At 74.0% G+C, this 57,671-nt stretch carries 44 protein-coding genes (2 of these 44 only partly in view); 15 read left to right on the top strand and 29 right to left on the bottom strand.

Annotation, left to right across the window (positions count from 1 at the left end; translation table 11 throughout):
• A protein-coding gene (locus ACZ6JS_RS09890; RefSeq protein ID WP_469297128.1) for a class III lanthionine synthetase LanKC N-terminal domain-containing protein crosses the window boundary here: on the bottom strand, window positions 1-2,271 show its 5' portion. Its footprint begins 261 nt before the window's first position; 2,271 of the gene's 2,532 nt are visible here — the first part of the coding sequence; the start codon lies at window positions 2,269-2,271; the stop codon falls past the left edge of the window.
• A gap of 504 nt (window positions 2,272-2,775) precedes the next feature.
• On the opposite strand from ACZ6JS_RS09890, the gene ACZ6JS_RS09885 reads away from it, so the two are divergent.
• Window positions 2,776-3,756, top strand: a complete 981-nt coding sequence (locus ACZ6JS_RS09885) for a serine/threonine-protein kinase (RefSeq protein ID WP_469297127.1) — start codon at window positions 2,776-2,778, stop codon at window positions 3,754-3,756.
• 117 nt (window positions 3,757-3,873) lie between these two features.
• Here ACZ6JS_RS09885 and ACZ6JS_RS09880 read toward each other — a convergent pair whose 3' ends face one another.
• From ACZ6JS_RS09880 to ACZ6JS_RS09870, 3 genes are all read right to left on the bottom strand, one after another.
• A complete protein-coding gene (locus ACZ6JS_RS09880) occupies window positions 3,874-6,315 on the bottom strand; it encodes a SpoIIE family protein phosphatase (protein ID WP_469297126.1) in 2,442 nt (813 codons plus the stop codon).
• Window positions 6,316-6,554: 239 nt separating this feature from the next.
• Window positions 6,555-11,174, bottom strand: a complete 4,620-nt coding sequence (locus tag ACZ6JS_RS09875; RefSeq protein WP_469297125.1) for a type I polyketide synthase — start codon at window positions 11,172-11,174, stop codon at window positions 6,555-6,557.
• Window positions 11,171-13,555, bottom strand: a complete 2,385-nt coding sequence (locus tag ACZ6JS_RS09870; protein WP_469297124.1) for an MMPL family transporter — start codon at window positions 13,553-13,555, stop codon at window positions 11,171-11,173. Before ACZ6JS_RS09870 ends, ACZ6JS_RS09875 begins: the two co-directional genes overlap by 4 nt.
• A gap of 311 nt (window positions 13,556-13,866) precedes the next feature.
• On the opposite strand from ACZ6JS_RS09870, the gene ACZ6JS_RS09865 reads away from it, so the two are divergent.
• Window positions 13,867-14,112, top strand: coding sequence for a hypothetical protein (locus tag ACZ6JS_RS09865; protein WP_469297123.1), 246 nt, complete (start codon window positions 13,867-13,869; stop codon window positions 14,110-14,112).
• 9 nt (window positions 14,113-14,121) lie between these two features.
• Here the strand turns inward: ACZ6JS_RS09865 and ACZ6JS_RS09860 are convergent, their stop codons facing one another.
• From ACZ6JS_RS09860 to ACZ6JS_RS09845, 4 genes are all read right to left on the bottom strand, one after another.
• Window positions 14,122-14,496, bottom strand: coding sequence for a hypothetical protein (locus ACZ6JS_RS09860; RefSeq protein WP_469297122.1), 375 nt, complete (start codon window positions 14,494-14,496; stop codon window positions 14,122-14,124).
• Between the two features lie 170 nt (window positions 14,497-14,666).
• On the bottom strand, window positions 14,667-14,819 hold the full coding sequence (locus ACZ6JS_RS09855) for a hypothetical protein (protein ID WP_469297121.1): 153 nt from the start codon (window positions 14,817-14,819) through the stop codon (window positions 14,667-14,669).
• A complete protein-coding gene (locus ACZ6JS_RS09850) occupies window positions 14,816-16,036 on the bottom strand; it encodes an NAD(P)/FAD-dependent oxidoreductase (RefSeq protein WP_469297120.1) in 1,221 nt (406 codons plus the stop codon). The genes ACZ6JS_RS09855 and ACZ6JS_RS09850 overlap by 4 nt, the downstream gene beginning before the upstream one ends.
• A gap of 131 nt (window positions 16,037-16,167) precedes the next feature.
• Window positions 16,168-17,253, bottom strand: coding sequence for a DUF5937 family protein (locus ACZ6JS_RS09845; RefSeq protein WP_469297119.1), 1,086 nt, complete (start codon window positions 17,251-17,253; stop codon window positions 16,168-16,170).
• Window positions 17,254-17,353: 100 nt separating this feature from the next.
• Here ACZ6JS_RS09845 and ACZ6JS_RS09840 point away from each other — a divergent pair, with 100 nt between their 5' ends.
• Complete coding sequence (locus ACZ6JS_RS09840) at window positions 17,354-18,685, top strand: MFS transporter (protein WP_469297118.1); 1,332 nt, start codon at window positions 17,354-17,356, stop codon at window positions 18,683-18,685.
• Window positions 18,686-18,856: 171 nt separating this feature from the next.
• Entirely contained in the window at window positions 18,857-20,077 is a 1,221-nt protein-coding gene (locus ACZ6JS_RS09835; protein ID WP_469297117.1) for a molybdopterin molybdotransferase MoeA, read from the top strand.
• Here the strand turns inward: ACZ6JS_RS09835 and ACZ6JS_RS09830 are convergent.
• From ACZ6JS_RS09830 to galT, 3 genes are all read right to left on the bottom strand, one after another.
• Window positions 20,064-20,801, bottom strand: a complete 738-nt coding sequence (locus tag ACZ6JS_RS09830) for a VOC family protein (RefSeq protein ID WP_469297116.1) — start codon at window positions 20,799-20,801, stop codon at window positions 20,064-20,066. The two genes, ACZ6JS_RS09835 and ACZ6JS_RS09830, sit on opposite strands and share 14 nt — an antisense overlap.
• A gap of 261 nt (window positions 20,802-21,062) precedes the next feature.
• Window positions 21,063-22,238: a galactokinase gene (galK, locus tag ACZ6JS_RS09825; protein ID WP_469297115.1), complete on the bottom strand. Its 1,176-nt coding sequence runs from the start codon at window positions 22,236-22,238 to the stop codon at window positions 21,063-21,065.
• Window positions 22,235-23,263 carry a galactose-1-phosphate uridylyltransferase gene (galT, locus tag ACZ6JS_RS09820; protein ID WP_469297114.1) on the bottom strand — a complete coding sequence of 343 codons (1,029 nt, stop codon included), beginning with the start codon at window positions 23,261-23,263 and terminating at the stop codon, window positions 22,235-22,237. Before galT ends, galK begins: the two co-directional genes overlap by 4 nt.
• A gap of 176 nt (window positions 23,264-23,439) precedes the next feature.
• On the opposite strand from galT, the gene ACZ6JS_RS09815 reads away from it, so the two are divergent.
• A complete protein-coding gene (locus ACZ6JS_RS09815; protein WP_469297173.1) occupies window positions 23,440-23,988 on the top strand; it encodes a type 1 glutamine amidotransferase domain-containing protein in 549 nt (182 codons plus the stop codon).
• Window positions 23,989-24,051: 63 nt separating this feature from the next.
• Complete coding sequence (locus ACZ6JS_RS09810; protein ID WP_469297113.1) at window positions 24,052-26,214, top strand: SpoIIE family protein phosphatase; 2,163 nt, start codon at window positions 24,052-24,054, stop codon at window positions 26,212-26,214.
• A 52-nt stretch (window positions 26,215-26,266) separates the two neighbouring features.
• On the opposite strand, the gene ACZ6JS_RS09805 is transcribed toward ACZ6JS_RS09810, so the two are convergent.
• Window positions 26,267-27,034, bottom strand: a complete 768-nt coding sequence (locus tag ACZ6JS_RS09805; protein WP_469297112.1) for an NPP1 family protein — start codon at window positions 27,032-27,034, stop codon at window positions 26,267-26,269.
• Window positions 27,035-27,647: 613 nt separating this feature from the next.
• The gene (locus ACZ6JS_RS09800; RefSeq protein ID WP_469297111.1) at window positions 27,648-28,538 is read right to left on the bottom strand and encodes an SDR family oxidoreductase; all 891 of its coding nucleotides are present in this window, start codon (window positions 28,536-28,538) and stop codon (window positions 27,648-27,650) included.
• Window positions 28,539-28,625: 87 nt separating this feature from the next.
• Here ACZ6JS_RS09800 and ACZ6JS_RS09795 point away from each other — a divergent pair, with 87 nt between their 5' ends.
• Window positions 28,626-29,090, top strand: a complete 465-nt coding sequence (locus ACZ6JS_RS09795; RefSeq protein ID WP_469297110.1) for a MarR family winged helix-turn-helix transcriptional regulator — start codon at window positions 28,626-28,628, stop codon at window positions 29,088-29,090.
• Between the two features lie 322 nt (window positions 29,091-29,412).
• On the opposite strand, the gene ACZ6JS_RS09790 is transcribed toward ACZ6JS_RS09795, so the two are convergent.
• From ACZ6JS_RS09790 to ACZ6JS_RS09740, 11 genes are all read right to left on the bottom strand, one after another.
• Window positions 29,413-30,825 carry a sensor histidine kinase gene (locus ACZ6JS_RS09790; protein ID WP_469297109.1) on the bottom strand — a complete coding sequence of 471 codons (1,413 nt, stop codon included), beginning with the start codon at window positions 30,823-30,825 and terminating at the stop codon, window positions 29,413-29,415.
• Window positions 30,822-31,547, bottom strand: a complete 726-nt coding sequence (locus ACZ6JS_RS09785) for a response regulator transcription factor (protein ID WP_469297108.1) — start codon at window positions 31,545-31,547, stop codon at window positions 30,822-30,824. Before ACZ6JS_RS09785 ends, ACZ6JS_RS09790 begins: the two co-directional genes overlap by 4 nt.
• 31 nt (window positions 31,548-31,578) lie before the next feature.
• Entirely contained in the window at window positions 31,579-32,139 is a 561-nt protein-coding gene (locus ACZ6JS_RS09780) for an HPP family protein (protein ID WP_469297107.1), read from the bottom strand.
• A 152-nt stretch (window positions 32,140-32,291) separates the two neighbouring features.
• Window positions 32,292-32,861 (bottom strand): hypothetical protein, encoded by a 570-nt coding sequence (locus ACZ6JS_RS09775; protein ID WP_469297106.1) that lies wholly within the window; start codon window positions 32,859-32,861, stop codon window positions 32,292-32,294.
• Between the two features lie 109 nt (window positions 32,862-32,970).
• Entirely contained in the window at window positions 32,971-33,753 is a 783-nt protein-coding gene (locus ACZ6JS_RS09770; protein ID WP_469297105.1) for a cytochrome c biogenesis CcdA family protein, read from the bottom strand.
• Window positions 33,750-34,364, bottom strand: a complete 615-nt coding sequence (locus ACZ6JS_RS09765) for a TlpA family protein disulfide reductase (RefSeq protein ID WP_469297104.1) — start codon at window positions 34,362-34,364, stop codon at window positions 33,750-33,752. Before ACZ6JS_RS09765 ends, ACZ6JS_RS09770 begins: the two co-directional genes overlap by 4 nt.
• Window positions 34,361-35,128, bottom strand: a complete 768-nt coding sequence (locus ACZ6JS_RS09760; protein ID WP_469297103.1) for a thioredoxin family protein — start codon at window positions 35,126-35,128, stop codon at window positions 34,361-34,363. The genes ACZ6JS_RS09765 and ACZ6JS_RS09760 overlap by 4 nt, the downstream gene beginning before the upstream one ends.
• A 303-nt stretch (window positions 35,129-35,431) precedes the next feature.
• On the bottom strand, window positions 35,432-35,989 hold the full coding sequence (locus ACZ6JS_RS09755; RefSeq protein WP_469297102.1) for a hypothetical protein: 558 nt from the start codon (window positions 35,987-35,989) through the stop codon (window positions 35,432-35,434).
• A gap of 205 nt (window positions 35,990-36,194) precedes the next feature.
• The gene (locus tag ACZ6JS_RS09750; protein WP_469297101.1) at window positions 36,195-37,049 is read right to left on the bottom strand and encodes a CAP domain-containing protein; all 855 of its coding nucleotides are present in this window, start codon (window positions 37,047-37,049) and stop codon (window positions 36,195-36,197) included.
• Between the two features lie 573 nt (window positions 37,050-37,622).
• A complete protein-coding gene (locus ACZ6JS_RS09745) occupies window positions 37,623-38,054 on the bottom strand; it encodes a VOC family protein (RefSeq protein ID WP_469297100.1) in 432 nt (143 codons plus the stop codon).
• A gap of 554 nt (window positions 38,055-38,608) precedes the next feature.
• Entirely contained in the window at window positions 38,609-39,634 is a 1,026-nt protein-coding gene (locus ACZ6JS_RS09740) for an FUSC family protein (protein WP_469297099.1), read from the bottom strand.
• Between the two features lie 69 nt (window positions 39,635-39,703).
• Between ACZ6JS_RS09740 and ACZ6JS_RS09735 the strand changes: the two genes are divergently transcribed.
• A complete protein-coding gene (locus tag ACZ6JS_RS09735) occupies window positions 39,704-40,243 on the top strand; it encodes a DM13 domain-containing protein (protein ID WP_469297098.1) in 540 nt (179 codons plus the stop codon).
• A 92-nt stretch (window positions 40,244-40,335) separates the two neighbouring features.
• Here the strand turns inward: ACZ6JS_RS09735 and ACZ6JS_RS09730 are convergent, their stop codons facing one another.
• Entirely contained in the window at window positions 40,336-41,751 is a 1,416-nt protein-coding gene (locus ACZ6JS_RS09730; RefSeq protein WP_469297097.1) for an FAD-dependent monooxygenase, read from the bottom strand.
• 46 nt (window positions 41,752-41,797) lie between these two features.
• Between ACZ6JS_RS09730 and ACZ6JS_RS09725 the strand changes: the two genes are divergently transcribed.
• From ACZ6JS_RS09725 to ACZ6JS_RS09705, 5 genes are all read left to right on the top strand, one after another.
• Entirely contained in the window at window positions 41,798-42,382 is a 585-nt protein-coding gene (locus tag ACZ6JS_RS09725) for a TetR/AcrR family transcriptional regulator C-terminal domain-containing protein (RefSeq protein ID WP_469297096.1), read from the top strand.
• 165 nt (window positions 42,383-42,547) lie between these two features.
• A complete protein-coding gene (locus ACZ6JS_RS09720) occupies window positions 42,548-43,192 on the top strand; it encodes a dihydrofolate reductase family protein (RefSeq protein ID WP_469297095.1) in 645 nt (214 codons plus the stop codon).
• 147 nt (window positions 43,193-43,339) lie between these two features.
• Window positions 43,340-44,695 (top strand): NADP-specific glutamate dehydrogenase, encoded by a 1,356-nt coding sequence (gene gdhA / locus ACZ6JS_RS09715; RefSeq protein WP_469297094.1) that lies wholly within the window; start codon window positions 43,340-43,342, stop codon window positions 44,693-44,695.
• Window positions 44,696-45,153: 458 nt separating this feature from the next.
• The gene (locus ACZ6JS_RS09710; RefSeq protein ID WP_469297093.1) at window positions 45,154-46,353 is read left to right on the top strand and encodes a S8 family peptidase; all 1,200 of its coding nucleotides are present in this window, start codon (window positions 45,154-45,156) and stop codon (window positions 46,351-46,353) included.
• Between the two features lie 110 nt (window positions 46,354-46,463).
• Window positions 46,464-47,246 (top strand): lysostaphin resistance A-like protein, encoded by a 783-nt coding sequence (locus tag ACZ6JS_RS09705; RefSeq protein WP_469297092.1) that lies wholly within the window; start codon window positions 46,464-46,466, stop codon window positions 47,244-47,246.
• Between the two features lie 17 nt (window positions 47,247-47,263).
• Here the strand turns inward: ACZ6JS_RS09705 and ACZ6JS_RS09700 are convergent, their stop codons facing one another.
• From ACZ6JS_RS09700 to ACZ6JS_RS09685, 4 genes are all read right to left on the bottom strand, one after another.
• Window positions 47,264-49,072: an alpha/beta hydrolase gene (locus tag ACZ6JS_RS09700; RefSeq protein ID WP_469297091.1), complete on the bottom strand. Its 1,809-nt coding sequence runs from the start codon at window positions 49,070-49,072 to the stop codon at window positions 47,264-47,266.
• 93 nt (window positions 49,073-49,165) lie between these two features.
• Entirely contained in the window at window positions 49,166-50,920 is a 1,755-nt protein-coding gene (locus ACZ6JS_RS09695; protein WP_469297090.1) for a SulP family inorganic anion transporter, read from the bottom strand.
• Window positions 50,920-53,634, bottom strand: coding sequence for a cation-translocating P-type ATPase (locus ACZ6JS_RS09690; protein ID WP_469297089.1), 2,715 nt, complete (start codon window positions 53,632-53,634; stop codon window positions 50,920-50,922). Before ACZ6JS_RS09690 ends, ACZ6JS_RS09695 begins: the two co-directional genes overlap by 1 nt.
• Before the next feature lie 53 nt (window positions 53,635-53,687).
• The gene (locus tag ACZ6JS_RS09685) at window positions 53,688-54,638 is read right to left on the bottom strand and encodes a polyphosphate kinase 2 family protein (RefSeq protein ID WP_469297172.1); all 951 of its coding nucleotides are present in this window, start codon (window positions 54,636-54,638) and stop codon (window positions 53,688-53,690) included.
• A 471-nt stretch (window positions 54,639-55,109) separates the two neighbouring features.
• Between ACZ6JS_RS09685 and ACZ6JS_RS09680 the strand changes: the two genes are divergently transcribed.
• Together ACZ6JS_RS09680 and ACZ6JS_RS09675 are read left to right on the top strand one after the other, a co-directional pair.
• Window positions 55,110-56,672 (top strand): alpha/beta fold hydrolase, encoded by a 1,563-nt coding sequence (locus ACZ6JS_RS09680; RefSeq protein WP_469297088.1) that lies wholly within the window; start codon window positions 55,110-55,112, stop codon window positions 56,670-56,672.
• A gap of 12 nt (window positions 56,673-56,684) precedes the next feature.
• A protein-coding gene (locus ACZ6JS_RS09675; protein WP_469297087.1) for an alpha/beta fold hydrolase crosses the window boundary here: on the top strand, window positions 56,685-57,671 show its 5' portion. The gene runs 624 nt beyond the window's last position; 987 of the gene's 1,611 nt are visible here — the first part of the coding sequence; its start codon is at window positions 56,685-56,687; its stop codon lies beyond the right edge, outside the window.

Raw genomic sequence — 57,671 nt, 5'->3', positions numbered from 1 at the left:
CGCCGCGTCCAGCAGCGCGTCGGCGATCCCGCAGATCCCGGTCGCGTACCCGGGCCGCGCCGAGTACCGCAGGTCCAGTCCCCGCAGGACATCGCGGGCCGCGGCCAGGTCCCCGTAGCGCAGCAGCACCTTCGCCAGGCCCGCCGAGCCCGCCTCCACGGACCGATCCGTGCTCCCCTGCGCGCTGCTCGCCGCGGCGCGGGCCGTCTCCCAGGCGAGCGCCTCCCGCCCGAGCGCCAGGTGCCGTTCCTCGCCCGAGACCTGGTGCATCCTCAGCAGGAACATCGCGACGCCCGCCTGCCCCGAGCCCAGCCCGGTCAGCGGCCCCCGGGCGCCGGACCCGGTCAGCCAGTACGCCTGCCCCTCGACGCGCTGCGCCGTGTCGTGCAGCGCACCGGCGCAGTGCTGCGCCGCGGCGAGGGCACGCGGGGCGCGGCCGCGCAGGAAGAAGTGCAGGTTCGTCATGCCCACCCCGGCGAGGCCGTGGTGGAAGCCGTGGTCGCCCCTCTCCGCCACGCGCCGGTTGGCCATGTCGAGCAGTTCCCCGGCTGTTGTACCGAGCCCGATCGCGTCGGCCGCCCACGCGATGCCGGCCAGGCCGTTCATGAGGCCGTCCGGGTACCGCGCCGGGTCGATCCCTGCCAGCTCTGCGCGCAGCCAGTCGCGCCATGCGGGCCGGAGGGGCACTCCGCAGGAGTGCAGCGCCCACAGGACGCCGCTCGCACCGCAGCCGAGCCCGAGCGCGTTCGTGACGTGCGCGAACGGGTCCACGGGGAACAGGGTGTCCCGGCCGGTGTCGGCCGCGGCCTCGATGAACGCGGCGACAGCGGCCGTCGCGGCGCGCGCCCCGCCCGGCTCCCGCCGCTCCTCGCCGGAGTGGCGCGGCGGAGTCGCCACGACCCTGCCGAGCGGCGCCGTCTCGTCCTCCAGCACGTCGAGGAGGCCGACGAGGCCGATCCGGCCCCGCGCCAGGTCCACGAGCAGCCGGTGGACCCGCTCGGGCCAGCCCAGACCCTCCACGATGAAGATCCGGTACAGGTCCGGGAGGTCCTCGCGCAGATGCGACATGGCCGTGACCGGGAGGACGAGGTCCGCCATCACGCGGGCCAGGGCGCACCGGTCCCCGGCCTCGGTCGCGCCGCCGCCCGCGGAGCCGATCCCGGAGGTGTTCCCGGCCCCCGTTCCGGCCCCGGTCAGCCGACAGCCCTCCAGGCCGACGATGCTCACCTCGAAGGTGCCGGGGTCGACGAGGACGTCCGAGGCGGTGAAGCCGCCGAGGACTACGCCGCGGTCGTGCGCCGCCCGGAGCGCGCGCGCCAGCCCCCGCAAGACGGTCAGGAAGACCCGCAGGTACTCCCGCGACCGCTCGGCGCCGCAGCCCGGACGCGTCAGCGGGTTGTGCGCGCCCAGCAGTCGGCCGAGGGCGGTGCCTTCGACGAACTCGACTGCGATGTAGTGGTGTTCGCCGTGCTGGAACTTCGCGACGGGAGCCGGGTAGGAGCCCGCGGCGGCCAGCAGGTTCAGGAACATCCACTCGCGGCCGAGGCGGTCCGCCGCGTCGGGGCGGGCCTCCTTGAGCAGCACCTTGCGGTCGTCGTGCGCGGTGTCGTCGGCGGTGTGGACGTCGCCGTCGCGGGAGGACCGGATCGTGTCGGTGACCCGGAAGCGGCCCCCGAGCAGGCCGTCCCCCGGGTCATCGTCGGCCGGCTTCCAGTCGTCGAAGGGCCAGGGCGCCCCATCGGGTGCGGGCGGCAGCCGGCGCCCGAGGACGTCGACGGTGCGGGCTGCGTGGAACGGGCCGTAGCGCAGGTACAGCGCCTTGCTGTCCCGGTAACGCACGTCCGACGGGACGCACGGGCCCTCCACCCCGTCCAGGAGGCGGGCCAGACCGGCCAGGCAGCTCCTGAACTCCTCCACGTCGTGCGGGTAGACGGTGGCGAGCGGACCGCCCTGAACCGCGAACACGGTGGGATCGAGGACGATCTCGAAGTCGGTGCCGCGGGCCGTCAGGTGCCCGACCACGGAGGCGGCGATCTCGCGCACCTGCCGGTGCCCCGCCGAGATGTGGATCTTCCAGCCCTGCTCCGGCGGGGCCGGGTCGTGCCGGTGGCTCCACCGGACGCCGCGGCGGACGAACCGGGCGCGGGTCGCCGCGTCGAACCCGGCGAGGAAGTGGTCGGCGTCCGGCTCGTGGAAGGCGTCGAGAGGGTCGAAGAACAGCGTGTCGTTCCACGTGAACAGGGGGCGGTGGACCCATCGTTCGTTGCGCATCCGAGCTGTCAGCCTCTGTGATCGTCCGCGGGGCGCCGCCGGCAGCGGCCGGTGGGAGCGACAGGATCCGGGCGGGGGCACGGGGGAGCACCCCCGTCCGGATCCGTCGGGTCAGTTCGGGTATCCCGGGCCGCGCTGCGTCCTGCGGGCCTCCGTGTTCTGGGGCTTGAGTACGCTCACCCGGTTCACCTCCTCGAAGGGTCGAATGCGCGGGATGCGCGGCTGGAGTCGGACTGGCGCCGGCCGATCGGCACCCCCGACTCAACGCCATCCACGCCTGGCGCGCATGGGCGCCGACCACCCATGTCTCCCGCCGGCACCACCCATCGCCCCGCCGTCCTGCCGCCCGCCGAATGGTGGTGGTCCACCCCCTGGCGGCACCGTCTGCGGTGTGGTATGGAAGGCGTCGCGCGAGCCGGTGGCGTGTCGGGGACCCACCGGGTTTTCCGCCGGGCGTCCGGTGGGAGCACTGGATAGAATTCCTGCTGAGGAAGGGAGCGCCTGATGGGCGCCGACCTGAGCCAGTACACCGGCCGGCCCTCCGGGCTGGTCGGCAAGCAGATCGCCGGATACAAGGTCGAGCGCATGATCGGCCGGGGCGGCATGGCCGTCGTCTACTGCGCCAAGGACCTGCGCCTGGACCGTACGGTCGCGATCAAGCTGATCGCCCCGGAGCGGGCTCGCGACGACACCTTCCGGCGCCGCTTCACCCACGAGTCGAGGGTGGCCGCCTCGATCGAGCACCCGCACATCGTGCCGATCTTCGAGGCCGGCGAGACCGACGGCGTCCTCTACATCGCCATGCGGTACGTGCCCGGGCTGGACCTGCGGGGACTGCTGGACCGGGAGGGCCCGCTGCCCGTCACGACCGCCCTGCGGATCGCCGCCCAGGTCGCGTCCGCCCTGGACGCCGCCCACGACCACGAACTGGTCCACCGCGACGTCAAACCAGGCAACATCCTGGTCGCTGCCGGCCCCGACCGAGACCACCCGGAGCACATCTACCTCACGGACTTCGGCCTGACGAAGAAGTCGCTGTCGCTGAGTGGCTTCACCACGGCGGGGGAGTTTGTCGGGACGCTCGACTACATGGCGCCCGAGCAGATCTCCGGCCGGCCGGTGGACGGCAGGTGCGACCTGTACAGCCTGGCCTGCGTCGTCTACGAGACCCTCGCCGGCGGGCCGCCCTTCGTGCGCGAGGAGGACGCGGCACTGCTGTGGGCCCACCAGTACGACCCGCCGCCTCCCCTGACCGGGCGGCGGCCTGACATCGCACCCGCCGCCGACGAAATCTTCGCGAAGGCCCTGGCGAAGGTTCCCGAGGACCGGTACGGCTCCTGCCTGGAGTTCGTGGCGGCCCTGCGGGCCGCCACCCAGGCCGGCCCCCCGACGGAGCAGAGGCCCCGGCGCAGCCAGGAGGAGACCGCAGCTCCGCCGGAGCCCCCCGAGTGGGCCCTGCCCGTCTTCCGTACCCCGGCGGGCTAGTACGGGACAGCCCTCAAGGCCCTTTCACCGGATCAACCCGGCATCCGGAAGGGAAGTCCCAGCGCCGCGTCCGGGCCTCGGAACCTGCGTCCGGCCCTGGGAACCTGCGCCCGGCCCTCAGAACCCGAGGAGCGACTGCTCGGCCCAGATCGTCTTGCCGACGGGAGCGTGCCGGGTGCCCCAGCGCTGGGCGAGCTGCGCCACCAGCAGCAGGCCCCGCCCGCCCTCGTCGAAGGTCCGTGCCCGCCGCATGTGCGGAGCGGTGCTGCTGGCATCGGAGACCTCGCAGATCAGGACGTCCTTCTCGTGGATCAGCCGCAGCTGGATGGGCGGCTCGCCGTACCGGATGGCGTTGGTGACCAGCTCGCTGACCAGCAGCTCGGTGACGAACGAGGCCTCCTCCAGCCCCCACTCCGCCAACTGGTCGGTGGTCCGCCGACGGGCCTGGGAGACGTTGGAGGGATCGGAGGCCAGGTCCCACACGACGACCTTGTCGGCGTGCAGGGCCCGCGTCCGCGCCACGAGCAGGGCCACGTCGTCATCGGGACGGTGGGTCAGCAGGGCCGTCAGGACCCGGTCGCAGACCGTGTCCAGGGTGGAGGCGGGCTGGGCGAGCGCGGCGAACATCGTGTCGAGCGCCTCGTCGACGTCCCGCTCGCGGGGCTGGAGCAGCCCGTCGGTGTACAGGGTCAGCACGCTGCCCTCGGGAAGGTCGACGTCCAGCGTCTCGAAGGGCAGGCCGCCCAGGCCCAGCGGCGGACCGGCCGGGACGTCGAGGAGGTACACGGACCCCTCCGGGGAGACCACCGCCGGCGGCGGGTGCCCGGCCCGGGCGAGCGTGCAGTGCCGGGTGACGGGGTCGTACACCACGTACAGGCAGGTCGTGCCGATGCCCCCGGCGCTCTCGTCGACGGCCTCCCGGCCCCCCTCGTCCGCGGACAGGTGGATGATCAGGTCGTCGAGGTGGGTGAGCAGTTCATCGGGCGGCAGGTCCACGTCGGCCAGCGTGCGCACCGCGGTGCGCAGCCGGCCCATGGTCGCGGAGGCGCGGATGCCGTGGCCGACGACATCGCCCACCACCAGGGCCACCCGTGCGCCGGACAGCGGGATCACGTCGAACCAGTCGCCGCCCACCCCCGCCTCGCTGCCGGCCGGCAGGTAGCGGGAGGCCGTCTCCAGCGCCGGGTGGTCGGGCAGCGTCTGGGGGAGCAGGCTGCGCTGGAGCGTCATGGTGCTGGTGTGCTCCCGGGCGGACCGGTGGGCAGTGTGGATGCTCGCCGCCGCCCGGCCCGCGAGTTCCTCGGCCAGCGACAGGTCCGGCGCAAGGAACGGCTCCCGGTTGCGGCGGCGGCCGAACACGGCCACGCCGAGGCTGACGCCGTCGGCGTGCATCGGCACCACCAGCATCGAATGGGCCCCGTGCGCGCCGAGCCAGGCGGCCGCCGGGTCCTGCGCCATCCACTCGGCGACCGCCGGGGAGGTCGCCGCGTACACGGCACCGCGACCCGAGGCCAGACATTGCGCGGGCGGCGACAGCGGAGGGTAGACGGCCGTCTCGCCGACCGCGACCCGCCCCTCGGAACTCCCCTCGACGGCCGAGCGCACGGCCGTACGGCACACGGTGACCGGACCCGACGGCGGGCCCGAGACGGGGTCGTTGCGCCGGGGGAGCGGTTCGACCAGGTCGACGACCGCGAAGTCGGCGAGCCGCGGCACGGCCACGTCCGCGAGCTCCTGCGCGGTGCGGGTGCTGTCCTCGGTGGTGCCGATCCGTGCACCGGCGGCATCCGGCATGAACATCTGCTGCTTCTCGACCTCGGCCCCGGTCCGGTCGTGCGCGGCGAGGCACACGGCGCGCACCCGGCCGTCCGGATCCCGCAGCGGGGCCACCGAGGTCGCCCAGCCGTGCTCCGCGCTGACGCCCGTGGCGCGGACGAAGGCCTCCATGTGCTGCGGCTCGCCGGACTCCAGCGCCAGGCGCATCCTGTGCTCGGTCTCCTCGCTCACCGGGTCCGGGGCGATCTCCGGCAGGCGCAGCCCGGCCATCTCCGATTCCGTGAGGGACAGCGTGCGCTCCATGCCCGCGTTGGCCCGCACCAGCCGCAGGTCCGAGTCGAAGACCGCAAGGAAGCAGGGGGACTGGGCGAACGACCACTCGTGCAGCGGATCCCCCCACGAGGAGCCGCCACTGCCCCGCCCGCCGGCCACCGCGGACACCACGTACCACTTGGTCGCGCCGCCGGTGGACGTATGGCGGTGCGCGAGCAGCGCCTGCTCCAGGCGGCCCCCGTCCCGGTGCCGCAGCACCACGGTCCCGCTCCACCGCTCCTGCTCGGGCGGGATCCGGCGCGCCGCGTCGCCGACGGGATCGGCCAGCAGGAATGCGGCGGACCGCCCCACCACCTCGGCGGACGCGTAGCCGAGCAGCCGAGCGGCACCTTCACCCCACTCGATGACGACGCCCTGCTCGTCGACGGCGGCCGTCGCCGTGTACGCGGGCTCGTGGACGGCGCCGATCTGGTCCGGCCGCTCACCGGGGGAGGTGGGAAGTTGGTCCATCGCCGCTCATCTCGCCCTCGCTAGATCCGTCGCTGCCGTCCCACGGGACCTGCACGGCCAGGGGCCCCACTGACAAGCATCATCCGGCGGGGCAAGGAGCACCAACGCAGTGCTGCCGGCAGGGGCGCTCGGCCGACCGGCCCGTTCCGGCCCCCGGCGGGCCGCGGCGGGGCCGCCGGGCCTCGCCGGCGGACGGGCCCGGCGCGGTCGCCCGCGAACGCGGGTGTCCGGCGGCGCAGTCATACGGCGCCCACCGCGTCCAGCTGCCGCAGCTCCTGCGCCAGAGCGGTCACGGTGTGCCGGATCTGCCCCGGCGTGTGGTCCCGCGTGACGAAGAACCGCAGCCGCGCCATCTCCTCCGGTACGGCGGGGTGGAGGATCGGGTTGACGCTGACGCCCCGCCGGAACAGGGCCTGCGCCAGGCGCAGGGCCTTCAGCGAGTCCCCGACGATGCATGGGACGACCGGGGTGCCGTGGCCGTCCCCGGTGTCCACGTCCGCCTCGCGCGCCAGGCGGACGAACAGCGCGGCGTTCTCCGCCAGCCGGGCCACGCGCTCCGGCTCGTCGCGCAGCAGCCGGAGCGAGGCCAGGCACGCGGCGGTGTCCGCCGGAGTCATGCCCGCGCTGTAGATGAAGCCCGGAGCGGTGTAGCGCAGGTACTCGACGACCGGGCGGCTCGCGGCGACGTAGCCGCCGCAGCTAGCGAGGGCCTTGGACAGCGTGCCCGACCACAGGTCGACGGCCCGGCGGTCGATGCCGAAGTGCTCGCCCACGCCGCGGCCCGTCGCGCCGGTCGTTCCGATGCTGTGCGCCTCGTCGACCATCAGCAGCGCACCGTGCCGCTGCTTGACCGCGACGAGGGCGGGCAGGTCGGCGATGTCGCCGTCCATGCTGTACACGCCCTCGATGACGACGAGGACCCGCCGGTACTGGTGTCGGACCTGTGCGAGCAGGGCGTCGAGGGCGGCCGCGTCGTTGTGGGGGAACGGCCGCCGGGTCGCGCCCGAGAGCCGGCAGCCCTGGAGGATGCTGTCGTGGGCCAGGGCGTCGTGGACGACGAGGTCGCCCGGGCCGACGAGGTGGCCGATCACGGTGACGTTGGTGGCGTGCCCGTTGGCCAGGGTTACCGAGGCCTCGCACCCGAGGAGGTCGGCGAGCTCGGCCTCGAGTTCCAGGTGGAGGGGGCGGCTGCCGGACAGCAGCCGGCTCGCGGACACCGAGGTGCCGTAGGCCTCGATCGCCTGCTTGGCGGCCTCGTTCACCCGGGGGTGCGTGGCCATGCCCAGGTAGTTGTAGCCGGAGAAGGACAGCAGCTCCCGGCCGCCGACGACGGTCGTGTCCGTCATACCGCCCTCGTGCACGAGGAAGTACGGGTTGGACACTCCCGCACTGGCAAGGGTGCCGACGCGCTCGGCGTGGGCGGTGACTTCCGGGAAGCGGTCGATGCGCGTGTGCTCCTCGGGGAGCGGTACGGGCTCCGAGGCGGCCGGCGCCGACGGGTCCGCGGGCGGGTCCCCGGCCGGCGGCGGGAACGCGCCGCCCTGCGCGCGCTGCTCCGGAACGGCTCCCGGCGCGGGCGCCGCGGCGGCGCCCGCAACCGCCGCCGCGAGGCCCCCGACCGTCGGACGGTCGGCGTCCCGCTCGTCGAAGGCCCACAGCGGCCACTGCCGCTGGAGGGCCGTGAACAGGTCGGTCAGCATCAGCGAGTCGAAGCCGAGGTCGTCGATCAGCAGCTGTTCGGGGCTCAGGTGGCCCACCGGGAACGCGGAGACCCTGGCTATGTGCGCGAACACGGCCCCGGTGACCTCGCCGACGTCCCCGGCCGGCGCGGGTTCCCCGCACGCCGGTGCGCCGGCCTGCGAGGAACCCGCGGGGAGGCGGGACACGAGGTCCGCCTGCTCCCGGACCGGCTGCCGCAGATCGTCCAGGGGGTGCAGCGCCGGGTCGTCGGCCGCAGGGATCTCCTCGGGCGGCGCGGGCCGGGCCGGGCGCACGTCGGCCCGGGCGGCCTTCGACGGGGCTGCCTCCGCCGGGGCCGCCTTCGAAGGAGCCGGCCCCGCCCAGTACGACTGCGCGGCGAGCCTGGCCACCGGCAGATCGACCGGCCTTCGCTCATCCGCCGGCACCAGGACGCGCGGATCGACCGGGACGCCCAGGACCGCGAGCCCGGCCAGGGCCCGCACGAAGGCCCGTCCGCCGTCCGGTGCCGCGCCGCCGGCGGCGACGACGTGCACGTCCTCCCGGTCGGCGAGGTTGCGGCGGATCGGGTCGACGAGCGAGCCGCCACCGCTCACCTGGAGGAACAGGCGCGCCCCCGCGTCGTACGAGGCGCGCACGGCGTCGCCGAACCGCACCGGCGCCGAGGCGTGCCGGGCCCACAGCTCGCGCAGTTCCTCAGGATCGCCGCACACCGCCGCGCTGACGGACGAGACGAACGGCAGGCGGGGAGGGCTGAAACGGCGGCCGGCGAGGTCCGCGCGCACGGCCTCCTCGGCGCCGGCCAGCCGCGGCGAGTGGAAGGCGCCGGACACCTCCAGCGCCGCGGTGGCGATGCCGGCGTCGGCGCAGGCTCGCCGAAGGTCGGCGAGACCCTGCGGCGCGCCGCTGACCACGACCTGCCGCGGCTGGTTGAAGCAGGCCGGCCAGACGTCGTCGATCCCGGCGACAAGCCGTCGGCAGGTCTCCTCGTCGGTCTGCACCGCGACCATCCCGCCCGGCAGACCGCTCTCGGCCCGCCGCAGGGCCGCGCCCCGGCGCACCAGCAGCCGGACGGTCTCCTCGGCGGTGAGCGCTCCGGCCGCGGCGGCCGCGGCGAACTCGCCGACGCTGTGGCCGAGCGCCAGGTCCGGGGCGACACCGCAGTCGGCGAGCAGACGGGTGGCGGCGATCTGCACGGTGCCGAGCAGCGGCTGGCACACCTCGGTGCCGGCGAGCCGCCGCCTGAGCTCCTCGCCGCCCGCGGAGGCCGCCTCCCCGCCGTACAGCAGCTCGGCGAGGTCGAGGCCGAGGGCCGCGTCGCCGCGGGCCACGGAGCCGAGCGCGTCGACCACGGTCCGGAAGGCGGCGAACCGCTCGTACAGGTCCCGCATCATGCCCGGCCGCTGGCTGCCCTGACCGGGGAAGACGAAGGCGATGCGGCGCTGCGCGGGCGGCAGGGGGGCGTCCGCCGCGAAGGAGCCCTCGCCGAGGTCGCCGCGGGTACCGTCGGCGAGCAGCCCGCGGGCGCGCAGCAAGCGCCTGGCGAACTCGTCGGTGTCGGCGGCCACGATCGCGAGGCGGGCCTTCAGCGGCTCACGTCCGCCGAGGGTGTGCGCGAGCGCCGTGATCGGCGTGCCCGGGGCGCGCTCCACCGCGGCCAGTACGTCGCCGATGTGCAGGTCGAGCAGCTCGGCGTCGCCGGCCGAGAGCAGGACGAGCTGCGGTGCCGCCTCCGCGCCGCCGACGGCCGCCGGCCGGCCCGGGGCGGGTACAGGCGCAGGCGCGGGCGCCTCCTCCAGTACCACGTGGACGTTGGTACCGCCGAAGCCGAACGAGCTGACCGCCGCCCGGCGCGGGGCGCCGCCCGTACGCGGCCAGGGCCGCGCGGTCTCGGCGAACCGCAGCCCCGCGGCGCCGACGCCCAGGTCGGGATGGGGGGTGGTGCCGGCTTGCGGCACGATCGTGCGGTGGTGGACGACCAGGGCCGTCTTGATCAGTCCCGCCATGCCCGCCGCGGCCAGGGAGTGCCCGATGAGGGCCTTGCCGGCGCCGAGGTAGCACAGCGAGGGGTCGTCGTCGGGATGCTCGGTGCGCAGCCGGCGCAGCGCCTCGACCTCGGCGCGGTCACCGGACCGGGTGGCCGTGCCGTGGGCCTCCAGGAAGCCCACGGACGACGGGGGGACTCCCGCGTCGTCGTACGCCCGGCGCAGTGCACGCAGCTGGCCCTCCGGGGCGGGTGCCAGCGGCCCCGGGGACGCGCCGTCGTTGGCCGAGCCGACGCCCTTGACCACGGCGTAGACGCGGTCTCCGGCGGCGAGAGCGTCGGCGAGCGGCCGGATGACGACCGCGCCCGCGCCCTCGCCGAGCACGAAGCCGTCGGCCTCCTCGTCGAACGGGCGGCACACCCCGGTGGCGGACAGTGCGCGCAGCGTGGAGAAGCCGATCAGGCTGTCGGGGGTCAGGTTGAGGTAGACGCCGCCGACGACCGCGATCCGGCAGCCGCCCTGGCGCAGTTGGGCGACGGCCTGGTCCAGGGCCACCAGGGAGCCGGAGCAGGCGGCGTCGACGGCGAAGCTGGGGCCGCCGAGGTCGAACTGCCGGCTGACGGTACCGGCGGCCATGTTGAGCAGGCTCCCGGGCAGGCTGAAGGGCTGCACGGTGCCGAGTCGTCCGGCGTGCTCCCTGACCGCCTCGAGGAGGCCGTCGTCGCCGGCCGCGGACCGCCGCGCCTGGTCGGCCAGGGCGATGGCCCTGATCGGGGCCGTCATGACGTCCTTGTAGTCGGACACCGACATCGCGCAGAAGACCCCGGTGTTCTCCCGGTCGAAGTCTCTCCGGCCCATTCCCGCGTCGTCGAGGGCCTCGCGGGTGACGTCGAGGATCAGCCGGTGCTGCGGGTCCATGGCCCGCGCACGGGATGGCGGCACCCCGTAGTGCAGCGCGTCGAAGCGGTCCACGTCGTCGAGGAAGGCGACCTGGTCGGTGTAGGAGGCGTGGGGGGCCGACGGGTTGCCCGGCTCGTGGAAGACCTCGTGGTTCCAGCGTTCCGAGGGGACCGCGGAGAACTGCCGTTCCCCGCTCATCAGGAGCTTCCAGTAGGCGCGGATGTCGTGGGCGCCGGGAAAGCGGCAGCCGAGTCCGACGATGGCGATGTCAGTCATGACGGGTCTTCCTTGTCGTGGTGCCCGGCCCGGACGGCTGCCGGGGCGGGAGGAACGGTGCGGGTGGATGTGGTGCGGGCGCTGGATGCGGTGTCGGCGGAGGTGCGTTCGCGGTCGGCGGCGCCTGCGGGCGGGGGAACGGCGGCCGCGGAGGGCGGCCGAGCGGGCCGCGGCGGGCCCGCGGCGCCGCCCGGGGGCGGATGGGAGACCGGGCGCGGCGCCCTGCGCCGAATCGGCCACGGCGCCCACCAGTTCAGGCCGCCCGCCAGGCGCATGAGCGCCGGTACGAGCACGCCCCGTACGAGCGTCGCGTCGAGGAGGACGCCGAGGCCCGCGCCGATCCCGAAGAACTGCAGGAGCGAGACCCGGGAGGTGCCGAAGCCGAGCAGGGTGAAGGCGAGCAGGGCACCGGCCGCGGTGACGATGCCGCCGGTGCGGGCGATGCCCGACACGATGGAGGAGGCGTTGTCCTGCCCCGCGTCGTGGGCCTCCTTGATGCGTGCGAGGACGAACACCTCGTAGTCCACCGAGAGTCCGAAGACGATGCAGAACAGCAGGACCGGCATGGTCGTGCTGAGCGGACCGGGGGTGAAGCCGAGCAGGTGCTGCAGATGGCCCGCCTGGAAGATCCACGTCATGGCGCCGAGGACCGCCGCGAGGCTCAGGGCGTTCAGGGCGATGGCCTTCAACGGCAGCAGGAGACTGCGTGTGAAGCCGAGCAGCAGCACGAAGGTGGTCGCGGTGATCAGGCAGAGGGCCGGCAGGATCCGGTCACCGACCGTGTCCTTGGCGTCGACCAGCACCGCGCTCGGCCCGCCGACGAGGACGTCGGCGCCGGACGGACCGGGGGTCGCCCGGATGTCGCGGACGAGCTGCTGGGCGGCGCGCGACTGGGGGTCCACCAGAGGCACCACGGACAGCCGGGCAGGACCTGCGGCGACAGCGGCGGGCCGGGCCCCCGCTGACCGGGCGGAGCCGGGGACCGCAGCGGGCGCCCCGTCGCGGAAGGTGCCCTCGGGCGTCACGACCTGGGCGACCTGCGGCAGCGCGGAGAGTCTGCGGGCGTGGTCCTCCCGCGCCGACGGGGACGCCGCAGCGGTGGTGACGACGGTGAGCGCGCCGGCCCCCTTCATGTCGAACGCGTCGCGCACCAGGTCACCCGTCAGCCGGGCGGCCGAGTCCTTCGGCAGCGCCCGGTCGTCGGGAGTGGCGAAGCCGGCATGGGCGAACGGCCCGGCGAGCAGCGCCAGCAGGCCGATCACCGGCAGGGCCGCCAGCAGCGGACGGCGTACGACGATGCGCGCCAGCCCCTCCCAGAGCCGCGAGCGCGACCCGGAGCGGACCCGGCGCCGCCAGGGCACGGCCCAGGCGTTCACCCGCTTCCCGAGCAGGGCCAGCAGGGCCGGCAGCACCGTCACGGCGCTCACCGCGGCTATCAGCACGACGGCGATGCCCGCGTAGGCGAAGGAGCGCAGGAAGTACGGGGGGAAGACCAGCAGGGTGGCGAGCGCGGCCGAGACCGTCGCCGCGCTGAAGGCGATCGTGTGACCGGCGGTGCGCACGGTCCGCACGGCGGCGGTGCGCGGACTGCAGCCGCCGGCGAGTTCCTCGCGGAAGCGCGAGACGACCAGCAGGCCGTAGTCGATGCCCAGGCCCAGGCCGAGCGCCGTGGTGAGGTTCAGCGCGAAGACGGACACGTCGGTGACGCTGCCGAGGACGCTCAGTGCCAGCAGCGTCCCGGCGATGGCGAGGACGCCGATGAGCAGGGGCAGGGCGGCGGCCACGACACTGCCGAACACCAGGACCAGCAGGATCAGGGTGCCGGGCAGGACGACTGCCTCGGCCCGCTTCAGGTCGGACTCCGAGAGGTGCTGGAGCTCGGCGTCGACGAGCGCGGGCCCTCCGGCGTGCACCGTCAGGGCGGGCGCCGTCGTCCCGGCGCCGGCCGGGGTGCTCAGCTCCTCCCGCAGCCGCTCGACCCGCGCCGCGAGCCGGTCCCCCTCGCCGTCCACGTGCGCGACCAGCATGGCCGCCCGGCCGTCCCGGCTGCGCAGCTCGGCCGCGCCCCCCGCCGCGCCGCCCGTCCAGTACGAGGACACCGCGCTCACGTCCGGCTGGGCGGTGAGACGCCTGGTCAGGGCCTCGCCCGCGCTCCGGGCGGCAGGGCTGTCGACAGTGCCGCCACGGGCCTCGGCGACGACGACAAGGTTGGGGGAGGCCCCCGAGTGCCGGGCGGCAACGGCCGCGGCGCGGCTGGACTCGGACCGCGGATCGTCGTACCCCTGCGTCTTCAGCCGGCCGGTGGCATCCGCGCCGAACACGGCGGACAACACCAGGAACACGAGCGCGGCGAGGAGGACCAGTCGGGGACGACGGGTCACGAAACTCCCTGCACGACGGAACATCGGGGGCCTCCGGTCCGGACGGCGATTCGCTCCTGCTCTTCCGCAGGACGGTCGAATGCCACCCTGCCCGGGGCAGGGGAGGGACCGTAGTCCCGGCCATTCGTCACTTGACATTCCGGAAAAGAGGGCTCCGATTCGGCGTGCCGGAAGCGGTGACAGGACCGGTCGCGGACGTCAAGTCACGCGTTCCCGGGGCGTGACGCCGGTGCGCGCGCCGGGTGTATTTGACGTATGCCTCCACCGGGAAATCCCGGGGGCTCCCTCGGACGGAGAATCGGAGAATCGTCGTGTTCGAGTATTCCTGGATCCGCGGTGTCGTCCTGGCCGGAGTCTCCGTGGCGCTGGTGGGCAGCGGCATCGGACTGCTGGCGACCTCGATGGCGGACCCCGTCACCCCTGAGCGGCCGGCCGTCCTGCTCCTTCCCCCGGACGGCTCCGGTGCCATTCACACGGGGCATTTGACCGTGACCGTGAAGAATTCGGAATTCGAGGAGCGGCCTAAGGGGGGCTCGGAGGTCAGGCCCGGAAAATGAGGGCGTGTGTCAGGTCGCAGCGGGAATGTGGCGCGCCGCGGCGAGTCCGGCCAGCGTCCGGAGTCTCGCGAAATATGCGGCGCAGTACTCCTCGTCGATCAACGGCACGGCCTTGTCGAGGTCGGCGATGCACTTCCAGAGGCCGGCCGTGCCGCAGTCGTCGAGCCCTCCCGTGAGCTCCCTCTGCACGAGGGCGGCCGTTTCGGCGTCCAGGAGGATCAGCTCCACCCCCTCGATGTCCACGCCGCGAAAGCTCGCCGGGAACGGCGCCCGCACGTGTTCGTCCCACAGCCGGGCCAACGGGGCTCCCGGCTGCCCTTCCTCCGCGGAGGAGGCGGAGGAAGGGGCGAGGAGGAGGGAGACGGCTTCGAAGACGGCCCGCACCCGGGCGACGGCCCCCGCCGGGCCGAGGGCGCGCTCGTGGCCGCGCCCCGCGCGAGCGCGTCGCGCAGCAGCCGGCTCCGATGGAGTTCCGCCGCGGTTTCCGCCGTGACGAGCCCCTCCTCGGCGGCCCGCCCGATCAGTTCCCCGGGAGGTCTCCAGCGCGCTCATCACTACGTCGACGCGGTGCCGCAGCTCGTCAGGTCGGCGACCAGTTCCTGCATCCCCGCGAAGTCCGGGACGACGCCCCGGGCGCGCGGGTCCGGTGCCGGCAGGTCCCGTACGGGCGCAGGGTGCCGGCGGGGCGCCGGGTCCACGGTGTTCACCGGAGCACTTTCGCCCTCCGCACGGCCTCCGTGCCGGCGGTTTCCGCGGGGGCTGCCGCGAGCAGTTCCCGGCGCTTGGTGCCGCCCGGGAGGCGGTGGAAGCCGTACGCGCCGGGCTCGCGGGCCTCGCCGGCCAGGTGCTTGACGATGCCCTGGCAGATGAACTCCTTGACCTTCGCACCGGCGCGGCCGCCGATGTGGAACCCGAGCGCGACGTCGTGGCGGCGGGCGAACTGGAAGATGCCCGCGTGGCGGCCGAGGCTGATGCACTGGCCCGCGAACACCGCGTTGAGGGGTGCGGGCCGCTCGCCCGCGAGCCGGCTGAGCACCGTGTCGGCGGCCCGTGCGCCCAGCGGCATCGCCGCCTGGCAGCTCATCCGCAGGGGCAGGCCCGAGGGGGCCGCCGAGTCGCCGGCCGCGACGATGCGGTCGTCGTCCACGCTGGTCAGCGTCTCGTCCGTGAGCAGGCGGCCCACCGCGTCGGTGCTCAGCCCGCTGCGTACGGCCAGGTCCGGCACACCGAAACCGGCCGTCCAGACGGTCACCTCGCTGGGCAGTTCGCGGCCGTCGGCCAGACGCACGGCGTCACGCGTCACGGCCGTCACCTTCGTGCCGTGCCCCTGCACCACGGTCACACCGAGCCCGGCCAGCCGCCGGGTGACCGAGCGCCGGCCCCGGGCGTGCAGGTACGGGCCGAGCAGCCCGCCGCAGACCAGGGTCACCGGCCGGCCCTGCTCCGCCAGTTCGGCGGCGGTCTCGATACCGGTCGGACCGGCCCCGACCACCGTCACCGCCGCCGTCGCGGGCGCGGCCACGAGCACCGGCCGAAGCCGCTGCGCCTCCTCGAGGCTGTTGATCGGGTAGGAGAACTCCGCGGCCCCGGGCACACCCGGGTCGGCGCTGCCGCTGCCCACGGCGTAGACCAGGTAGTCGTAGGCGGCCGTGTCGCCCGACGCCAGCGTCACGCGGCGCGCCGCCGCGTCGATGCCCGTCACGGTGTCGACCAGGAGGCGGACGCCCCGGCCCAGGACGTCCGCGTACTCGACGACCGCGTCGTCGGTGCCGCCGACCAGCTGGTGCAGGCGGATCCGCTCGACGAAGGAAGGGCGCGGGTTGACGAGCGTCACGGTCACGTCGGCGCGCTGCGTCAGCCGGTTGGCGGCCATGACGCCGGCGTATCCGCCGCCTATCACGATGACTTCGGTGTTCTCGGTCATGGTGGGCTTCCCGTTCTCTCGTTGTCGGCTTCCGGGCACAAGACACCGGTGGCCCGTGCGCTGTGACAACAGGAGTCGTGTGACCTGCGCCACGCCGTTCGGCCCTCCGTCGGCGCCCGGCCCGCGGCCGCTCAGCGCAGTACGGCCGCCAGCAGGTCGGCGCCCAGCGCCGTCAGATCGGGCAGGTTGAGGGTGTAGCGGACGTAGCGACCGCGCCGACGGGCCGTGAGAAGGCCGGCGCGGCGCAGGACGGCGAGGTGCCGGGACACCTCCGGCGGTGAGAGCTCCCAGGCGTGGGCCAGTTCGCGGGTGGTGTGCGGGCCGCGGGCCAGGGTGCGCAGCAGCCGCAGCCGTACCGGATGCGCGAGCGCCTCCAGCCGGAGCGTGACCGTCTCCAGCGACACCGGCTCCGACGGATCCGGCTCCGCCACCGGGTACTGCACCACCGGCTGCCAGCCGGGGGCGTGCACCACCGCGAGGTGCGGGCCGCCGAACGCGCTGGGTATGAAGGTGACTCCGGTGCCCTGGGCGGAGGTTGCCTTGTCCGGGAGCTTGTCCACGACGATGTGGCCGCCGTCCGGTGCCAGGGAGACCGCGCCGGAGACCGCGGCGAGCGCCGCCTCCGTGCCGTGCCGCCTGAGAAGGTCGTTCTTCACGCGCAGGTCGGTGGCGAGCCGTGCGGCGACGTCCGCCCAGGCGGCGTCGAAGAAGGCCTCGGCGCACCGCTCGAGGGTCTCGCGCACACGCGCCCGTACCGCGGCCGGGTCCGCGAGCAGCCGGGCCGCGAAGTCCTCCTGCCGTACGCCGCGGGCCTGCGCCAGGTCAAGGGCGCGCTCCCGCGCGGCCCGGTCGGTCAGCGGCGAAGGCGCCCCGAAGCGGATCCGGTTGCTGCCGCACGTCGTGACCAGCGCCGCCGTCACGTACCTCTCGTCGTCGATCCGGTCCACATCGTCCAACTCCTCGGCGAGGGTCGGCCGGGGCCGGGCGGGCAGCAGGAAGTCGGCCTGTGAGGAGCGCCAGAGGAAGTCCGCCTCCCGCAGGCGCTCGGCCAGCTCCGGCGGCATCCCGGCCCCCACCTCGCCGGCCCAGCCGGCGAGCTGCGGATGGTGCCCCGGCTCGGCCAGCACGTGCAGCATCGCGGTCAGTTCGGCCAGCGGGGAGGCGGCGAACCGCAACCCTCCGGACGGCAGGCCGCCGATGTCGATCCTCAACGTCACCCGCCCAGCATCCCCGACCGGACCGCCCGCCACGTCACCGGGTTGACGATGTCCGTCAACCCGCGTGTCCGGCCCGGCGGCCCGGACGCAGTGTGACGCCATGGAAACCATCACCAAGATCCGGCCCCGGGCCCTGGTCCGCGCCTCCGGAGGCCCCCGCTACGCCGTCGCCCTGGTCGTGGACGCGCTCGGCACCGGCCTGCTGCGGCCCTTCCTGCTGCTCTACGGGGTGATGGTGCTGCGGCTGTCCGCTCCGGTGACCGGCATCGCCATGACGGCCGGCATCGTCATCGGCCTGGTGTGCATGCCGGCGGTGGGCCGGTGGCTGGACCGGGGTGCACGCAGCACCGTCGTGGCGGCGTCGATGCTGGTACGGGCCGTCGGTGTGGTGCTGCTGCTGGCCACCCCTGCCGGGCACGTCTGGCCGTTCGCGACGGCGGCGCTCTTCCTCGGCGTCGGCAACCAGGCCTGGCCGGCCGCCCACGCGGCCCTGGTCGCCACGGTCGCCCACGGCCGGGAACGCGACACCGCCCTCGCGGCGGGCCGCGCCCTGCGCAACGCCGGCCTGGGCGCGGGAGCGCTCCTCGCCACCGCCTGCCTGGCCGGCGGCGCCACGGCACTCCAGGCGATGGCGGCCGCCACCGGGATCGCCTACCTCACCGCGGCGGCCCTGGCGTGGTCGGTCCGCCTGTACGCGCGTCCGGCCGCCGCCCCGGCCGGGGACGCGGCCGAGGGGCCCGCGCCCCGGATGCGCGCCCTGCTGGCCGCCAACGTGGTCTACGTCTTCTGCCTCAACGTCCCCGAGATCGCGCTCCCCCTGGTGCTGGTGACGCAACTGCACGCCTCCCCGGTGTGGTCGGCGGCCGTCTTCGTGGGCAACACGGTGCTCGTGGTCACCCTTCAGGTCCCGGTCACCGTGTGGATGTCCCGCTTCCCCCGGCGGACGGTCCTGGCCCTCGGCGGCGTGGTGCTCGCCGCGTCCTACCTCGGGTTCCTCGCGGCAACCTCGCTGGGGGGAGGCTGGGGCGCCCCGGCCGTCGCCGCGGTGTCCGTGGCCTGCACCATCGGCGAGATCATCTACGCCGGCAGCGCCACAGCGCTGGTCACCACCCTCGCCCCGGCCGGGGCCCTCGGGCGCGTCCTCGCCCGCTTCGAGCTCTCCACGGGCTTCGGGCTGGCCGTCTCCCCGGCGGTCATCACCGCTCTCGCACCACACGGCCCGGCCGCCCTCTGGGGCAGCCTCGCCGGCGCGACCCTGCTCTCCGCCTCGGCCGTCGCCACCGAGAAGGACGCAGCCGCGACGGCGCCTCGCACTCACCAGGTTGAGCGGGTACGGGCCATGCCACATGCGGGGAGGGGCCTCGCATGTCCCCACCGTCCACCCACCCGTCGTTCGCCTGAGGGCCCTTCGCAGTCACCGGTGGACCGGTGAGGCGCCGTAGCCGGCGTCGTGGGCCGGCCGGGGATTACGGGACAGCCCTCACGGGACGTTGCCGGGTGTCCGGGCGGCTCACACCCGGGCCACTCGCTCCGTGAGCGGTTCGGTGCACCGCGGCAACCCCGCCGGTGGCGCCCCGAAACGCCGCGCGGCGACAGTCACCGCATGCCTCCCGCGACCGTCGCCACCGCAACCTGGCCCGTAGCCGTACCCGCCGCGTCACCGCGGCGCCGGGAACTGCCCTGGGAGCGGGCACGGATGCTCGCGCACGCGGCGCCGCGACCATCGGCCGCCCGTACGGTGCCGCTCGCGGACGCCTTCGGGCTCACGCTGGCCGAGACCCTGCGTACCCGGCAGCCGCTGCCGTCGTTCGACACTGCCGCCATGGACGGCTACGCGGTCGCGGGCCCCGGGCCGTGGCGGATCCGCGGAGCCGTCCGGGCGGGCACCGTGTGGGAGGGCGCGCTCGGCGCGGGGGAGTGCGTGGAGATCTCCACCGGGGCGCAGGTCCCGGCGGGAGCATGCGCCGTACTACCGGTGGAAGCGGCCCTGTCCGGCGCCGACGGCCGGGTCGCCGGACCCGTGCCGCCACCGGGCCGGCACATCCGCAGGGCGGGCGAGGACGCCCCGGCCGGCAGCGGTCTCGTCCCGGCGGGCACCCGGATCGGCCCGGCGCTGCTCGGGCTCGCCGCGTCCTGCGGTCACGACAGCCTGGCGGTGCGGCCCGCGCCCCGGGTCCGGGTCCTGGTCACCGGCGACGAACTGGACCTCGCGGGGCCGCCCGGTCCCGGACGGGTGCGCGACGCACTCGGACCGGCCCTGCCCGCCCTGGTCGCCGTACTGGGCGGCGAGAGCCGCGGGGTACGGCACGTGAGCGACCGGCCGGCGGGGTCGCTGGCCGCGGCCGTGCACGGCACGCGGGACACCGAGGTCGTGGCGGTGACCGGCTCCACCTCCGCGGGCGCCACCGACCAGCTGCGCCGGCTGCTCGCCGAGGCCGGGGCCCGGATGGTCGTCGACACGGTCGCCTGCCGCCCGGGCCACCCGATGCTGCTCGCCGAACTCCCGACCGACCGCTGGGTGGTGGGGCTGCCCGGGAACCCGTACGCGGCTCTGGTCGCCGCGCACACCCTTCTGGGCCCGCTCCTCGCGGGCCTCTGCGGCCGGGCTCTCGATCCGCTGCCGCACGTGCCCGTGACGGGTACCGTGCGGCCCGCCCCAGGACTGACCCGGCTGGTCCCCGTCACCTGGGAGGGCACCGGAGCCCGCGTCACCGCGGGCCACGGCGCGGCCTTCCTGCGGGGCGCCGCCGCCGCGGACGCCCTCGCCGTCCTTTCCCCGGAGTGGACGGAGGGCAGCCCGGCCCCCGTGCTCAGCCCGGGGTGAGGAGGCAGAACTCGTTGCCCTCCGGGTCGGCCAGGATCGTCCAGTGGATTTCGGACTGGTCGATACCCGGGTCGGTGGCACCCAGGGCGCGCAGGCGCGCCGCCTCCGCTGCCGGGTCGTCGCCGGGGTAGGGCCTGACGTCGAGGTGGACGCGGTTCCACACGGTCTTGCTGTCGGGCGTGCGGACGAACTCCAGGTAGGGGCCCACGCCTTGGGCGGACCGCATGGTCGCCTGGTCGTCGCCGACCTCGTGGAGCTTCCAGTCCATCGCCCCGTCCCAGAACCGGGCCATCGCCCGCGGATCGGCGCAGTCGACCACCACCGCGGCGATCGGCCCGGTGTCCCGGTAGATCGCACGGGGCTCCAGGACGCAGAACTCGTTGCCCTCCGGGTCGGCCATGACCGTCCAGGGGACGTCGCCCTGACCCACGTCGGCGAGAGTCGCACCCAAGTCCCGCAGGCGAGCCACCAGTTCCGCCTGATGGGCGGCCGAGGTGGTGGCCAGATCGAGGTGTACCCGGTTCTTCACCGTCTTGGGTTCGGGGCGGGCGATGATGTCGATGCAGACGGCCGAGGGGTCGGGGTAGGCGAAGCCCACGGGCTCGAGGTTCGTCACACCGGGTCCCTCGCTGTCGACGCCCCAACCGAGCGCCTCCGCCCAGAACCGCCCGAGCGCGGAGTCGTCCTTGGCCTTCATGTTGATCTGCACAAGTCGTGTCGCCATGACGCTGATCCTATGGGCCGTTCGGAGCTCCCACCGCGGGGCGGACGACGGGGCCGCCTTCGCCGGCGCCCGGCCGGGGCCCGCCGGTCGGGGTGGTGGCGGTCGGGGTGGTGGCGGTCGGGGTGGCGGCGGGCGAACCGCCCGACCGCCACACCATCCGCATCCCGGGACCTCGGGCATGTTTCTGTCGGCCTGGCCGGACCCCGCGTCCGGTGCCCGCCAGGGCGGCGGCGGGCTCCGCCGCCCAGCCCGCGCACGCGGTCAGCCGATGCGGCGGGCTCCCGCCGAGGGCACGGCCTCCAGAACGGCGGGGGGCCCGAAGCCTGCCGCCGCGAAAGCGGTCGTCACGGCCCCGGCGACGGACCCGGCCGCCGCGGCCGGGACCAGGGCGATCACGGAGCCGCCGAACCCGCCGCCGGTCATCCGGGCGCCCAGGGCACCGGCGCCGACGGCGGCCTCCACCGCGAGGTCGGTCTCCGGACAGGACACCCCGTAGTCGTCCCGCAGGGAGGCGTGCCCGGCCGTCAGCAGCGGCCCCAGCGCCTCCGGTTCGCCCGCAGCCAGCCGCTCGACGGCCCGCCCGACCCGGGCGTTCTCGGTGACCACGTGCCGGACCAGCGGCGTGAGCGCGTCGGGCAGCTGCGTGAGGGCCCCCGGCAGCTCCGCCTCGGAGAGGTCCCGCAGCGCGGGCAGCCCCAACAGCCCCGCCGCGCGCTCGCACCCAGCGCGCAGCGCCGCGTACGCCCCGTCGGCCAGGTCGTGCGCGACCCGGGTGTCGAGCACCAGCAGGCGCAGTCCGTGCCCGGTGAGGTCGAAGGGGACCTGCCTGACGTCCAGGGTGCGGCTGTCGAGGTGCAGCGCACTGCCCTCGGCGCAGCAGACCGAGGCCATCTGGTCCATGACCCCGCACGGCACGCCGGCGAAGGCGTTCTCGGCGTACTGGGCCACGCGCGCCAGTTCGGGCCGCGACAGCCGCAGCGCGTACAGCTCCTCGTAGGCGACGGCCACCGCACATTCGAGGGCCGCGGACGACGACAGGCCGGCGCCCGTCGGCACGGTGCTGTCCAGGTGCACGTCGGCGCCGCCCACGGGCAGGCCCCGCTCCCGCAGCGCCCAGACCACTCCGGCGGGGTATCGGGCCCAGCCGCCGATCGTGCCGGGGGAGAGGTCCGCCACCGCGAGCTCGGTGATCCGGCCGTCGCCCTGGGCGCTGTGGAGGCGCAGCAGCCCGTCCTCTCGGCGGCGGGCCGCCAGCACGGTGGCCTGCGGCAGCGCCATCGGGAGGGCGAAGCCGTCGTTGTAGTCGGTGTGCTCGCCGATGAGGTTGACCCGGCCGGGGGCGGCCCAGATCCCGTCGGGGGCGCGGCCGTGGATCCGCCCGAACTCCCGGCGCACGGAGGCGGCGTGCGCCGCAGCCGCGGACTCGCTCCCGGTCACCGGACCTCCCGCAGCCGCCGGGCCGCCGCCTCGGGCGTCACGTCGTTCATGAAGGCGTCCATGCCGGCTTCGGTCCCCGCCGTGTACTTGAGCTTGTCGGCGGTCCGCCGGACGGTGAACAGCTCCAGGTGCAGGGCGAGTTCCTCGCCGCCGGTGAGCGGGGCCTGGTGCCAGGCCGCGATGTAGGGGGTGGGCGCGGCGAGCCCGAAGAGCCGGTCGAACCGGCGCAGCAGGTCCAGGTACAGGGCGGGGAACTCGGCTCGCTCCGCCTCGGTGAGGCGGGTCAGGTCGGGGACTCTGCGATGCGGGTGGAGGTGGACCTCGTACGGCCAGCGCGCGGCGTACGGGACGAAGGCCGTCCAGTGCTCCCCGGCGAGGACCACGCGTTCGGAGGCGGCGCGGGCCTCCGCGAGGATGTCCTCGAAGAGGTTGCGCCCCGTGCGGGCGCGGTGCGCGGACGCTGCGGCGAGGTGCTTGGCGGTGCGCGGTGTGGTGGTGGAGAAGGCGTAGATCTGGCCGTGCGGGTGGGCCAGCGTCACCCCGATCTCCGCGCCGCGGTTCTCGAAGCAGTACACCTGTCGCACGCCGGGGCGGGCGGACAGCTCGGCGGTGCGGTCGGCCCAGACGTCCAGGACCAGTCGGGCCCGCTCGGGTGTGAGATCGGCGAAGCCGGCGTCGTGCTCGGGGGTGAAGCACACGACCTCGCAGCGGCCGGCTGCGCCGGCGAGGGACGGGAAGCGGTTCTCGAAGACGGCCACCTCGTAGTCGGCGGCCGGGATCTCGCTCTGCCGGCCGTCCCGGGAGGGGCAGAGCGGGCAGGCGTCGGCCGGCGGGTGGTAGGTGCGGGACTGCCGGTGGGCGGCGATGGTGACCCAGTCGCCGGTGGCCGGGTCCCGGCGCAGCTCAGGGGCACTCTCGACCCGCTCCAACGGACGCGGGTCCTCGGCCGCGCGGTCCCGGCCGGGCTCGCTGTCGTAGTAGATGAGCTCGCGGCCGTCCGCGAGCTCGGTGACGGTCCTGTGCACGTGCACGTCCTCGCCTGTCTCGTCAGGGGGTGACGGCCGGGGCCGACGCGCCCTCGATCATACGGCCGTCCGGGGCGTGCCGTTTGGCCGGCCGCCGAAGGGGCAGGCGCAGTGCGCGGATGGGGCGGACAGGGCGGGCGGCCCGGCGCATCCCCCGCGGAAGGGACGTGACGGCGATGAAGGTGGCGTTTCTCGTGGCGCCGGAGGGCGTGGAGCAGGTCGAGCTGGAAAGGCCGTGGCAGGCGGTGCGGGACCAGGGCTGGCAGCCGCGCCTGGTGTCGACCGAGAACGGCGAGGTCCAGGCGTTCCACCACCTGGACAAGGCGGACACCTTCCCCGTCGACGACGTGGTCGGCGAGAGCGGACCGGACGAGTACGACGCGCTCGTGCTGCCGGGTGGCGTCGCCAACCCCGACGCCCTGCGCATGGACGAGCGCGCGGTCGCCTTCGTCCGGGAGTTCTTCCGCACCGGCCGGCCGGTTGCGGCGATCTGCCACGCCCCCTGGACGCTCGTCGAGGCCGACGCGGTACGGGACCGGACCATGACGTCCTGGCCGAGCCTCGCCACCGACCTGCGCAACGCCGGAGCCACCTGGGTCGACGAGGAGGTACGGGTCTGCCGCGCGGCTCCCGGCACACTGATCACCAGCCGCAGGCCCGACGACCTCGACGCGTTCTGCACCACCCTCGTCGACGAGTTCGGCGCCGCCTCGCCCGGACGCTGACGGACGAGTGCGCGCGGTACGCGGCGGCGGCCGGCGGTCGCGGGCTGTGACGGGAGGTGGGTCGTGAGCGGCGGCGGCGAGGGCCCTGCGGACGCGCATGCGGACACCGGCGCGGGCGCCGACGAGGGCGCGGGTGCGGGCCGGGCCCGCGCCCGGCTGCTGGACGAGGCCCTGACCGAGACGATCCGCCGGACCGGGGCGTCCGGCGGCGGCTTCCACCTCTGGGACGGTGCGGAGCACGCCCTCCTGGTGCTGGTCGTGCTGTGCGGCGTGCCCGCCGAGGTGGCCCGGCCGTGGCACCGGATTCCCGCGACCGCCTCAACCCCGGTGAGTGACGCCGTACGCCAGGACCGGCTGGTCTGGATCGGTTCGCAGGAGGACCTGGCCCACCACTACCCGCATGCCGCAGTCAGCCTGCCCTACGAGTTCTGCCTGGCCGCGGCACCCCTGACGGGCCGGCGGGACTCCCACGGTGCCCTGTTCCTGCTCTGGCCCGCCGGCCACGGCCGTACGGCGAGCGTGCGCGAACAGCACCACATCAGCTCGGCCGCCCGCGGCGTCGCCCGGATGCTGGACCGGGCCGACGGGGTACCGGTGGTACCCGACGTGCCCCGCGTCATCCCGGCCGCGCCACCCCGCGCGTACGGCGGCCGGCCCTCGCAGGCCGCCGCCGACTGGGCCGAGCGCCTGCCCGAGGGAGCCCTGGCCCTGGACCTGGAGGGCCGGATCACCTTCGTGGACGGCACCGCCGAGGCCCTGCTGGGCCGTGCGTCCGGCCAGCTGCTGGGCACCTGGCCCTGGCAGTCCCTGCCCTGGCTCGACGCACCCCTGGTCGAGGACCGGTACCGCGCCGCGATCCTCAGCCGCGAGCCGGTGGAGTTCACCGCGCTGCGCCCGCCGGACATCCCGTTGGGCTTCCAGCTCTATCCGGACTCCAGCGGCATCAGCGTCCGCGTGACCCGCCCCGCACGAGACACGGAGGGGGTCCCGTCCGGGCCGCCCGCGGGCGCCGCCGTCGCGCAGACCGGCCGCGTGCACCAGTTGTTGCACCTCGCGGCCGCCATGACGGAGACCGTTACGGTCCGTGACGTCGTCGAGCTGGTCGCCCACCAGGTCCTGCCCGCGTTCGGAGCCGACGCCCTCGTCCTGTCCGCAGCCGATGCGGGCCGCCTCAAGATCACCGGTTACCACGGATACGATCCGGCGACCATCGAGCGGCTCGACGGCCTGCCCCTGGACACCGGGCTCACGCCGGCGGGGCAGGTACTGGCCGACGGGGTCCCCGCCTTCTTCAGCGACCGCGACGCGATGGCCCGCGCGCATCCCGACGCACCGCAGATCAGCGGCAAACAGGCCTGGGCCTTCCTTCCGTTGGCCATCTCCGGCCGCCCGGTGGGCTGTTGCATCCTCTCCTACGACCGGCCGCACACCTTCACCGCCGACGAGCGCGCAGTCCTCACCTCCCTGGCCGGGCTGATCGCCCAGGCCCTGGACCGGGCCCGCCTGCACGACGCGGCGCACGATCTCGCCCGCGGCCTCCAACAGGTGCTCCTGCCGCACACCCTGCCCGCCGTGGCGGGCCTGGAGGCCGCCGCCCGCTACCTGCCCGCCGGCCACGGCATGGACATCGGAGGCGACTTCTACGACGTCATCGCACTGGACGACACCACCGTCGCGGCCGTCATCGGCGACGTACAGGGGCACAACGTCGCCGCGGCAGCCCTCATGGGCCAGGTACGCACTGCCATCCGCGCCGCCGCGGGCGCACCGCCCGGTGCGGTCCTGGCCCGCACCGGTCGCCTCCTGGCGGGCCTGGACACCGAGCTGCTCGTCTCCTGCCTCTATGCCCACATCGACCTGACGAGCCGGTGCGCGACGCTGGCCGGCGCCGGGCACCCGCCACCGCTGGTGCACGCCCCCGGATCCCTGCCGCACCGAGTGGAGCTGGACCCCTGGCCGCTCCTCGGCATCAGCGCCGACACCCCGTGCCCCGTCACCCGCCTGGAGCTGGCGCCCCGGACCCTCCTCGCCTTCTACACCGACGGGCTGGTCGAGAAGCCCACCGCGCTCGGCGTCGACGCCGAGCGCGGCACCGACGACCTCGCCGCGGTCCTCGCCGACAACGACGGGGCGGACCTGGACGACCTCATGGAGGCCCTGCTGCGCGACACCGGTGCGGCTGCGGGCCACAGGGACGACATCGCGCTGCTCCTCCTGCGCCTGTGACGGCGCAGGAGCAGCGGCGCGAGGCGCCCGGGGGAGCCCCGGCGGCCGCCGGCTACAGGTACGGGTCGAAGGGGATGCCCGCCGGCTTCGCCTCCGCCAGGTGGGACGTGAAGGAGCCGTCCTTCAGGCCGAAGTGCGCGCTGCCGAAGTCCGCCTGGCTGAGCCTGTCCCGGATCGTGGCCGGGTAACCCGACCAGCCGACGAGCGTGGGGTACTGCCAGGTGCCGCGGTGGTTCTCCGGCGGTTCGTCGTTGGTGTTCGCCGCACGGAAGCAGTGGGTGCCGATGCCGTCCTTGTGATAGACGATCTTGGGATGCGTGCCGTCCCAGCGGATCCGGTCGCGCGTGCGGATCTCGAAGTCGCCGTGCGCGGAGGTGGCCACGTACTTCGCCTCGTTGTCCTGGATCCACACCACCACGTGTTCCCAGTCGTGGCGGTGGCCGCCGAGGCTGATGCCGGGAATCGCCTGGTCCTTCTCGAAGTACAGCGCGTAGACCACGGCGCACCAGCCGTTGTTGCACTTCCAGCGCGAGTATCCGTTGGTGTTGGCGAGGTCCGAGGCGTCCCGGCAGTTGCCGTCGAGGGCTCCGGTGGGCTTGAGCCCGCTGTTCAGGACCCCGGTCGGGCCTATGGCGGGTGTCGGGTAGCAGCCGTCGGTGTCGTAATCGTAGGCGGGCTGGAAGGCCAGCTCGATCGCCTCGGCCTGGCCGGGCAGTGCGGGGGGCGGAGCCGCGAATGCCGCCTGGGGGACGCCTACGACGAGCGCGAGGGCGGCGCCGACGACGACGAGGGATCTCCGGACGTGACGGTTGCTCCGCACAACTGGCCTCCTGGCCGGACGGGTTCGGTGATGGCGGGCCGATGGCGGCCGGCGGCCGACCGACATGCCGGGAGCATCATTCGGGAACCGGGTCGCCGCGGCAAGGGTCGCGCAGCCTCTGCTTCAACCGAATGATGCTCGAACTGTCCGTCAGAACAGGAGAGTTGAGGAGATGTCAGACATGGTGACGCGGGCGCCGGGGGTGAGCCGGTGGTGAGGTGCTGGGCGGCGGCCGGCTCCCGCGCGCACGAAGGGTCCGCCCCCGGGAGCCGGGGGCGGACCGGAACCTCTGCCGGGCGCCGTCACACGGTCACAGGCCGACCGTGTTCATGAGGATGATGGCTGCGAGGTTCAGGAGGATGACGGTGATGACGATGCCGATCGTGATCCAGGCCTTGCGGGATTCGTCCATGGGCGCGGTCACCTCCCGACGGGGGCGCGCCGCGGCGCGGCGGTTCGGAGGCCGGACGGCGCCCCGTCCGGCCTCCTCCCATGCTGACCCCGCCGCGCGCGGAGCGCAGGTCGGCCGCCCCGGTCCCGGCCCGCCGACCCCCGGTCCCGGTTCCCGCCACCCCGGTCCCGGTCCGGGGCCTGCCGGGGCCGGCGGGCGCGGTCAGCCCACCCAGGTGCCCGTCATGCCGAGTACGGCCGAGCCGTCCCGGTCCGTCAGCTTGGTCGCCGTGAAGTCGCGGGCCCACTGAGAGGTCTGGATGCGGAAGGCGGGACGGTCGGCGGTGAGCGCCTCCATGACGGCCTCGGCCGCGCCGGCCGGGGTCTGGGCCGCATCCTGCGTGAACTGGCCGACCGTGCGCTCGATGTAGGCGCGCAGTGCGCCGGCGTACGGTCCGGCCGCGGCGATCCGGGCGTCGAGGTCCAGGCCGATGTTGTTGACGAACTCGGTGGCCACCGCGCCCGGTTCGATGAGGGACACGCTCACGCCGAGGGTGCTCGCGACGGGCGCCAGGCTCTCCATGTACCCCTCCACCGCGAACTTCGCGGCGCAGTAGGCCTCGTTGAACGGCTGGCCGATGACGCCGCCGACGCTCGTGACGGTGATCAGGCGGCCTCCGGCGGAGCGGAGGTGGGGGAACGCCGCCTTGGAGACGTTCAGCACGCCGAAGAAGTTGACCTCCATGACCCCGCGGACGTCGGCCACGGACTCCAGCTCCAGGGTGCCGAGGTGTCCGGCGCCGGCGTTGTTCACGACGGCGTCCAGCCGGCCGTAGTCGGCGAGCACGCCGTCGACTGCGGCGGTGACGGACTCCTCGTCGACGACGTCGAGGCGGCGGATGTCGACCTCGACGCCCGCGTCGGCGGCGGCCTTGCGCAGGGCGTCGGCCCGGCCGGTGTCGCGCAGCGTGGCCACCGTGCGCCATCCGGCGCGGGCTGCGGCGACGGCCGCGGCCAGCCCGATGCCGGAGGAGGTGCCGGTGATCAGGACGGTGCGGAGGGGGGCGTCGGCGTCGGCGGGGATCGCTGCGGGAGCGGCGGGGAGCGTGGGCATGAGGGACCTCTGGAGGATCGGATTTATGTGCGTGCACACACACTTTAAAGTCATGTGCGTGCACACGCAACCTCTAGACTGTCCGACATGCCGAAGAAGCTCACAGAAGCCGAGATGCCGGCGGCCGACTACGCCTTCTACGGGCTGGTCTGGGCCGGCACGACGATGACGGACCGCGTGGACAAGGCCCTCGTCAAGGCCCACGACCTGCCCGTGTCCTGGTTCGAGGTCATGCTGTGGCTGGCGTCCAGCCCCGAGCCGGTGCCGGCCTCCGTCCTCGGGAACAGCACCCTGCTCAGCCGCAGCCAGGTCTCCAGGGTCGTGGACGCCCTGCAGAGCCGGGGCCTGGTGACCCGTACGCCCTCGGCTCGCGACGCACGCTCCGTGGAGGTCTCGCTCACACCGGCCGGACGCGCCGTCTTCGACGCGGCCGACGCCACCCGGCGCGAAGCCCTGGCACCGGTCTTCACGGACCTGCTCGACGCGAAGGACCTGGAGGCCCTCGGGACGGTCTGGCGCAAGCTCAAGGCCGCCGCCAAGGCCCCTTCCTAGCCGCCTCCCCCGGGCGCGCGGCGGTCGTCCACCTCGCCGACGTCCACGTGCCGGCCACTGGCACCGGCTGTCCGACCGCGCGCACCCTGTCGACGCGCTGCGCGAAACCTCCGGGCCGCCCGACGACCCGGCCGCCACCGTCGCCGCTGTTCCGAGGAGCTGCTGACGGATCTGGAGCGCGTACTGGGGCCCGCTCACCCCGACGCGCTCGGCACGCGGGACGACATCGCCCACTGGCGGGGCCGGCGGCCGTGGAGGCTGATCACCAACCGGATCAGTCCGTGGTCCGCGACGGACGACGGCTATGCCGCCCAGCGGCCGCCTACCGGCCGCGCGCCCAGACCGGGCGGCGGCGCGAGGTACGGGGGCGGCGCAGCCTGCGGCCGGACGGGGCCGACGGGGCCAGGGCGAACGTCACGGTGATGTGCGCGCCGCCCAGCGGGCCGCGGGCGATGCGCATGGCGCCGCCCGTTGCGGTCGCCGCGCGCTGCGCGATGTCGAGACCCAGCCCGGTGGACCCGGTGCTGCCCCCGCGTGAGAGGGCCCGGTCCGGTTCGGGGATGCCGGGGCCGCCGTCCTCCACGACCAGCTCCACGGCCTGGGCCGTGCGCACGACCTGGACGGCGAACGGCGTCCCCGGCGCGGTGTGCCGGAAGATGTTGCCGATCAGCGCGTCCACCACGGCGGCGATGTCGTCGTCGGAGAGGCTCACGGCCGTCGGTTCCTGGGTCAGGTCGAGGGTGCACGACCGGTTCTGCTGTTCCGCCAGGACCGTCCAGAACGCGGTGCGGCGGCGCACGACGTCGGCCGCCTCGGAGCGCGGACCGGAGGCCCCCGAACCGGCAGGGGCGTGGCCCGCGGCCGGTTCCGTACCGAGCAGGCCCTGGCCCATGGGGCCCACGGCGAGAGGGGTGCGCGCCGCGGCGATGATGGCCTGGAGTTCCGTCTCCAGCTCGCCGACCGCAGCCTCCACCCTGGCCGACTCCGGCGTGCCGGCCATCCGCTCCGACGCGAGGTGCAGGGCGGTGAGCGGGGTCCGCAGCCGGTGGGACAGGTCGGCGACGAGCTCGCGTTCGACGGCGAGCAGCTCGGTCATCCGGTGGGCCATCGCGTTGAAGGCGATGCCCGCGTCGCGCAGTTCCCTGGGGCCCATGGGGTCCACGCGGGTCTCCAGGTCGCCCCGGCCGAGCGCGTGGGACGCCAGCGCCAGCTGCTTCGAGGACCGGACGACCTTCGCGCCGAGGCGGTCGGCCACCAGGACGGAACCGCCGACCAGGCCCACCGCGAGGAACAGCATGACCGCCCACGACTCCTTGACGCCGCGGGTGAGTTCCGCCTCGGGGACGAAGTTCTCGATGACGGCGACCTGGTCGCCGGGGAGCACCACCGGCTGGAGGCAGATCCACCCGCCCGGGATCTCCTGGGAGATGGACTCGCGTCCCTGCTGGGCCCGTTCGAGCAGGGACGCCGGGGCCTTGGAGGTGCCGAGGGGCCCGGACCCCGGCAGGTGCACCACCAGGTGGTCTGCGGCGTCCAGGCTCGCCGCGGACTCGCGCAGCGCGTTCGGGTCCGTGGTCAGCGTCAGGACGGGAGCCAGGGCGGCGGCGCGCTGCTCGGCGGCGTTCACGCCCTGCTCCTTGACCAGCGACATCACCAGTGCGGCCAGCGGTATGAGGAAGGAGAGGGCGACCATGGAGGTCACGGCGAGGGCCACACCGGCCAGTGAGCGCCTCACCGCGGGGCCACCAGCTTGATGCCGACGCCGCGGACGGTCAGGAGGTAGCGCGGGGCCGCCGCGCGTTCGCCGAGCTTGCGCCGCAGGGACGACAGGTGCACGTCGACGGTCTGGTCGTCCACGTACGGCTCCCGCCAGACCTCCGTCAGCAGACGGCGCTTGGAGACGACCTGCCCCGAGTGGTGGGCGAGGAAGGCCAGCAGGTCGAACTCCCGGCGGGTGAGGCGCAGCTCCCGCCCGGCCAGGTACGCGGTGCGCGCACCCGGGTCCACCGCCAGCTCGCCCACGACGGTGGCCCGCAGCGGTTCGGCCGCCGCCGCGACGGACGCGCCCGCGGCGGCGGCGCCCGCGGGCGGGACGTGGCTGGTGCGCCGCAGGACGGCGGACAGGCGCGCGACGAGCTGCCCGCCCGAGAAGGGCTTGACCAGGTAGTCGTCGGCGCCCGCATTGAGGATCTTGATGATCTCCGCCTCGTCGTCACGGGCGGTGGCCACCACTACGGGCACGGAGGATATGCCCCGGATCATGCGCAGCGCGTCCCCTCCGTCCAGATCCGGCAGCCCCAGGTCGAGGACCACGGCGTCGACCGGCGTCTGGGTGACCTCGCGCAAAGCGCCGAACCCGTCGGCGGCGCTGCGGACGGCATACCCGTGTTCCGACAGGACCTCGATCAGCGACTGGCGGATGCTGGGGTCGTCTTCCACGACCAGGACGCTCGGCATGCGGACACCTTAGGGGTCGGCGCGCCGGGGCTCACCACCAGTACTGCGGGTAGCGGGTTCCGGTGCGGCGGGCGCGCGAGAGGGCGCAGCCCGCGAGGACGATGAGCAGTGCCGCCCCGGCCAGCAGGGGTACGAAGCTGCGCGGGTCCGGCGTCCGCAGGACGATGACGACGGCGGTCGCGCAGGCCGGGGAGTGCGGGGTCCGGGCCAGGGTCATCACGGCGAGGGCGAGCCCCGCCGCGACGGCGGCCACCCAGGGCGAACTCCCGAAGGCGGCGAGTCCCGCGTAGCCGACGGCCGCGCAGAGCAGGTGGCCTGCGATCACGCTGCGGGGCTGGGCCAGCGGCAGACCGGGCACGCTGTGCACGATCGCCGCGGACGCGGCCAGCGGAGGTATCAGGACGGGTTCGTGGATGGCGGCACCGATGGCCACCAGGATCAGCATGACGGCGGTGGCACCGCTGACGCTGTGCAGGACGGTGCCCGGCGCCGGTGCGGGGGCGCGTCCCACGAGGCGCGGCAGTATCCGGCCGCGCGGGGTCGCTGACGGGCGCGGCCGCGCCTGTTCGGGGGCGATCTGGTCGGTGCTCAAGGGGGATGGCGTTTTCGGGGCAGGGCCGGCGGGGATGCGTCCGTCCGGCGGTGATCGGCAGGGCAGGCGGGGTGCGGCCGCGAACCTCAAGGATCATACGAAGCCGCCCGAACCGGGCACCCGCCGGGTCCGCTCCCCGCCGCGGAGTGCCGTCAGGGAGCCTCGAACGTCGGCCCGTCACCGGTCACGCGCAGCCGTACGGGGCGGTCGGACACCGGGATGGTGCAGCCGTCCCGCGTGCTGCAGCTCGCGTAGCCGACCAGTACCGTCGCGTCCCCGTTCCCGTCGGCGCGGACGGGCAGCGTCGTGGTGACCGGGCCGTCCGGGTAGACGGGGACCCGGGCGTCGACACCGGGCACGCTGATCGACCGTACGTCCGCGGCCGCCTTCAGGCCCCCCTTGGCCCTGAGGGCGCCGGAGACCGCCACGGCGGTCGGTCGGCCGACCCCCTCGATGCCGGAGGCCGGCAGCTCGGTGCTGTAAAGGTGGAAGCCCTTCTTCTCCGGCGTGAAGACCGCGGTGAGGGTGCCCTCCGAGGCCTTCCAGTCGGAGACGGACAGCGTGACGGTGACTCCGTTCTCGGAGAAGCGCGTCGTGGGGGCGGCGCCGCCGGCGGTGTCCGCGGCGTGCTGCCCGCCGCAGGCCGACAGCGCGGCCGAGGAGAGGAGGACGGCCGCGACGCGGACCGTGCGGGAGCGCATCACCTGCGTGGAAACGTTCATCTGTGCCTCTGCGTTGCGTGTCGCGTCGACGTGCGCGCGTGAGCGCGCCACGTGATGCGGATCGGGTCGATCGTCGGGTCGGTTCGGGTCGGGTCGGTTCGGGGCGGTCCTAGAGGGCCGTGGTGAAGTTCGCGCTCCACAACTGCATGCTGTACACGATGTCGTTCCACACCCCGGTGGCCAGCAGCCCGCCGACCAGGACGAGCATCCCGCCACCGGTCCGCAGGACCCACGGGTAGTGGCGCTTGACCAGCCCGAAGGCGCCCAGCGCCCGGCGGAAGGCCAGCGCGGCCAGGACGAACGGCAACCCCAGCCCCAGACAGTAGGCGGCCATCAGCAGGGCCCCTCGGACCGCGCTCGCCTCGGTCCAGGCGAGCGCCTGCACGGCGGCCAGCGTCGGCCCGATGCACGGGGTCCAGCCGACCGCGAACACCGCCCCGAGGGCCGGGGCTCCCGCGAGCCCCAGCGCCGGACGCCGGTGGCTGCGGAACTCCCGCTGGGTGAAGCCCGGCAGGAATCCCATGAAGGACAGGCCCATGAGCACGGTGAGGACACCGAGCACCTGGGTGATCGCCTCCTGGTGCGCCAGCAGGCTCCTGCCGACATGGCCGAACAGGGCCCCGCCGGAGACGAGGACCGCGGTGAACCCCAGGACGAACAGCAGCGCGCCGGTCGCCATCCGGCTGCGGCGCCCGCCGCGCGCCTGCGCCAGGTCGGCGACCGACAGGCTGGTCACGTAACTGAGGTAGCCCGGTACGAGGGGCAGCACGCACGGCGAGAGGAAGGAGACGAGCCCCGCGACGAACGCCACGGGGGCCGCGATCGCGAGGGTCCCGTTGACGAGGGAAGGGGCGTCCGCGACGGCGAGCGTCCAGTGCGCGCCGGCCGTCACGACTCCTCCTCCAGCACGCGGGCGAGCAGGGGCCGCAGCTGCTCGTCGGTGACGGCGCCCCCGATGGCGGCGGCGACGCGCCCGCGGCGGTCTATCACGAGGGTCGAGGGGATGGCCTGCGGGTTGACCAAGGAGGGCGGGAACCGGAGCAGGAGTTCGCCGTCGGGGTCGTGGAGGCTGGGGAACGTCATGTCGTGGGCGCGTACGAAGGACCGCGCGGCGGCCCGGTCGCGGTCCCGGGTGTTGATCCCGAGGAACCGGACCCCGTCGCCCCGCGTCTGCCGGCTGAGCCGCTCCAGGTCGTCCGCCTCCGCACGGCAGGGGCCGCACCAGGACCCCCAGGCGTTCAGGACGACGACCTGGCCCCGGAAGTCGTCGAGCGCGACCTGCTTCCCGTCCAGGTCGGCGCCGGCCAGGGCGGGCGCGTCCTGCCGGGTGCCGGGGTCCATGACCGTCGCCCCCACCGCGGCGCCGATCGCGTTCGCCCGTCCGGTCCGCGCCCCCGCATCGGCGCCGTCGTCCGTCCAGTGGCCTGCGACGGCCAGCACGGCCGCCACCGCGAGGCCGGTGGCGGCCGGGACGAGGAGGGACGCCCGCACCGGTCTTCTCATGACGCCCACTTGCGCAGGAAGGCGTTGATGCCCTCCGAGGTCAGCGACGGGTTGCCCGTGACGTGGGTGTCGGTGCGCACCGTGCCGGACGGCGAGACGACGACCAGGACGGGCATCGTGTAAGTGCCGCCCGAGGGGCTGTACTTGCGCAGGAGCGCGGAGTTGGCGGGGCTGTTGCCGCCGATGTCCACCTTGACCAGGTGGTACGAGGCCCCGAGGATCCCCGCGGTCTGCGGCTGTGCGAACACCTTGTCGGCGGCCTTGCAGTTGCCGCACCAGTTCGCGCCGAAGTCGAGCAGCACCATCCGCCCGTCGGCCTTGGCCGCCCGCAGCGCCGCGTCGATCTGCTTCTGCGCGTCGGCGGAGCTGTCGTAGCCGGGGCCGGGCACCTTGGCCGGCGCAGGCGCGGCGGACGTACGGGCCGGCTTGGCGGAGCCGGCGCCGGTCGAGGCGGAACCGGACTGGGCGCGCGAGGGGGTCGGCGAGGAGGAGGACGGGGCCGAGGCGGACGCGGACGGCGAGGCCGACCCGGTCGGGGACGCTTCGGCGGAGGCCGTCGCGGACTGCGACGCGGACGGGAAGGCCTGGGACCGCTGGTCGGCCGGGGCTGCGACAGCGGAGCCCGCGGGCTCGGAGGACGGGCCGCAAGCCGCGGTCAGGCCCGCCGCGACGACGGCCGCGGCGACCAGTGGCAGCCGCCCTCCCAGGCGCGCGGCGGAGCGGGGCGACGTCGTACGGCGGTCGGCGCGGACGGGTCGGAGCATGCGAGAACTCATGGCGAAGACACCCCAAGGCACGGTTCGGACTGCGGGATGGGCGGAGCGCCCCCCGGCTGGGTGAAACCGGCGGCCCGGAGATACGCAGGGGTGTCGTGCCCCGGCGCCGAGGGCCGCTCGGCTGACGCGAGCATAGGACTCCGCGGAGCCCGCGGAACCACCCCGGCGTGATCTTGAGCTTGCCCTAAGGAAGAGCTCACCTTCCGCTTCGACGGGAACCGTCCATGGTCAGACAGAAGCTGTTGATCCCCACCAAAGGGGCAAGGAGGGGCGAGGACGCCCGAGCGGGACTCAGAAGGACGATTCGCGGACGCTGGCCTTCGCACTCGGATCGATCGTCGCCGTGACGACCGACCGGTGGTCGGCGCTCGTGAACGTGACCGTGAGGGTGCTGTCCGAGGTCTGCGAGGTGGTGGTCTTGAAGCCCCGGCTGGGGACGGCGGAGATCAGACACACGCCGCGGCTTCCGTACCGCACCGTCACCTTCCCGCCCTGCGCGGGGACGGTGTACAGGCCCGCTCCGCCCTCCTCGCAGTCGACCTTCCTCGGCGCGGGGGTCCTGGGCGCGCCCGACGTGGCCTTGACGGGCGTGGGGGCGGCCGTCGTGGGGGAGGGGCTCTGCGATGCCGTGGGAGAGGGGCCGGCCGACGCGGTCGGGGACGGCGTGTCCGCGGGCGGGCTCCCCGCCTGCCAGGCGGGAGGCGTGTCGATGACCGTCGGGGCGGACCGTGCGACCGGCGGCGTATGCCGGGTCGAGCCGACCACGAACTGGACCGTCGCGAGCACGGCGGTCACGCTGGCGGCCGTGCACGACAGCCATATGAGCAGGTAGCGCGAAGTTCGGGGCACGGCCCCATAGTGTCCGACGCTCCGGCCGGTCTGTCACCGGCTCCCCCCGAAACGGCCCGGGCCCGTGCCCCGGGCCGGTGCCCCGGGCGGGTGGGCGAACGCCGACGTCCCCCCGCCCGCGTACGGGTGGGGGGACGTGGCTGTGGGGGGTGGTTCGAGGGGGCCGGGGGCGTTCGCCCCGTAGGCCCTTTTGTGCGCGGTTCGGCTACCTCGGCGCGCCGAAGTTCTGCGTCCACCACGGACCGCCGTCGCCCTTGTGGACGCCTATGCCGATCTCCTTGAAGGCGCAGTTGAGGATGTTGGCCCGGTGGCCGGAGCTGTTCATCCACGCCTTCATGACGGCCTCCGCGTCGGCCTGCCCGCGGGCTATGTTCTCGCCCAGGTTGGACCACTTGTAGCCCGCGGCCTCCACCCGGCTGGTCATGGTGGACCCGTCCGGACCGGTGTGCGACATCACGCCGGCGCGGGCCATGGTGTCGCTGTACGCCCGCGCCGCCGCGCTCAGCTTGGCGTTGGAGGTCAGGGCGCCGCACCCGGCGGCCGCCCGCTCCTTGTTGACCAGGGCGAGCACGGCGGACTCGGCGTCCCCGTTGACGGTGCCGCCGCCCCCGCCCGTGCTGCCCCCTCCGCCGCTGCCGCCCGTGCTGCCGCCCCCGCCGCTCGTGGTGGTGGCGGGCTTGCGCGGGGGCTTGGCGGCGGGGGAGGACTCCGACTTGGTCTCGGCGTCCTGCGTCGTGGCGGGGTCCGTGGGCGTGGCGGAAGCCGAGGCGGAGGCGGAGGCGTCGGGCGTCGCGGACGCGCTGGCACTCGCCGTGGCCGAGGCGTCGGTGGTGGGCGAGGCGGCGCCGGGGGTGGGAGTCGCCGTCGCCGTCCCCGAGGACGTGCCGGCGGCGTCGGTGCGCCGGTCGGTACGCGCGTCATCGCCGGAGTCGGCCACCGCGACCCCCACCGCCACCACCGCGGCGGCCGTGGTGACGGACAGCACGATGCGCGTGCGCACCGTCTTCTTCCGCCGGGCCTCGACGCGGGTCTGCGTTTCGGGAGTTCGGCTGCGGCTCATGCCGGTAACACCTCGCAAGAGAAGGGGAGGAGGGGAGTCCGCCTGAGCCTAGGCCGGTGACCAGCGAAAAAGTCCCCCAGGAGGGGTACTTCAAGTTCTCTTAAGGAAGCCCGCAGGGTCAACACAGGAACGAGTCGGGCAATCACCCCAACTCGGCCTGCTGAGAGGGAGGCCCGCCCGGCACCGGCGCAGCCTTCCCGACCCGACAGCCCACGCCCGGAGCCGCCGCCCGGCCCAAGAACGCACCCCGCGGCGGCCGTTGCGCGGCGCCCTCACCCGCTCCTGCTTCCCCGAGAGCTGTTCCACCACCGGCCCGCTCTCCTGGACGAGCACCTGTTCCGGGCCGGCCGCGGAGGAACGGCCGGCCGGGCCGGCCTCGCGGGAGGCCCGGTGGCCGGCGGCCCACCGCTGGGCGGGGGCGCGGCGAGGCCTGGAAGCGTTGACCGCCCGGCGAGGGCCCTCCGCTGGTCGGTGCAGACGTCGCACTCCCCGCCGAACCCGGAAGGCCCACCCGTTCAAGATCCCTCAGTCGAGACCAGCATCACCCGTCCACAACCTCCCTGGACAGAACACCTAGCCGCCGAAGTCGGGGAGGACGAGGGAGCCGTCCTCGGCCAGGGTGAAGCCGGGGTTGTGGGCGATCTCCCAGGCGTGGCCGTCGGGGTCGGTGAAGACGCCCGAGTAGAAGCCGATCGCGTTGACGGCGGCAGGCCGGGTGACGGTGCCGCCGGCCGCCGCGGCCGTCTCGAGGACGGCGTCCACCTCGGCGTCGCTGCGCACGTTGTGGGCCAGGGCGATGCCGCCGAAGCCGGCCTGCGGGGTGGCCGGAAGGCCGCAGTCCGCGGCCAGTTTCCGACCGTCCCACAGGACCAGGGCCAGGCCGCCCGCCTGATGGAAGACCGTCTCCTCGACCTCGGTGCCGTGCCAGCCGAGCGCCGTGTAGAAGCTCTTGGCGCGGGCGAGGTCCGCGACCCCCAGGGTGACCAGGCTGATGCGCTGTTCCATACCGCCACCGTAAGGCCCGGGCGGGGCCCCCGCTCACGCGGCGGGCCCGACCGGCCGGTCGTGTGTCGCGCGGTGGATGCCGCCGCCGACCGAAGCGGCGGTCGTGCCGATGGCGACCGCCGCCATGTCCCGCTCGGGGAAGCGCTCCTGAAGGAGCCGCGGGCCCGCTCGCGGCCGTGCGGTCGCCGAACCTCGGCATGATGGCGGCGTCGTTCGCGAGGCGGAAGTGGGCGTAGCCCGACACGACGTCCTCGCCGTCACCCGTGATCCCGGTCAGGTCGGGCTGGGGGCTGCGGCAGGTCGATGACCGCGAAGCGCCGCCCATGGACGGCCGGATCGAGGTCTCCGCCTGAACCATTGCGTCGCCGACGGCGGCGAGGCGGTCCCGGTGGCCGGGCTCCACCAGGACGAGGACGCCCTCGCCGTCATCGCCACCGCCTGCCCCGGCCGCCAGGTCGTCTGCCGACGGGCGCTCGCGATCGCGAGCGCCGGTGTCCCCGCCATGGCCGCCCCGCTCATGCTGCCGCGGTCGGTCCCGGCGGACCCCACCGCGGTCAGCGGCGGTTCGCGAGCTGGTCGCCGAGGGCCTCGTGCGTCAGGTGCAGGCCGGTCCGCAGGACCGCGTCGTGCCGGGTGGGGTGGGCCGAGCGGTGGGCGAGGTCGAGGCCCCGGGCCCGGTCCAGCTCGGCGGCGAACTCCCCGCCCCTCAGGGCCGCGTCCAGGGCCAGCGCGGTCGACCGGACCAGCGGGGCGATGTCGCGCAGTGCGGGATCGGGTGCGGACCCGGCGCAGGGGTCCGGGACCGGACCGCGGGCCCGCTCCCGGAGCTCCTGCGTGAAGCACTGGAGGGCCACGGCGCTCCGGGCCGCCAGCTCCAGCCGCCCGTCGAGCCCGGCGGGCGGCGTGCGGGCCCGCCGGCGGTGCGCGGCCCGGTCGAAGGCGGCCCGGCAGGCCTGCGGCCGCAGCCACAGCCGGGCCCCCTCGGGCAGCGGATCCGGAGCGGCGGGGGGTCCGCCGCGGGCGAGCCGGCCGGCCACCCCGTCGAGGAGGCGCCCGATCCCGGCCCGGTAGGCGTCGAGGCCTTCAGCGGCCGACCGGTAGGGGTCCGGCGGCCACAGCAGCGGTCCGAGCACCACCACCGCGGCGATGCCGACCAGGGTCTCCGCCAGGCGGGCCAGGGGATACCCGGGGAGGGCGGTGGCGTAGATCATCAGCGCGGTGATCAGGACCTGCTGGTTGGGGGACCCGGACCGCCCCAGCAGGTACATGCCGGCGCATCCGCACACGAGCACGGCGAGGAAGGACACGGACGAGGGCGGCAGCCGGCCCAGGAGGAGCGTGCTGAGCACCACGCCCGCGAAGACCCCCAGGAGGCGGTCCCGCGCCAGGCGCGGCGCCTCGTACACGTCCTCACGGAGGATCAGGACGGCGGGCAGGGCGGCGGGCACAGGCACGGTGCTCGTGCCCCACCACAGACAGAGGTACCAGGGCACCGCGGCGCAGATCACCAGCCGGGCTCCCGACCGCAGCCCTGCGCCGACCGACGGGACGCGTGGATCGAAGGTGACCGTACCGGGCATAACGGACATCGTAGGGTTCGCCGACCCGTGGCCGGCCGAACCGCGCGTCGAACGACCGAGGAGAGCGACGTGGGACGTGAGGGCGGGCGGCGCCGGCCGCTGCTGATCGCCGCGGCGGCCGTGGTGGCCGTCCTGGTGGGCGTGGGGCTGTACTGGTTCGAGCCGTGGAAGCTGTGGCAGGAGCAGACGGTGAGCGAGGCCGTGCCCGGTGTGGTCCCGAGCGTCCTGCCCTCGGACTCCGCGGGACCGCGCGCACCCCGGACGCTCGCGACGGGCAATCTCATCAGCCACGAGCACACGACCACCGGCAAGGTCCGGATCATCCAACTGCCGGACGGCTCACGCTTCCTGCGCCTGGAGGGGCTGGACACCAGCAACGGTCCGGACCTGAGGGTATGGCTGACCGACGCCCCGGTGAAGGAGGGCGTGGCGGGCCGGCGCGTCTTCGATGACGGCAGGCACGTCAGCCTCGGCGAGCTCAAGGGCAACAAGGGGGACCAGAACTACCCCGTCCCGGCGGACGTGAACCTGGCCGACTACACCAGCGTCAGCATTTGGTGCGACCGCTTCGACGTCTCCTTCGGCGCGGCCGCCCTCACCCCGGCCTGAGCCGGAGGCGGCGGGGCTCAGGCTCGTCGCGGCGGTGGTCACGACCTTCCGCTTCGCCTGACGGACGCGGAGCGCGGTCGCGCCCCGCCGGGTCACCCCCACCGCCCGGCGACGGCCGCACGGGGATCGGCTTCGGGACCGTCACCAGCCCATGCCACATGCCCGTCGGGACGGATCAGCGCGGCCGCCACCCCCGTCCAGTCCGCGTGCGGTACGGAGAGAGGCCCCCGGTGCCGCGTCACGCCCTCGGTCGGAGGGGCCCCGCCGGCCAGGTCCAGCAGGACGTGGCGGCCGGCCTCCAGGAGCGTGAACAGCCTGGTGCCGCCGAGCCGGAGGTCCGGGGCGCGGGTGCCGGCGAGCCGGTGGCCGCCCCCGGCCGGGTAGGCGACCGACAGCGCGGACACCCGCTCCGCGAGGGTGCGCGACAGCTCCGGCAGGTCGGCGATGAGCCCGCTCAGCAGGGCTCTCAGCGCCTGGCCTTCGGCGGAGTGGCCGGTCATGAGCGCGGTCTGCGCGCGGGTCGAGGCCAGCAGGTCGGCGCCGACCGGATGGCGTTCGTCGTGGTAGGTGTCGAGCAGGGCGTCGGGGGCTTCGCCCCTGACGACGGCGGCCAGTTTCCAGCCCAGGTTGGCGGCGTCCTGGACGCCGACATTGAGGCCCACGCCACCGGTCGGGAAGTGCATGTGCGCGGCGTCGCCGGCGAGCAGCACCCGGCCGCTGCGGTAGCGCTCGGCCTGCCGGGTGGTGTTGCCGAAGCGGGACAGCCAGCGCGGATCGCGCATGCCGTAGTCGCCGCCGCAGATCGCCACCACCTTGGCCCGCAGTGCGTCGAGGGTGAGGGCGCCGGGCCGGTCGGGGCGGGCGCCGTCGGGGTCCCCGCCGACGATCCGGTGCACGCCGTCCGGCAGCGGTACGACCATCAGACCGCCGGCCGGCCCGGAGACGCTGACCGGGCCCGGGGGCGGCGCGTCCAGGACGACGTCGCCGAGCCAGCCCCAGGTGGTGGCCTCGGTGCCCGGGAAGGCGATGCCGGCGGTGCGCCGTACGACACTGCGCGTGCCGTCGCAGCCGACCACGTACGTGGCCCGCACCGGGGGCCGCCCGGCGATCTCGACCGTCATGTCCGACGGTCCCCGGGTGAGGCCGGTGACGCGGTGGCCCCGCAGTATCCGGGCTCCCGCGGCGCGAGCGTGCTCCTCCAGCAGTGCCTCCGTGCGGGCCTGCGGCAGGGCCAGGGTGAAGGGGAACGGCGTGTCGAGCACGCCGAAGTCCATCCGGTCCTCCAGACCGCCGAAGTGGCCGTCCGGGACGCGCCGGCCCTCCGCCAGGAACCGGTCCACGACGCCGCGGCACGCCAGGAGCTCCAGGGTGCGGGGATGCACGGTGAGGGCCTTGGAGTGCGGATCCGGCTCCTGCCTGGCCTCCAGCACGGTCACTTCGGCCCCGCCCAGACGCAGTTCCGCCGCCAGCCACAGGCCGACGGGTCCGGCTCCGACGATGACGATCATCGACGATCCCTTCTCTTGGTCACTGACCAAGAAGTAGACTTGGTCAGTGACCAAAAAGCAAGACGGTGTGGTGAGGGCGGCGCTGGAGCTCCTGGACGAGCGCGGGGCGGAGGGCGTCTCGGTCCGAGGGGTCGCCGACCGGCTCGGGGTGCGGATGAACACCGTGCTCTGGCACGCCAAGTCCAAGGCCCGCCTGCTGGAGTTGATGGCCGACGCGATCGTCTCCGAGGTCTCTCCGGAGGGGCTGCCCGAGGACTGGCGTGAACGCGTCCACGAGCTGGCCCGGCGCTACCGGCGGGCGCTGCTGTCCCACCGCGACGGCGCGGTGATCGTGGCCGGCACCCACGTCGCGGAACCGGGCACGCTCCGGTTCGCGGACCGCATGGTCGAAGCACTGCTGGCCGGCGGATTCGGCGACAGGGAGGCCGCCTGGACCTGCTGGTCGATCGTCTACTTCGTACTGGGTCTGGTCCAGGAGGAGCAGACCGCGGACCAGGCCCAAGGCGAGGCTCTGGCCGCGGCCCTGGCACCCGGCGGATACCCCGCCCTGAGCCGTGTGGGCGCCCACCTGGCCGAAACCTCCTTCGACGAGCGGTTCGAGCACGGCATGGGACTCATGACCCGACGGTGACCGGCCGGGCCGGATTCCGCCCGCGACGTCCGCCGCACTGCCCGCCGCACCGTCCGCCGCGATGTCCGCCGTGATTTCCGCCGTGATGACCGTCGCGGCGATGAGTCCGCGGCCTCCCGCGGGTCTATCAATTGACGGAGGAGACCGACTCACCGGGAGCACGTCATGGGACTCGTCCACATCGAGCTGTTCGCGACCCTCGACCTCGTCGGGCAGGCGCCCGGCGGCCCCGACGAGGACCCGGTGGGGTTCCCGTTCGGCGGCTGGCAGGCGCCCCTGCTGGACGAGGTCGCCGAGGAGCAGGTCGGCGCCGCCTACGAGGGCACGGACGCCCTCCTGCTCGGCCGGCGGACCTACGACATCTTCGCCGCCTACTGGCCCCACCAGCAGGGCGGCGAGGACGACGGGATCGCCGCGCTCTTCAACCGCGTCCCCAAGTACGTGGCCTCGCGCGGCCGGCCCGACCTCTCGTGGGCCCGTTCCACGCAACTCGGCCCCGACCTCGTCGGCGCGGTGCGCGAGATCCGCGACCGCCACGAGCACGTGAAGGTCGTCGGCAGCCTCAACCTCGTGCAGAGCCTGCTGCGCGAGAAGCTCTTCGACCGCCTCGACCTCTGGGTGCACCCGATCGTGCTCGGGGTCGGCAAGAAGGTCTTCGACGGGGGAGAGGTGCCCACCAGCCTGACGCTCCTCGAACCCCCGGCCGCCGGTCCGAAGGGCACGGTGTACCTGCGCTACGGGCTCGCCGACGGAATCCCCGCGACGGGGGACATGAGCGCACCCGACCGCGGCCTCGGAAACGGCCGCTGACGCGCTTTTTTGTCCGCAGGACAGAAGCCTTGCCCGGAGAAGCGCCGTGCGCGGTAGCCTCCGCGAAGGAGCCGCTCCGGCGGAAGAACTCTTCCGAAAGCGCGTGTTCGCGGCGCGCTGCACGTCGAACCCGACGGAAGGACATACGTGAAGGACTCGAAGGACAGGCTGGAAGCACTGCGGGCAGAGATCGAGCGCCGCAACCCCGCACAGCCCGAGTTCCACCAGGCGGTACGGGAGGTCCTCGACACCCTGGCCCCCGTCTTCGCAGCCCGGCCCGAGTACGCCGACCCGGCCGTGGCCCTGGTGGAGCGGCTCACCGAGCCCGAGCGGCAGATCGTCTTCCGTGTCCCGTGGCAGGACGACCGGGGCCGTGTCCACGTCAACCGCGGCTACCGCGTGGAGTTCAACAGCGCGCTCGGCCCGTACAAGGGGGGCCTGCGCTTCCACCCCTCGGTGGACATCGGCGTGGTGAAGTTCCTCGGCTTCGAGCAGATCTTCAAGAACGCCCTGACCGGCCTCGGGATCGGCGGTGGCAAGGGCGGCAGCGACTTCGACCCGCGCGGCAGGTCGGACGCCGAGGTCATGAGGTTCTGCCAGTCCTTCATGACCGAGCTGCACCGGCACATCGGGGAGCACACCGACGTGCCCGCGGGTGACATCGGCGTCGGCAGCCGCGAGATCGGCTACCTCTTCGGCCAGTACCGGCGCATCACCAACCGCTGGGAGGCCGGCGTCCTGACCGGCAAGGGCCGGGGCTGGGGCGGCTCCGCCGTCCGGCCGCAGGCGACCGGCTACGGCAGCGTGCTGTTCGCCGCCGAGATGCTGGGGGCCCGGGGCGAATCGCTGGACGGGCTGACCGCGGTGGTCTCCGGATCCGGCAACGTCGCGCTGTACACCGTCGAGAAGCTCCAGCAGCTCGGCGCGAACCCGTTGACCTGCTCGGACTCCCAGGGCTACGTCGTCGACGACAAGGGCATCGACCTGGCACTGCTCAAGCAGGTCAAGGAGGTCGAGCGTGGGCGCGTGAGCGAGTACGCGGAGCGCCGCGGACCGTCGGCGCGGTTCGTGCCCGGCGGGCGGGTCTGGGAGGTGCCGGCGGACATCGCCTTCCCCTCCGCCACGCAGAACGAACTGGACGCGCAGGATGCCCGTACGCTCGTCGCGGGCGGGGTCAAGGCGGTCGCCGAGGGCGCCAACATGCCGACCACCCCCGAGGCCGTGCGGATCCTGCAGGAGGCCGGGGTCGCGTTCGGGCCCGGCAAGGCCGCCAACGCGGGCGGCGTCGCGGTCAGTGCCCTGGAGATGAGCCAGAACGCCGGCCGGGTTGCCTGGAGCGCGCAGCGCGTGGAGGACGAGCTCGCCGCCATCATGCGTTCGATCCACGCCGTCGCCCACGAGACCGCCGAGCGGTACGGAGCCCCGGGCGACTACGTCACCGGCGCGAACATCGCCGGCTTCGAGCGGGTCGCGGACGCGATGCTGGCCCAGGGCGTCATCTGATCGGACGGCACCGCCGCGCCGGTGCCCTGACGGAGCGGTCCGGGCCTCGCGCCCCGGACCGCTCCGGCGCGTCCGGGTGCGCCGGGGAGTCCGAGAACGTCCGGCCGGACGCCGGGCGCGCCCTGGGCGGCGTGCAGCCGACGGCCGCATCGAGGCCCGGGAGCCACGGGCTCGGCACGGCCCGCCCCTGGTCCGCCGAAGCGGCGCGTCGGCACCCGCCTCCCACCCTGAGGTCCTCGCGGGACGGAGCCCGGCCGTTCCGGCAAAGAACGTGCTTATTACACGCGGAAGTTCGTGAGAACGGGTGTGCGGCATGGAGGAGGTGTGGAGGGGCTATTGAGAAACCTTGTTGAACAAGTCCTTACCCCCGGTTCGCTCTTGATTTGCTCCTGTCAATCGGAACAGGGTTCTACAGAACGTTTGACGCCCCACACGTCAACACGAGGAGAACCCTCTACATGGCAACTCACAAGCGGTCCAAAGCCCTTCGCAACACGGCGATAGCCGCGGGAGCCGCAACAGCGGTCGCCGCGGGCCTGTTTGCGAGCCCCCTCGCGGGGGCGGCCACACCGGCCGAAGGCACTGTGCACGGCCTCGGCGCCCCGGGCGCCGTGGACGGCAGCTTCGTCGTCATCCTCGACGCATCCGCGAACAAGGAGGACTTGGCGAAGAAGTACGGCGGCAGGCTGGAGCGCTCCTACGGCTCCAAGGTCAACGGCTTCTCGGCCTCCGGTCTGACGGAGAAGGAGGCCAAACGGCTCGCCGCGGACCCGGCTGTCGGCACGGTCGTGCAGAACAAGCGCTTCACCATCAACGAGACCCAGGACAAGCCCCCGTCCTGGGGCCTGGACCGGATCGACCAGGCCGCCACGGCCGGCGACCAGAAGTACACCTACCCCGACGGGGGCGGTGAGGGCGTGACGGCCTACGTCATCGACACCGGCGTCCGCGTCACGCACAAGGACTTTGGCGGGAGGGCCACCAGCGGATTCGACGCGATCGACAACGACGAGAGCGCCGACGACGGCAACGGCCACGGAACGCACGTGGCCGGGACCATCGCCGGCACCGCGCACGGCGTGGCGAAGAAGGCCAAGATCGTCGCGGTACGGGTGCTGGACGACAACGGCTCCGGCACCACCGAGCAGGTCGTCGCGGGCATCGACTGGGTGACGCAGAACCACTCCGGTCCGTCCGTCGCCAACATGAGCCTCGGCGGCGGCGCGGACGAGGCGCTGGACGCGGCGGTCAAGCGGGCCGTCGACGCGGGTGTGAGCTTCGCGGTGGCGGCCGGCAACGAGTCCTCCGACGCCGGCCAGGGATCCCCCTCCCGGGTCCCCGAGGCCCTCACCGTCGCCTCCAGCACCGAGGACGACCAGCAGTCGGACTTCTCGAACTTCGGCTCGGTGGTGGACCTGTACGCGCCGGGCTCGGAGATCACGTCGGCCTGGAACGACAGTGACACCGGGGTCAAGACGATCTCCGGCACCTCCATGGCCTCCCCGCACGTGGCGGGGGCGGCCGCCCTGTACCTGGCGGCCCACCCGTCCGCGACGCCGGCCGACACGGCCGCAGCGCTGACCGGGGCCGCGACGAAGGGAGCCATCAAGAACCCGTCGTCCGGCACCGCGAACAAGCTGCTGAAGATCGCGCAGTAACGTTTCGGCAGAGTCGTCGGAGCGGCCCTCCGCACAGCGGAGGGCCGCTCCTCGGCGTGCACCCGCCGACGGCCGGGCGCCCCGACGAGGTCCCCGGTAGCGTGGGCTCCATGCCCTGCGGCGAATCCGACGACGCCGAGCGTCGCGAGGCACCGCGACCTGCGGCCCCGAGCGGCCCGCCGCGGTGCCGATGGGGCGGGCCCATCGGCACCGGGCCGGCCGTCGCACTCACCCTGGCGGTCCTGGTCGCGGCGAACCTGGCCGTGCACTACCGGAGCGGCCCCCTCGGCCTGGTCACGGCCGTCACGGCCGTCGCCCTGCTGCTCGGCGTGCTCCACTGGGCCGGCGGTACGACGGCGGACGCGGGTCTGGCCCCGGGCACACTGGCCCGCGGTGCCCGGTGGGCGCTGGCCCTGATCGGCCTTGTCGGCTTCGTATACCTGGCCGGAGCCCTGCTGCCCGAGACCAGGACCCTCTTCGAGGACCGGCGCCACGAGGGCATGGGAGCCGGCGAACTGATGGTGCGCGTCCTCGTGCTGGTCCCCGTCGGGACCGTCCTGCTGGAGGAGGTCGCCTTCCGAGGAGTGCTCTACGGCCTGCTGTGCCGGGCCCACGGGGCCGTCCGGGCGACGGCCGTGTCGAGCCTGCTGTTCGGCCTGTGGCACGTCCTCCCCTCACTGCACCTGGCGACCGCGAAACCCGCTCTGACCGCGGTGTTCGGCGACTCCGACACCGGTGCCGCCCTCGCGGTCGTGGCGGCCGTGCTGTTCACGGCCGCGGCGGGGGTCCTGTTCTGCGAACTGCGGCGCCGCAGCGGGAGCCTGCTGGCCCCGATGGGCCTGCACTGGGCGGTCAACGCGTTCGGATACGTGGCCGGGTTCCTGCTGTCCTGACCGGCCGGCGGCCGCGCTCAGCCCTGCGGCGGCCGGACGATGTCCCGCAGCCGGTCCAGATCCTGCGCCGTGAACCCCTCCGGGCGCATCACGGCGTTCCACCCGTCGACGTAGGCGGCCTTGTACGTGTGCCCGTGCCCGTCCGGCACCCCCGTCGAGAACGGCAGGTCCGCGGTCACCTGCCAGAAGGTCACGAAGGGCATCCAGACCATCTCCTCCAGCACGTCACCGCCGGGCGCCTCGCCGATCCAGTCGGGTTCGGACAGGGCCAGGGAGGGACTCCACCAGACGATCGGGTCGGAGGGGTGCATCAGATAGAGCACGCGGGTGCCGTCCCACGGGCGGTCGGCCGGAGCCATTCCGGCGGCCGGGTCGTCGGTGAAGCGGACCGTACGCCCCTCCTTGTAGACGGGCTCGATCTCGGGACTGCCCGCGTCACGGTGGTCGCTGAACTCCCGGAACAGGGTGTTGAAGTTGGGAGGGCCAGCGAACAGGGTGCCGGCGGTGCGGTTGCGCAGGTCGTACTCCCCGCTGAAGGCCGTCTCACCGCCGAAGGACCCCAGGCTCTCTCCCGCCACGAACAGCCGGGGCCGCTCGCCCTGGGGCAGCTTGGACCAGACGTCGTACACCGCGTCGAAGAGCTCGCGGCCGGCCTCGCGCGCCTTGGACTGGTCGACGAGGTACGAGAGCCAGGACGGCAGGTAGGAGTACTGCATCGCCACGGTGGCCGTGTCGCCGTTGCCGAGGTACTCGAACGAGTCCACGGCGGCGGGATCGACCCAGCCGCTGCCCGTGGTGGTCGTCACCAGCAGGTTCTCCCGTTCGAAGCCGCCCGCCCGCCGCAGGTCCGCGACGGCCCGCTCGGCCCGGGTCTCCGCGTCCTCGGCGGTCGACAGCCCGGCGTAGGACCGGACCGGTTCCTGCGCCGCGCGCTGCGTGAAGCCGCCGATCTCCCCGGCCGTCGGGCCGCTGCCGGTGAAGGCCCGGCCCTGCCGGCCCAGCGAGTCCCACGGCACGAGGGAGCCGGGACCGCCCGAGCGCAGCGCGGACGTCGGCTGCTGCACCCCTTCCGGCGTCTCGCTGTCGCGCACCGAGAACGCCTCGTTGGCCGCGTTCACGAAGCCGCCCAGCAGCACCCCGCTGACCACGGACCACGCCACACCCGCCACCAGGAGCCAGCCGACCACCCGCGCCGCCCGCGGCCCGATCCAGCGCCGGAGCAGCCGGGCGGCCCCGTGGTAGAGGTGCCGGAGCCCGCGCCCGGCCATCAGCAGCAGGTAGAAGACGACCAGAGCGACGAACGGCGACGCCACGGTGGCGAGCGCGCTGTAGTCGGTGACGCCCATGAGCCCGCGGATCCGGTGCTGCCAGTACTGCCCGAGCCCGAAGGCCAGGCCGAACAGCACGACGGCGCACACCAGCAGGACGAGCCACGACCGGCGGGAGGGGCTCCGCGCGTCCCGGTCGGCGAAAGCGCGCCACACGAAGGCGGCGACCAGCCCGAGCCCGTAGCCGATGGCCGCGCTGATGCCGCAGATCAGCCCCTGGAGCACGCCGCCCCGGGGGAGCAGCGACGGGGTGAAGGACAGGCAGGCGAGGACGAGCGCGCCCCAGCAACCGGGCAGCGTGACCCGCACCCGTCGCCGCTTCCCGGCACCACGGGCCTGTTCGGCCTGTCGGGTCCCTTCGGCCTGTTCGTCCTGCTCGTCCTGCGCGGCCCGCCCGGCCGCGCGCGTGCTGCCGTCCCCTGCCCCGTCCCCGGAGCCGGTCGGCGGCGGCCCGTCCGACGGGGACGAGGACGCGGACACCGGCGGATCACTGGTCATCGCTGTCCTCCGGAGCCATGGTCCCGCGGCGCGGCCGTACCTGCCATCCGAGCCGCAGGCCTCTCGTACCCGCCTGTGGCGCGGCGGCCCCCATCAGCGGTCGCCGTCCGTCCACTCGGCCCCCGTGAGCCGGCGGAACGCGGCGACGGCGGCCCCCACCGTGGGGAAGAAGTGATCGGGATCGATGGTGCGGGTGAGCTCGAACCGCTCGATCTTCCGCCGCACCGGGTCCTTCAGTTCGGCGAACACCAGGTGGATGTGGTCCGCGTTGAGCGCCTCGTCGAGGTCCTCGAGGACATCGGCGGCGGTGGTGTCCACGTCGGTCATCGGCTCGGCCGCGATCACGATCCACCGCGGCGGCGGATCCGCATCGGCCAGTCGCCTGATCTCGTCGCGGAAGGTCCTGGCGTTGGCGAAGAAGAGCGGCGCGTCGAACCGGTAGATCACCAGGCCCGACAGCTGCCGGGCCTGCGGGTAGGAGCGGACATCGTGGTAGCCCTCCAGCTCCGGCACCCGTCCGAGGACGGTGTGGTACGGCCACCACGCGCGCCGGAAGACGTTCAGGACGGACAGGGCCACGGCGACGGCGATCCCGGGCAGCACGCCGAGCAGGGCCACGCCGGCGAACGCCGCGCAGCACAGCAGGAACTCCGTACGGCTCTGCCGCCACAGCCGCACGGACCCGGGGACGTCGGCCAGGGACAGCGACGCCGTGATGACCACGGCGGCGAGGGCCGGCTGCGGGAGGTCGCGGAACAGGCCCGGCACCAGCACCAGCATGAGGACGATGAGCACCGCCCCGACCACCCCGGTGAGCTGTGTCCTGGCCCCCGCCCGCTCCGCCACCGCCGTGCGCGATCCGCTCGTGCTGACGGGGAACCCCTGGAAGAGGCCGGCCGCCAGGTTGGCCACGCCGACACCCGCCATCTCCTGGTTGCCGCGGACCTCCTGCCCCGTCCGCGCCGCGAACGCCGACGCGTTGGAGATCGTGTCGGTGAGCGACACCAGGGCGATGCCCAGCGCACCGCCCACCAGCAGCGGCAGGTCTGCGGGCCGTACCTCGGGGACCGTGAACGGCGGGAAGCCCTCGGGCAGTTCCCCGACCAGTGCGACGCCGCGCCCGCCCAGGTCGAAGAAGACCGCCGCGCCGATCGCCAGGACCACCATCACGAGGACCGCCGGGACCTTCGGCAGGAAGCGCTGCAGCACCAGGATCACGACGATCCCGCCGATGCCGACCGCGGCGGCGGCCGGCACGGCCGCCCCGTCGGCGAGCATGCGCACGAAGCCGGCGAACTCGCCGATCAGGCTGTCCGCCTCGACGGTGAAGCCGAGCAGTTTCGGCAGCTGTCCGATCAGGATGGTCAGCGCCAGACCGTTCATGTAGCCGATCATCGTCGGCTTGGAGATCAGGTCGGCGATGAAGCCGAGCTTCGCCACCGAGGCCAGGATCATGACGGCCGCCACCATCAGCGCGAGCACCGACGCCAGCCCCACCGCCCGGTCGGGATCCCCGCCGGCGGCGACCAGCGGCAGGACGGTCGCCGCGATCATCGGCCCCAGCGCGGAGTCCGGGCCGAGCACCAGGATCCGGGAGGGCCCGCACACCGCGTAGCCGAGCAGGCAGAGGACCGTCGTGTACAGACCGGTGATCGCCGGCAGGCCCGCCAGCTCGGCGTACGCCATGCCCTGAGGCACCAGCAGCGTGGTCAGGACGACCCCCGCCACCAGGTCCTTGAACAGCCACTCCCGCCGGTAGGTCGCGACCGAGCGGATGCCGGGCACGGCCCGCACCCGGGAGACGAGCGTGCGGTTCGGGTGCCCGGCCGGCGCGGACCGCCCTCCCATCAGGTGCCTCGCGACCGGCGGGCCACGAGCTTGCCCAGCTCCCACAGGAGCAGGAGGGCGACGGCGGCGAGCAGCGCCCAGCCGAACTGCCGGGCGTCGATCTCCGTCGTCCCCAGGAGGCGCTGGAAGCCGTCCACCTGGGTCACCAGCACCGCCAGCACGAACTGGGCCAGCGCCACCCAGTTCATCTGCCTGCTGTCGAAGGTGGACGTGGTCAGCACCGAGTCCGTCTCGCTGCGGCACTCGAACGCGGCCACGATCAGACAGAGCGCGAACGCGGTGAACGCGATGGACCGACCGGTCTCGACGCTTCCGAAGTGGGCCTTGCCGAGCGTGATCAGCCCCAGCAGGACGACGGTGATCGCCAGCCCGCCGAGTCCGACCGTGACCAGCACGGGCCGGGTGAGCACCGACTCCCCGCGCGGGCGCGGTGTGCGCCGCATCAGCCCGGGACTCTCCCGGTCGAAGCCCAGCGCGAAGCCGAAGGAGGCGTTGACCACGAAGTGGATCCACAGCACCTGCGGCGGGGTGAAGGGCTCGCCGGCGGCGATGTTGAACACCGTGGCCCCGAGGAAGGTCAGGACGAAGGTGACCAGCAGGAGCAGGACGAACCGGATGTACTTGGTGAGGTTGTCGTAGATCCTGCGGCCCTGCTCCACGGCGTAGACGATGGTGGCGAAGTTGTCGTCGGAGAGGATCATGCGTCCGGCGTTCTTCGCGACGTCCGTGCCGCTGCCCATGGCGATGCCGATGTCCGCGGCCTTGATGGCGGGCGCGTCGTTGACGCCGTCCCCGGTCATCGCCACGACGTCGCCCCTCTTCTTGAGCGTGTCGGCGAGCAGCACCTTGTGCTCGGGCGCGACCCGCCCCACCACACCGATTCCGTCGATCCGGGCGACCTGCTCCTCCTCGCTCAGGGCGGCGAAGTCGGCGCCGAGGATCGCCTCGCCCGGGATGCCGAGCTGCCGGGCGATCGCGGCGCCGGTCGTGACGTCGTCACCGGTGACCATGCGGACCCGGATGTGCCCCGCCCGGGCGGCGGCCACGGCCGCCCTGGCCTCCTCGCGGGGCGGGTCGACCATGCCGACGAGACTGGTCATCCTCAGCTCCGTGACGTACGCGAGCAGGTCGCCCTCCGGATCGAAGGCGGCCGGGTCCAGGTCCCGGGTCGCCGCGGCCATCACCCGGCGTCCCTCACCGCCCATCCGCTCGGTCTGCTCCTCGGCCCGCGCCGCCAGCGCGGCGTCCCACGGGACGGTCCGGCCCGCCGCGAGCGCGGTGGCCGCCCGCGCCACCACCGCCGGGACAGCACCCTTGACGAAGCACCGCACGACCTGCCGTCCCGAGGCGTCCCGGGCCTCGTTGAAGGTGGCCATCAGCTTGTACCCGGGGTCGAACGGCAGCGTGGCCAGCCGCGGCAGGCCCTCCCGGGTGGCGTCGGCGTCCAACCCGGCCTTGTGCGCGAGCACCAGCAGCGCGCCCTCGGTGGGATCGCCCACCACCTCGCCGTCCACCAGCTTCGCGTCGCTGGCCACCACGTACGGCAGGATCGCGTCCTCGATGCCGGCGGAGGAGCCCGCCGCGTGGTGGATCCTCCCCTCCAGCCCGTACCCCGTGCCCGACACCGTGTACCGGTCCGTGGGGCTCAGCACCTCGACGACGGTCATCTGGTTCATCGTCAGGGTGCCGGTCTTGTCCGAGTTGATCGCCGATGTGAACGCCAGGGTCTCGACCGACGGAAGTTCCTTGACGATCGCGTTCCGCTTCGCCAAATTGAGACTGCCGACGGACAGGATCGCCTGCGTGACGGTGGGCAGGGCCTCGGGGATCGCGGCGATGGCCAGGGAGACCGCGCTGACGAACAGGGCGTCCCACGCCTGGTCCCGCTGCCGTCCCAGGGCGAACATCACGATCATGGTCAGGCCCGCGGCGGCCGTGATCCACAGCGTCAGGGTGTCGAGCTCCTTGGTGAGCGGCGGCACCTCCTGCTCGGTGGCCGTCAGCATTCCGGAGATCTTGCCGAGCTCGGTGCCGGAACCGGTCGCGGTGACGACGAGCACGCCGCTGCCGTGCGCGACCGGCGTGTTCATGAACACCATGTTCGTCCGGTCGCCGGGAGCCGGCAGTGAGCCCGCCAGCGTGCCGGAGTCCTTCGCCGCGGGAACGCTCTCGCCGGTGAGCGCCGACTCGTCGATCTGCAGGGCGCTGGCCTCGACGATGCGCCCGTCCGCCCCCACCTGGTCCCCGGCGGCGATGAGTACGACGTCCCCGACGACGAGCTGCTCCGCCGGGATCTCGGCCTCCCTCCCGTCCCGGCGCACCCGCGCCGTGGCCTTCATCATCGACTGCAGCGCATTCATGGCGCTCTCGGCCCTGCCCTCCTGGCGCAGTCCCACCACCGCGTTCAGCAGGGTCAGCACGATCAGCAGGACTGCGGTGGTCCACTCCCCGATGAGCAGCGAGACCACCGCCGCGGCCAGCAACACGATCTGCATGTAGCTGCGGTACTGCGCGAGGAACCTGCGCCAGGCCGGGGTCCGCTCCTCCTCGGGCAGCGCGTTCGGACCGTGCGCGGTCAGGAGTTCCGCGGCCCGCGCCGCGGACAGGCCGACGGCCGGGTCGACGCCGAACGCGGCCGCGACCTCCTCCGGCGTGCGCGTGTACCAGGCGTCCACCGGAGCCCGGGGCCGCCCTCCCGCAGATTCCGCCCGCACCGTCATCGTCCTGCCTCCGATCCGTGGCCGCGGATGCGCCCGGGACGCCGGTCTCAGCCGCGCTTCTTCTTCCCGGGCCGCCGCGGGTCGGCGTACGGATCGGCCGCTGCTTCTTCTTTCTGCAGCTCTCGCCGGGTGAGGAGCAGCGCCTTGCGCGCCTCTTCCCCCACGTCGGGGTACTGGGGATCGATGTCCATCAGGGTGTGCGCGAGGACCGCCGCCGAGCAGATCCGCGCGAACCACTTCCGGTCGGCCGGCACCACGTACCACGGCGCCCACTTCGTGCTCGTGGCCGACAGCATCGCGGAGAAGGCGTCCTGGTAGTCGTCCCACCGGGCCCGCTCCCGGACGTCGGCCGCGGAGAACTTCCAGTTCTTCTCCGGCCGGTCGATCCGCTGGAGGAAGCGGGCGCGCTGCTCCTCCTTGGAGAGGTTGAGGAAGATCTTCACCACCTTGAACCCGTTGTCCGTGAGGTAGCGCTCCCAGCGGTTGATCTCACGGTAGCGCCGGTCCCACACGTCGGGCCCGCACGCGTCGGACGGCAGATTCTGCCGGACGAGGTTGTCGGGGTGGACCCGAACCACGAGTACTTCCTCGTAGTGCGAGCGGTTGAAGATGGCGATCTCGCCGCGCGCCGGCAGCCGGCGCGCGTACCGCCACAGGTAGTCGTGGTCGAGCTCCTCGGCGGAGGGCACCTTGAAGCTGCTGACGCGCACGCCCTGGGGGTTGACGCCGCTCATCACGTGGCGGATCGTCCCGTCCTTGCCCCCGGCGTCGATGGCCTGCAGGCAGAGCAGCACGCCGTACGTGTCCTGGGCGGCCAGCCGCTCCTGGTACTCGGCGAGCAACGACACCCCGCTGCGCAGCAGCTCGGCGCCGTCCCGCTTCTTCAGACCTGCCTTGTAGCGGGGATCGAAGTCCCGATCGAGGCGTACTTCGGACCCCGGCTTCACCCGCAACGGCTCGATGAAGTCCGCGATGCGCTCGGCTCTCTCGTCCGACATCATCCATCAGTCCTTCGCTGGACCCGTGGCGCTGCTGCGGCACGCGGTGTCGGACGCCCGCCCGCGACCGTAGCGCGCCGGGCGCCTCGTGCTCATTGTCTGCTCGCCCGGCCAAGATCGCCCGTCCCGCCGGGCCCGCGCCGGGAAACAGGACCGGCAGGAGGACGCCCGCCGACGGCGCGGGCGGGGCGTTCCGGGGGCGGTGGGGCCGTGGTGACTCCGGCGGGGCGGGCGGCGGGCGCTCGGCTCGGCGCCACCGCCGTACGGTCCCCGTCGTCCGGACCGGCGACCCGCGGCGCCACCGGGCGGACCGGGCCCGGCCCCGATCCACCGGACACCCCCGCGGCCGCCGGCCGGCTCCGCGTGCGCGCGTACGGTCCAACCGGTAGCGTCGAGGACGAGCGTTCCGCCCCAACCGCTGCGGCCCGGCCCGGCAGGTCCGCCGCCGATGTCGGCAGAGGAACGAAGTCCATGCCAAAGCACACCATCCGCGCGGTGTCCGCCGTGGCCGCTCTGGCCTGCCTGACCGCAGTCGGCCTCGTCCCCGCGGGCGCCGCAGTCACAGGCCCCGCACCCGGCACCACTGTCTCACCCGCCTCGCCGGCCTCCCGCTTCGTGCCCGGCACCTGCCCGCAACCGCCCGAGCCCATCGAGGCGCTCGGCGGTGCCCGCTGCGGCGTCCTCGAAGTCCCCGAGAACCGCGCCCGGCAGGGCGGCCGGACCATCGAGCTGGCCGTCGCCGTCATCCCCGCCCTCAACCCCGCGAAGCCCGCGCGGGAGCCCGTGGTGTTCATGGCGGGCGGCCCCGGCGCCGACACCTTCGACGACATACCGTTCCTCGTCGACTCCGGCCTGAACAAGGACCGCGAACTGATCGTCATGGCCCAGCGCGGCAACCTCTACGACCGGCCGAACCTCGCCTGCCCGGAGGTCGACCGGTTCAACGCGCAGTCCGTGGGCCTCGGATACGACGCGCCACAGGCGAAGACGCTCCTGCTGAAGGCCGTCGAGGAGTGCCGCGACCGCCTGACCTCCCAGGGCGTCGACCTGAGCACCTACAACACCACTGAGAACGCGGCCGACTTCGCCGACCTGCGCAAGGCACTGGGCATCCCCCTGTGGAACGTCTACGGATACTCCTACGGCTCCGACCTGGCCCTGACGTATCTGCGCAGGCACCCCGAGGGAATCCGAGCCGTGGCGATCGACTCGGTCACACCGCCCCAGTACGCGACCCTGCCGTGGACGTGGAGCAGCGTCGCCGAGGGGATCGACAACATCTTCGACGCGTGTGCGGCACAGCCCGCCTGCAAGGACCGCTACCCGGACCTCCGCCGTACGCTGACCGAGCAGGTCCGCAGGCTGGAGGCGCAGCCCCTGACCCTGGACGTCCCGCCCCCGGACGGAGGAAAGCCCGTCAAGGTCGTCCTCGACGGCGGCGCACTGCTGAACCTGATCGTCGCCTACACACCCCGGCCCAAGGACGTCCCCGCGGCCCTCACCGAACTCGCGGCCGGAAACCCGGAGCGCTTCGCGCAGGCCCGCGCGGCCGGCTCGGTCCAGAACGTCGGCATGTTCGCCCACGGCCTGACGAACTCCGTGGCGTGTGCCGAATGGGCACCGGGCTATACGGAGGCCGACGTGCTCGAGGCGGGGCGCGAGGCCTTCCCCGGCTGGCCGGCCACGGTCCTCGCCCAGGCGCCGCAACTCCCGTTCCAGTACCCGGTGTGCCGGCTCTGGAACGTCCCGGACCGCGCGTCCGTCCAACGCGTCGCCACCGCCAGTGCCCTCCCTGTTCTCCTCATTTCCGGCACCTTCGACGTGAAGACCGGGGCGAGCTGGGCCAAGGAAGCCGCCCGCACCCTGCCCCGCTCGACCACCGTGCGAGTCCCCGGAATCGGCCACTGGGTGGTCCCGCAGTCCCCCTGCGCGCAGCGCGTACTGGCCTCCTTCCTCGACCGTCCGACCGCCCCGCCCGACACCGGCTGCGTGGACGGCCTCGAACCCCAACCGTTCACGATCATCCCCGAATGACCGGGAGGGCAGATGACCTTCGCCCGTGCGCCCCGCCGTCACCACCCCGCAGGACGTCTCGCCCCGTCATCGGCCGGCCTGGCGGCCGCGCTCCTCCTCGCGGGCCTCCTCTCGGCGCCCGCCGGGGCGCAGGTCCGCACCGCCACCGACCCCACCCCGGGGGCGCCGATCGGCACCGTCGCCCGGACCGCGGGCGACGCGACCTACGAACCGGGCCCGTGCCCGAAGACACCGGAACCGATCAAGGCGCTCGACGACGCCCGCTGCGGCACGCTCACCGTGCCGGAGAACCGCGAGAAGCCCGGTGGTCGCACCATCCGACTCGGCGTCGCCATCGTGCCCGCGGCGACCGACAGCCCCGAGGCCGACCCGATCGTCTGGCTCGCGGGCGGACCCGGGGACGACGCGGTGGGGGAGGCGCAGATGGCTATCGACGGCGGCCTGAACCGCGACCGCGACGTCGTCTTCATGTCGCAGCGCGGTACGTACTCGGCCGACCCGAACGTCCTGTGCCCCAACATCGACGAGTTCAACGCCCGTTCGGTCGGCCTGGTCTACGACGCCCCGTCCACCGAGCGCCTGCACGTCGAGGCCACCAAGGCCTGCCGCGACAAGCTCGCGGCCCGCGGCATCGACCTCAGCGCCTACAACGACATCCAGAGCGCCGCCGACTACGAGGACCTGCGCAAGACGCTGGGCATCGGCGAGTGGAACCTCTACGGCATCTCCTACGGCACCCACCTGGCGCTGGCCTACATGCGCCTGCACCCCGAGGGGCTGCGCTCCGTGGGCCTCGACGGCATCCTCCCGCCGTCCAGGGCCGGTTCGGCGGCGACCTGGAGCAGCGCCCGCCAGGGCTTCGACGGCCTGTTCAAGGCCTGCGCGCAGCAGCCGGCCTGCAACAAGCGCTACCCGAACCTGTCGGCCACCTTCGACAAGCTCGTCCGCCAACTGGAGGCCAAGCCGGTCACCACCACCGTCACGCTCCCCGGCGGCGAC

The organism is Streptomyces sp. NPDC046349 (assembly GCF_055587885.1).
Note: the sequence above shows the minus strand (reverse complement) of the source record. Positions and strands in the feature narration are given on the sequence as shown.

What these genes read in the sequence shown, in the direction of transcription:
- ACZ6JS_RS09785 (WP_469297108.1), bottom strand. Translation starts at nt 31,547, where the DNA reads ATGCCGAGCGTCCTGGTCGTGGAAGACGACCCCAGCATCCGCCAGTCG.
- ACZ6JS_RS09720 (WP_469297095.1), top strand. Translation starts at nt 42,548, where the DNA reads ATGGGACTCGTCCACATCGAGCTGTTCGCGACCCTCGACCTCGTCGGG.
- ACZ6JS_RS09765 (WP_469297104.1), bottom strand. Translation starts at nt 34,364, where the DNA reads ATGAGAAGACCGGTGCGGGCGTCCCTCCTCGTCCCGGCCGCCACCGGC.
- ACZ6JS_RS09685 (WP_469297172.1), bottom strand. Translation starts at nt 54,638, where the DNA reads ATGTCGGACGAGAGAGCCGAGCGCATCGCGGACTTCATCGAGCCGTTG.
- ACZ6JS_RS09695 (WP_469297090.1), bottom strand. Translation starts at nt 50,920, where the DNA reads ATGGGAGGGCGGTCCGCGCCGGCCGGGCACCCGAACCGCACGCTCGTC.
- ACZ6JS_RS09730 (WP_469297097.1), bottom strand. Translation starts at nt 41,751, where the DNA reads ATGATCGTCATCGTCGGAGCCGGACCCGTCGGCCTGTGGCTGGCGGCG.
- ACZ6JS_RS09710 (WP_469297093.1), top strand. Translation starts at nt 45,154, where the DNA reads ATGGCAACTCACAAGCGGTCCAAAGCCCTTCGCAACACGGCGATAGCC.
- ACZ6JS_RS09705 (WP_469297092.1), top strand. Translation starts at nt 46,464, where the DNA reads ATGCCCTGCGGCGAATCCGACGACGCCGAGCGTCGCGAGGCACCGCGA.
- ACZ6JS_RS09700 (WP_469297091.1), bottom strand. Translation starts at nt 49,072, where the DNA reads ATGACCAGTGATCCGCCGGTGTCCGCGTCCTCGTCCCCGTCGGACGGG.
- ACZ6JS_RS09885 (WP_469297127.1), top strand. Translation starts at nt 2,776, where the DNA reads ATGGGCGCCGACCTGAGCCAGTACACCGGCCGGCCCTCCGGGCTGGTC.
- ACZ6JS_RS09750 (WP_469297101.1), bottom strand. Translation starts at nt 37,049, where the DNA reads ATGAGCCGCAGCCGAACTCCCGAAACGCAGACCCGCGTCGAGGCCCGG.
- ACZ6JS_RS09880 (WP_469297126.1), bottom strand. Translation starts at nt 6,315, where the DNA reads ATGGACCAACTTCCCACCTCCCCCGGTGAGCGGCCGGACCAGATCGGC.
- ACZ6JS_RS09775 (WP_469297106.1), bottom strand. Translation starts at nt 32,861, where the DNA reads ATGAACGTTTCCACGCAGGTGATGCGCTCCCGCACGGTCCGCGTCGCG.
- ACZ6JS_RS09875 (WP_469297125.1), bottom strand. Translation starts at nt 11,174, where the DNA reads ATGACTGACATCGCCATCGTCGGACTCGGCTGCCGCTTTCCCGGCGCC.
- ACZ6JS_RS09815 (WP_469297173.1), top strand. Translation starts at nt 23,440, where the DNA reads ATGAAGGTGGCGTTTCTCGTGGCGCCGGAGGGCGTGGAGCAGGTCGAG.
- ACZ6JS_RS09680 (WP_469297088.1), top strand. Translation starts at nt 55,110, where the DNA reads ATGCCAAAGCACACCATCCGCGCGGTGTCCGCCGTGGCCGCTCTGGCC.
- ACZ6JS_RS09830 (WP_469297116.1), bottom strand. Translation starts at nt 20,801, where the DNA reads ATGGCGACACGACTTGTGCAGATCAACATGAAGGCCAAGGACGACTCC.
- ACZ6JS_RS09795 (WP_469297110.1), top strand. Translation starts at nt 28,626, where the DNA reads ATGCCGAAGAAGCTCACAGAAGCCGAGATGCCGGCGGCCGACTACGCC.
- ACZ6JS_RS09850 (WP_469297120.1), bottom strand. Translation starts at nt 16,036, where the DNA reads ATGACCGAGAACACCGAAGTCATCGTGATAGGCGGCGGATACGCCGGC.
- ACZ6JS_RS09800 (WP_469297111.1), bottom strand. Translation starts at nt 28,538, where the DNA reads ATGCCCACGCTCCCCGCCGCTCCCGCAGCGATCCCCGCCGACGCCGAC.
- ACZ6JS_RS09740 (WP_469297099.1), bottom strand. Translation starts at nt 39,634, where the DNA reads ATGCCCGGTACGGTCACCTTCGATCCACGCGTCCCGTCGGTCGGCGCA.
- ACZ6JS_RS09835 (WP_469297117.1), top strand. Translation starts at nt 18,857, where the DNA reads ATGCCTCCCGCGACCGTCGCCACCGCAACCTGGCCCGTAGCCGTACCC.
- ACZ6JS_RS09840 (WP_469297118.1), top strand. Translation starts at nt 17,354, where the DNA reads ATGGAAACCATCACCAAGATCCGGCCCCGGGCCCTGGTCCGCGCCTCC.
- ACZ6JS_RS09745 (WP_469297100.1), bottom strand. Translation starts at nt 38,054, where the DNA reads ATGGAACAGCGCATCAGCCTGGTCACCCTGGGGGTCGCGGACCTCGCC.
- ACZ6JS_RS09760 (WP_469297103.1), bottom strand. Translation starts at nt 35,128, where the DNA reads ATGCTCCGACCCGTCCGCGCCGACCGCCGTACGACGTCGCCCCGCTCC.